This window comes from Shimazuella kribbensis DSM 45090 (assembly GCF_000428065.1).
Taxonomy (GTDB): domain Bacteria; phylum Bacillota; class Bacilli; order Thermoactinomycetales; family Thermoactinomycetaceae; genus Shimazuella; species Shimazuella kribbensis.
Genome location: NZ_ATZF01000003.1, coordinates 230686 through 288356, shown reverse-complemented (window position 1 = coordinate 288356; position 57671 = coordinate 230686). Strand labels below are relative to the sequence as shown.

Below are 57671 nucleotides of genomic sequence, written 5' to 3'. Positions count from 1 at the left end.
CAAATCTTACTATGCACCTGCCATACAAGGGAAATAGAGCAGCTCAAGGAAATGGAGCAGCCTTTCTATAAAATTTCTCTTATTTCATAATGATGTGAGGCTTTACGAATCGGAGTAAGGCCTCTACTTTTGCCATTTGAGGAATGGGTGTGTTATATTTTTTCATTGCATTTTTAAAGTGAGTAACGGCCAATTCGAATTCTTCTGAAGAAATATTTAGCCCTTTATGTATTTTTCGCATATTTTTTCCATGGTATCGATTTGGTCCACCCAAAAGAAAACTGACCAACATCGTAATATGACTAAGTCGAATATGATTGACATCTACATCTTGAAAATAATGTGCTAGTTTTTCATCTGTTATTAATAAGTAATAAAATTCATTGACGATTGCAGCAATTGTTTGCTCACCGCCCAGATTAGCAAAAATATTGGATTCTTCCATGATATATTGTGCTCCATTCTTATCTTAAGATTTTTTGTAATTTTATGTAAAATAAGAATAGAAAAGTCCCTATATAGAGGGACTAATTCTATTAGGAATACTATTCTTTTTCTTTATCATAATTTCCTGCTTGGCTATACATTTCAAAAAAAGCATTTTGAACCTTTTGTACAGCTCGATCTTCTGCATTAAATTCTTCTGAGAATTCCGAATCTATATCTATGTTATTTGATTTTTTCGGTTCATCCTGCATGTTCTCACCTCCAATAAGCGTTAACATTTCACAGCAAAGAAAAACTATGCACCTTGAAAAAGGAATAAGCTAAGAACATAATGGAGTAGTAAATTGTGATAGTAAGGAGTTATGCCTGTGCAATGGTTATCTGATTTTTTCTTTGCTTTTTTCGGGGGATTTGCCCGCATTTTTATCGCTTCTTTTTTACTTTGGATGATTGGTGTAGTTGTTCTACTTTTTATGGAACTATTTAATAACGAAGAGTTTCAGTTTCGCGTTTATTTGCAAAAAATATGGAAGGTACTTTTGATTTCCTTTCAAATAGCAGGGTACGGTAGTATTATTGTTGGACCTATTATGATGTTTCAATCGGAAGAGTATCTCACCTATTCCCTTGTGACTATTGATGGTATCATTTTGTCTGTTCTGTATTTCAATCTACGCCGTCGCTTGGGAAGTTTTGGTACAAAAAATACGAAAAAAGGTAACCAAGAAAACAACTGATCTGTTTAGGGGTAAAAACCGAAATATTGGTATTTACATTTTTATATGGATGTAGGATAATATTTTTTAAAACATTTTTCGGTTAGTGGTGAATGTGATGATACTAGTTCAAGAGCTATTTCAAAAAGCAGCTACTTACTTACCTCCAGAAGATGTGGCTCTACTTGAGAAAGCTTACAATTATGCGGAAAAAGCACATGATGGTCAACTAAGGAAATCAGGAGAGCCATATATTCTGCATCCAGTAGCTGTAACGGAAATTTTGATGGATTTGCAAATGGATAGCTCTACGTTAATCGCAGGATTGTTACATGATGTAGTAGAAGACACAGGGGTAACACTTGCCCAGATCAGCGAAGAGTTTGGTGAAACAGTAGCATCATTGGTTGATGGATTAACAAAGTTAAAGAAAGAATTCAAGTTTCGTTCCAATGCCGAACATCAAGCTGAAAACTATCGCAAAATGTTTATTGCGATGGCAAAAGATGTACGAGTAGTTCTCTGTAAATTAGCTGATCGTCTTCACAACATGCGTACTCTTCAGCATTTACCAGAAGAGAAACAACGCAAAAAAGCAGAAGAGACCTTAGAGATTTTTGCTCCTCTCGCCCATCGCTTAGGAATTAGTAAGATTAAATGGGAATTAGAAGATCGATCACTACGTTACATGAATCCTCAACAGTACTATAAAATCGTTTCAATGATGAAGAAAAAACGTACTGAACGGGAAGAGTTTTTGAGTGAAATTATTCAGATTTTATATGAGAAATTTGAAGAGATGGACTTGAAAGTAGAGGATATCTCAGGAAGACCAAAGCATATTTACAGTATCTACCGCAAAATGAAAACACAGCATAAACAATTTCATGAAATTTACGATTTGATGGCGGTACGGGTTATCGTAAACTCTGTAAGAGATTGTTATGCTGTTCTTGGCATGATTCATACCATGTGGAAACCGATGCCTGGACGTTTTAAAGATTATATTGCAATGCCAAAGACCAACATGTATCAGTCATTACACACAACAGTGCTAGGTCCTAAAGGAGAGCCGATTGAAGTTCAGATTCGTACGATGGAAATGCATCGAATAGCCGAATATGGGATTGCTGCCCACTGGGCTTATAAAGAAGGTGCAGCAGCAGGAAAACAACAGTCATTCTCTGATAAGCTCAAGTGGTTCCGTGAAATGATGGAACTCCAATCCGAATCGAGAGATGCGGAAGAGTTTGTGGAAAGTTTGAAAATGGATTGGTTTACAGATACTGTATTTGTCTTTACTCCCAAAACAGATGTAATTGAATTGCCTGCGGGTTCTGTACCGCTTGATTTTGCATACCGAATTCACACAGAAGTAGGCAATAAATGTGTGGGAGCAAAAGTAAACGGAAATATTGTACCACTGGATTATCAATTGCAAACAGGAGACAAAGTTCAAGTCCTAACATCCAAACACAGCTATGGTCCAAGTCAAGATTGGCTTAAACTTGTCAAAACATCACATGCCCGAAATAAAATTCGTAGTTGGTTTAAAACGCAGCGCAGAGAAGAGAGTATTATCAAAGGGAAAGAAATGGTCGAAGCCCTTCTCAAAAAGCATGATTATGATATTAATGAAGCAATGAAATCAGAAAAGATGACCGAAGTTTGCAAACGATTTAATTTTCCAAATGCAGATGAGATGTTAGCAGCTGTAGGTTATGGCGGGATTTCAACCGCACAAGTAGTACATCGCTTAACAAGTGGAATGAGAGAAGAATTACCACCAATCATTCCAGAACAGATCAAAAATCCAACACAAAGGCGTCGTCGCTTAGATGTTGGGGTTCGTGTGATAGGAGTAGATAATGTATTAGTTCGATTATCTCGATGCTGTTATCCGGTACCTGGTGAAGAAATCGGCGGTTTCATTACTCGTGGCCGTGGAGTATCCGTTCATCGAGCAGATTGTCCCAATTTACAGAGTGTAGAGCTAGACAGAAGAGTAGAAGTAGAATGGGAAGGAGAGCCTGCTGCTTCATATCAAGTAGATATAGAAGTGTCTGGTTATGATCGCCTTGGATTACTAAATGATGTGTTACAAGCAGTCAATGATACAAAAGCAAACTATAGTGCAGTGAATGCAAAAGTTCATCCAAAAGGTTTTGCAAGTATTCAATTGACAGTAGCAATCCGCAATATCCATCATCTTCGTTCTGTCGTAGAACGTGTAAAAGGTGTTCGTGATATTTATAGTGTACAAAGAACAATAGGACAAGGGTGATCTCTAAGTGCGAGTACTACTCCAACGTGTGAGTCGTGCAAGTGTAACCGTGAGTGAGGAAATCGTGGGAGCCATTGATGCAGGGCTCCTTTTATTTGTTGGATTTACAGATGGAGATAGTCAGAAGGAAATCCAGTATTTCGCCGAAAAAGTAGTAAATCTTCGTATTTTCGAGGATCACGACGGAAAAATGAATAGATCCTTATTGGATGTAAAAGGGAGCATACTTTCCGTTTCCCAATTTACTTTATATGGAGATTGTAGAAAGGGAAGAAGACCGAACTTTATGGCAGCAGCTCGACCAGATGAAGCATCTGCACTTTATGATCAATGGAACAAAGCCTTAACCATGAAAGGAATTCGTGTGAAAACTGGTGTTTTTGGTGCAATGATGGATGTTGAATTAATAAATGATGGACCTGTGACGCTCTTCTTGGATAGTTTGTCTAATCCCGTGCTATAATGAAAAATGACGAAAAGGAGGTCATCTCAATGACAATAGATCAACTCTCCATCAATACCATAAGAATGTTGTCCATTGATCAAATCGAACAGGCTAATTCTGGTCACCCAGGTTTACCAATGGGCGCAGCACCTATGGCCTATACCTTGTGGGCAAAGCAATTAAAACATAATCCAAAAAACCCAGATTGGTATAATCGTGATCGCTTTATCTTATCCGCAGGCCATGGCTCAGCACTACTTTATAGTTTGTTACATCTATTTGGCTATGGTTTAAGCCTAGATGACCTAAAACAATTTCGCCAATGGGGAAGTTTGACTCCTGGACACCCAGAAGTAAAACATACAGCTGGAGTAGAGGCGACTACTGGCCCACTGGGTCAAGGGATTGCCAATGCAGTAGGAGTGGCAATGGCAGAACGTCATCTAGCAGCAACCTATAATCGTGATGGATATGAAGTGATGGACCACTTTACATATGCAATATGCGGGGACGGAGACTTGATGGAAGGAATTGCACAAGAAGCAGCCTCTCTAGCAGGTCACTTGCAATTAGGAAAGTTGATTGTTTTATATGATTCCAATGACATTTCCCTTGACGGAGATTTATCAAAATCTTTTTCTGAGCAAACAGGAAAACGTTTTGAGGCAAATGGATGGCAAGTGCTTTACGTAGAAGATGGAAATGATATAGATGCCATCAATCGAGCAATGAACCAAGCGAAATTAGAAACTTCTAAACCCACTTTGATTGAAGTTCGTACTGTTATTGGATTTGGAAGTCCAAACCGTGCAGGAACTTCGGAAGCACATGGAAAACCATTAGGCAGTGATGAGGTCGCTGGAGTACGTGTTGCTTATGAATGGGAAGAAGAAGCTCCTTTTCATGTACCTGCAGAGGTAACAGCCAATTTCGCCACTATTGTAGAAGATCTCGGAAAATTAGAAACAAAGTGGAATGATATGTTTGCCAGCTATGCAAAAGAATATCCTGCATTAGCAAGCCAATTCCAACAAGCATTCACAAAAGAATTACCTGAGGGTTGGGAAAAGCAATTGCCAACTTTCGAAGAAGATGCAAAAGGGCTTGCTACGCGTGCTGCATCTGGTAAAGTACTACAAGTCTTGGCAAAAGAAATCCCAATGCTATTTGGTGGATCTGCGGACTTAGCTTCTTCTAATAGTACTGCATTGAAAGATAATGCTGATTTTGAGGCGAAAGATTATGCAGGACGAAACATATGGTTTGGTGTTCGGGAACACGCAATGGGTGCAGCACTTAACGGAATGGCCTTACACGGAGGAGTACATGTATTTGGGGCTACCTTCTTGGTGTTCTCAGATTATTTACGACCTTCTATACGTCTAGCAGCTTTATCTAAGTTGCCAGTTACGTATGTATTTACACATGATAGTGTTGCAGTTGGAGAAGATGGTCCTACACATGAACCTGTAGAACATATACCATCTTTAAGATTGATTCCTGGGTTGAAAGTAGTACGTCCTTCAGATGCGAATGAAACGGTAGCAGCTTGGGAGTATGCGATTCAATCTCAAGACCATCCTGTAGCTCTTATCTTAAGTAGACAAAACCTTCCTGTATTAGCTGGTACAGTAGGGAAAAAAGCGGAGATTGTTAAGCAAGGAGCTTATGTGGTTTCTCCTGCTTCTGGTGTTGAAAAAGGTGTGTTGATAGCTACTGGATCAGAAGTTGGACTAGCAGTGAAAGCACAACAAAAATTAGCGGAAAAAGGCATTCATGTGCGTGTGGTAAGTATGCCATGTCGTGAAAATTTTGATCTGCTAACAAAAGAAGAAAAAGAAAACATTATCCCTTCCAATCTTTCTGCCCGTGTTGCGATAGAAGCAGCTCATCCAATGGGTTGGGACAAATATGTTGGTGATAAAGGAACAGTAATAGGTATTGATCACTTTGGAGCTTCTGCTCCTGGAGATTTACTTTTAGAGAAATTTGGCTTCCGTGTAGAAAATGTAGTGGAGCAATTAGAGAAATTACTTTAAATATTGGTTAACTATGCCTGATTTGTCTTTTGACAATTGGGTATTTTTTTTGCTTTTAATAAATATATTGTTGGAAAATAATTTGACAAAAAACGTTTACGCCCCTGCCGGACCCTTATGGATGGCAGGGGCGTAAATAAGACCTTATTAGATCTTGGTCCAGACATCTTCGATGTCAGCACCAGTCAAACAGGCCTTGTCCAACTCGCGAGTCATTTTGATCAAGTTCCTCGGATAGCCGGAAAAGTCAACTTCACAGACGATCTTGACCCTATCACCATCTACTTCAGAAAAGAAGAGTTTCTTTGTGATGATGGGCTTGTTGTCCCCGGACACAGATGCACAGATCGTGAATCCAGTTTGCTGAGTCTCACAGGTGATGGAGTTCAGCATAAGTTTTTCCTCTCGCTCGGGGTGGGAATAGCAGTATGTGCTGCCTCCCATCTTGCCAAGCACTGGTTTCATCAACTCGGGGTATTCAAGTGTGGTTGTCACTGTTTTTCTTTCTGATTGGCAACCATGAATTTTCAGTATAGCAAATAAGTTGGGAAATAACATTGGGTTAATGAAGATAGGTTGGAGGAATGGGGACGCCCGGCTCCCTTTATGAGGGAACCGGGCGTATTGTGCCGAAAGTGTTACCAGCGAATCAGATCCGCCGGCCGACGAACTTCACTCTTCTTCATCATCGTTGACATGATGGTGAGAGGATTTTTATCAGGTACCTGTGTCTGGACACAGAATTCCACCAGATCACCCATTACGGAAACCCGCAGGGTCTTGGTGACCTGAATCTCTCCCCTCCGCCATACCGTAGCCTGAATGGTCAGGGCCCCTCCGGAGACAGAGACAGAGTAGTGGCTGAGCTCGTACTCCTTATCTTCTGCTCCGAGGGCGACACGGTTTTCCACCAGAGGTGCCAGATGGCTGGAATTGATCCCTTCGTCTACCGAAGAGATCAATTCCTCACTCAGCAGAAACTCGTTGATCGGGAAGACTCCCTGTGCCTGAAAAAGTGAAGGCTGCACCGCAATCCTTTCTTTGTTTTGAACGGTGTGGAGCCATTATAACATGATCTTTTGTAATTTTCGTGTAAAGGGATTGTTAAGATTTAGTATTCCTATAGGAGAAGTAAAAATATGACATTGATTTTATACTTGAAATGCACGAGTGCCTAATCTATGATCCAAATGGAACACAAATTAGGCACTCTAACACTAGCTAGAAAGTTCCCTCTTCCTCCAGACGGAGCGGAAATTTTCTACTGTGAAGTGACGCATCACGTATGAGATCGTGCGGGTTTTCGATTCGGATTCTTCAGGAGAGATATTTCCGAATGTGATATGGAGGATACCGTCTCGAACTTGGAATCTCCACATCTTTTGGATGTTTGTCTCCCCATCTGTCGTACTGGCGACAATCAGTTCCATGCAACATTCATCGTCAGAAGGAAGCATCTTTACTCCCATTGCTGTGCAGGGAAAATGAATGCTTTCCAGACAAATCTGAACCAAAGATTCGTCGATTTCAAATGTGATTTTGTCATGCAGCAACTTTTGGAAAGTTGCTGTGAGATGATGGATCTCTTCTGAGGTTGTAGTCAGTAGATGAGCCACTTTCTCTCATTTCTCTCTATGTGAAATTTCATGCATAATTATACTATTTGACATATAAATATGCAATGTTTATGGAATCATTTTTGCAACTGCGAAAGCATAAACAATCCATCCTGCAATAAAGGCAACTCCACCTATTGGTGTAATCGCACCAAGTACTTTCACATCTGTTAGTACCATGATATAGAGACTACCAGAGAAGAAAATAATCCCCACAAAAAACAACCAACCAACAGTAGTGAGAAGTCCACTGTTACCAAATTTAGCGATGGTAAGTGCTATGATGATAATCGCCAGTGCATGTACAATATGGTAATGAGCACCCGTCTGCCAATTTGCTAACATTTTTTCTGATACTTTTCCAGTAAGTCCATGTGCTCCAAAAGCACCAATAGCGACAGCCAGTGCCATCAAGATACTTCCGAGCATAAAAAATAGTTTCATTTTTATCCCTCAACTTTCAGTATGTAATCCCAAATATTGTAGCATACTCGGTTTTTGATAGAAATGTTAGCGCTTTCACAAATCTAATCATACCGTCACAAAATAGACAAACTTAAGAGCGGTTACATTGTAAATTATTCATGTGGATTTGCTTGACACTACAACATAATCTTCATATAATCTTAAACAAAGATTACACTTTCTTTCACATACTTCATCACACTACTATACTTAACTATATATTTACCACCAATGATGGGAACAGTAATCGTGAAACGAACTCAAAGAGAGGAGAACTCTTAGGCTGTAAAGTTCTCCAGTGACGATTCGATGAAAGACACCCTGAGGTTCTAGTGCAAAACCAATCGGAAGTAGTGCTAGACGCATCTCCAGCGATACTTGGATAAAGTGGAAAACATGTATTTGTTTTCAATTAGGGTGGTACCACGGGTAACAATATAACATTAGTGAACCAATCTCTCGTCCCTGACAATAAGGTCAGTGGCGGGAGATTTTTTATTTTATACAAAGGAGGTAACAAAATGGGTATTCCACGCGGTACATATGATATTTTGCCAAACGAGGTGGGGACTTGGCATTATCTAGAAAAAATAGCGAGAGAAGTGTGTCAGCGGTATGCTTATGCCGAAATACGCACCCCTATCTTTGAAGAAACCTCCCTGTATGAACGCGGAGTAGGAGAGACTACCGATATTGTAGAGAAAGAAATGTACACCTTTCTCGATCGTAAAAATCGTTCATTGACCCTTCGTCCAGAAGGGACAGCTGGAGTAGTTCGTTCATTTGTTGAGAATAAAGTGTATGCAGATATGCAACCAACGAAGTGGTATTATTTTGGACCAATGTTTCGTTATGAACGACCACAGGCAGGAAGATTTCGTCAGTTTCATCAGTTTGGAGTAGAGGCTTTTGGCAGTGATGATCCTGCTCTAGATGCAGAGATTATCTCTTTGGGATTAGATTTTTACCAAACACTTGGCATTTCTGGTGTGAAAGTTGGGATAAATAATGTTGGGAATCCAGAAATCCGTGCGAAGTATTTTGAAAATTTGATTGCTTATTTTAAACCTTATGAGGCAGAATTAGATCCTGATGCAAAATCCCGTCTTTATCGTAATCCTATGAGAATTTTAGATAGCAAAGTCAAAAGGACACAAGAAATTGCTCAAGAGGCACCTTCGATCTTGGATTCATTAGACAAAGAAAGCATGGAGTATTTGGAACGGGTAAAGTTTTATCTCCAAGAACTACAAGTTCCTTTTGATGTGAATGATCGTTTGGTACGTGGATTGGATTATTATACTCAAACTGCTTTTGAGTTTGTTATGGAAGAACTAGGGGCACAGGCTGGGGTAGTTGGTGGCGGTGGCCGTTATAATGGTCTAGTGAAAGAACTTGGGGGACCTGAAGTATCTGGAATCGGTTTTGGAATTGGCTTAGAGCGTGTATTGCTTGCTTTAAAAGAGCAAAAAGTGACAATCCCTACATCGGACCCTTTAGATTGTTATCTTGTCACAATGGGAGAAGAAGCAAAGGTAGCTTCTGTTCGTATTTTGGGAGAGCTTCGTCGCGCGGGGTTGAAAGCGGAGCGAGATTACTTAGATCGTAAAATGAAGGCGCAGCTAAAGACCGCGAACCGAAATGAAGCTCGTTTTGTTGCTATTTTGGGTGAAGAAGAATTGGTGAATCAACAAGTACAGGTAAAACATATGGAAACAGGTGAACAAACATCCATCGCGATGGATCAATTGGTCTCTTATCTACTGGAGGGGAAATAAGCAATGTTTCGTACGCATTATATCGATTCGTGTCTAGATGTTTTGGAAGAGCAAGTGACAATCAACGGATGGGTTCAATCTCGTCGTGATTTAGGTGGAGTAATTTTTTTAGATATTCGAGATCGTACTGGTACGATGCAAGTGGTGTTTAATCCAGATATATCAGCAGAAGCAATTAGTATTGCAGATCAAGTGAGAAGTGAATACGTCGTTTCCATCACTGGAAAAGTGGTAAAACGCTCCGAAGATACGATCAATCCAAATATACCAACTGGTGCATTAGAGATCAAAGGAGAGCAAATTCATCTCTTTAATACTGCTAAAACACCTCCTTTTCCCATTCAAGATCGTGTGGATGTTGACGAGAGTGTTCGTTTGAAATATCGCTATCTGGATCTTCGCAGACCAAAGATGCAACAAACGATGATGTTGCGACACAAAGCGATGCAAGTAGTGCGTAGATTTTTGGATAGCCAAGGTTTTGTTGAATTGGAAACTCCTATTTTAACAAAAAGCACGCCAGAAGGTGCGCGAGATTATTTGGTGCCAAGTAGAATTCATAAAGGAGAATTTTACGCCCTGCCCCAATCACCTCAGCTATTCAAACAGTTATTTATGGTTGCAGGAATGGAGCGTTATTTTCAAATTGCTCGTTGTTTTCGCGATGAAGATTTGCGTGCGGATCGACAGCCTGAATTTACCCAGATTGACTTGGAAATGTCTTTTCTGCCACTAGAAGATCTGTTCTCCATGATGGAAGAAATGTTTGTAGAGCTTTGGAAAGAGACATTAGATGTGGACATAGCTCGTCCATTTCCACGGATTCCTTATAAAGAAGCGATGGATCGTTATGGATCCGATAAACCCGATCTTCGTTTTGGAATGGAACTGGTGGATGTCTCTTCTGCGTTGGAGCAAAATTCATTCCAAGTTTTCCAAAATGCTTTGCAATCTGGCGGAATCTTAAAAGCGATTGTGGTGTCTGGCAAAGCAGAATGGAGTCGAAAAGAAGTAGAGAATTGGGTTTCAGAAGCACAATCCCTTGGAGCCAAAGGATTAGCATGGTTAGCTTTGAAACCAGAAGGTGTAAAAGGATCTGTAGCCAAATTTGTTTCGGAAGAAGAAGTAACTAAGATCAAGGAACTAACGGGTGCAACTGCTGGTGACGTGATTTATATCATGGCAGATACCCCCGCTGCGGTTGCCAATGTAATGGGTGAACTGCGCTTGCGTTTAGGCCGTGCACTTGATCTCATCGATGAAAGTAAATTTGTATTTGCTTGGGTTACAGAGTTCCCTCTTTTTGAATATGACGAAGAATCCGGTCGCCATGTTCCGGCACACCATCCATTTACCATGCCAGTGGAAGAAGATATTCCATTACTGGATAGCGATCTGGGTGCGGTCCGTTCCCAAGCACACGATTTGGTGCTCAATGGATATGAATTATCAAGTGGTAGTCAGCGTATTTACAATCGTGATTTACAAATGAAGATGTTTGATCTATTAGGTATTAGTCAAGAAGAGGCAAAAGAAAAATTCGGCTTCCTATTGGATGCATTTGAATATGGAGCACCACCGCATGGCGGAATGGCGTTTGGCTTTGATCGGATCATTATGCTGCTTGCAGGAAGGCAAAACCTTCGTGAGTGTATTGCTTTCCCAAAAACAGCGAGTGCAAGATGCCTGATGACGGATGCTCCATCAGAAGTAGATGAGAAGCAACTAGCAGATCTTCATATCAAAATATCAAACAAACAAGTTGTTCGATAAAACTTTTATTTGTCTTTGTTGTTTTAAAAAGCCGAGATCTATCATTCTTGGCTTTTTTTCATAGGAATGAGCTTCCGAACCGAGATTATTTTGAAAAGTATGATATTTACACAAAAAATAAACCGTTTTCATTATGGTTTTTGTTGCTTTCTGGTAATCTTTGTGCTACTATAAATGTAACAAAAGACCCTGCGATGTGCGAGGGCCACCGAAGTTTTGAGCCAACACCTTTTCTGCGGGAGCTTGGGTCATCTGTTGGATTGGGAGCCTCTCTTAGGAGGATCTATGAATACAGGTGCAAAGCACCCACCTGCTTTTGAATACGAGCAGGTTCAAAACTTAGGAGCCACGGCATAACGGGGCTTTTTTGTTTTTTTTGGCATGTGTAGATGAGCGGTAATGCTGATGGCTGGAAAATACCTAATCGCCATTAGCATATAAGCCAACCTAAAAATGCCCATGCTAATTGCAAAGGTGATGGCAATCGTGCTACCTGCCATCACTGCTAGAGAAATGAACAAGACCGTTCTCCTGCTTATCGTTCGTCCGATGATGCTGGAAAAAGAAATGAAGTCTTTCCCCGGCAGATGGAACAGGAGGAGGAGAACAACGACAAACACAAAAGATTGATCCATCCTCTGCGTAACTAGCAGGTTTGACTCAAGCACGGTAAACGTAACCCAAAAGGCTACACAGGAGATCCAATGTTGTTTGTCTTCATTGTGTTTGAATTTGCCCATTGGAAACGCTTTTGAACATGCGAGTGCGCTAACTACCTAAGAATCCCACGGCTTTAGTCGTGTGGAGTCTCAATAGTTTGAATGTATTTTCTTTAAAATTTTTTATTCCTGGTTTTATATCATTTCCAACAGATCAGTATATAAACGTCTATGATAATACCACCCCAACTGTAGACCTCGTTCCACTCGTTCTTTTTGTTCCCCGTTATATAGTAAAGCGACTACCTCATATATCTCATCCGCGTGTGTAATATCTAATGTTTCGTGATCGCTAAAATGAATCATCATATTAGTCGAATCTTGATAATTGTTTTGTATATACTGCGAAATAATGGGAGAAACCCTAGCTACAATTTCTTCAATCACCCCTAAAGCTGCTAAACCCTCTTCGTATGGATAGTGCAAGCAGAGATCTGTGATCGAACGATTATAAGCTATTACTGCAATACTCGGGTCTGTATTTGCTATTATTTCATCTGTAATTCCTATGCCTTTTAGAAAAGATTTATAGGTCTCTACATGAACAAACTGTGTATTCATTTTTCCGTGTTCTTCATAGAGATTTTCAACCAATGGCATTCTAAGTTTATAGTCAGGTATTTGAGTAAGGATAGCTGACAAAAACCGAGGGAAATGATTCACGACGAAATACATTTGGATTGCTATATCCTTTACTTGGGATGGGCTTAATTGCTTTTGTTGGATTACTTGAATAAAAGGGTGCTTTTCAATAGGAGACTGATCAAACATAGTACGTACACATTGTTTTAACTGTTCAAATTGGTTATTCATCCAATTCATTCCTTTCAGATTAAGGTTAGTTCATGAAAATCAAGTTTAAGATCATCAGTGTATTCTCCATATAAATAACTAGTAGATGAAAAGGAGCTTATGAATGGGTGCTTATACGTTACTGCTTCTTGTCTCGTTAAACCCATGAAGAGGTAAGAGTAGGATAGATATGTTGATTTATACAGGTATGTTATATAATCTCTCCTATCATCCCTGCCAGCTTGAGCAGCATAGTAGGCTAGGTATCCGTGCCGAAAAACACCTCCAGTTTTCGGGAATGGACGATATCCTCTAAATTTGTACATGAGATTTATAAAATTGTAAATGTATGGTATTTTACCTGTAATAATCTTTCTGACATGATCCTGATCTGTTATTTTGCAGACTGATAAAACAATCCCATCTTGCTTTTTTACTAAAAACAATCCAGGTTCAGAGAGAAATATATCCTTTTCACATGGAGCAAATGATAATCCTGATGTAAAGGATAAATAACTTTCCCAAGCTTCTATTGGACTCACCTGTTCAATATCATTTGAATCACCTTTTACAGCAGTGCAAAATAAGGGTACGCCAGTATGATAGGTTTGCCCTAACTTTTTAATTGGAATTTTCCGTTTTCCTAACAGCTTTTTTGTTAGTATATTTTCATATGGATTTTGATCCAAGATGGTACCAAACATCCAACTAGTTTTCTGCTCGAAATATGCTTGAACCGCTTGTATCAACTGTGAAAAGACATTTGTACTTCTATATTTGGGATGTACTCGCAGATCATGAAGGTAATATACATGATTCATTTTTGATTGAACAAAGCGTAATTGCTTCGAAACTCCCACACAACCAACTAATATACCATCGCGAAAATAGCCAAAATAAGTAGTATCACCTAAAACTTTCGACAGGGCAAAAAAATCTGGTGAACGCTCTATCCGAAACCATTCGCTACCCGTGTTACACAAAGCTGCTAGATGGCATAATTCCTCATTATGTTCTTTATTTAAGATGTGGATTTGACTACTCATGACCAAGTACCAACGATTAGTTTTTGATACATCATAGACCGTTCCATGGAAAGATACATATCACACTGATCCTCATTTACATGCATCATTTTTGAGTAATCCGTTGGTAACTCAATTCCCCACATACTTCTTGTGAGAAAAACGGCCTGAGGGGACTTGGCTTTTGTGATTGCTTGAAAGAGATGATTCCGTTCATTTTCCTGAATCCAGTCAAAAACGTTGGACAAGAAAAAGGCATCTATTTGATGGTCAGTTGCAGCTAAAAATTGGGCAATATCCTCTCGTATCACCATACATTTTTCTGCATTTTTCTTCGCTTGGGCATAACCCTGATCAGACAGGTAGTAAGGCATTCCTTCTTTTTCTTTCCAAAGATAAGATCCATAAAGCAGTTGAGATAGAAAATAATTATGATGAATTCGTTTATTGCAAACTTCTTGTTTAAATTTACTAGAAAAAAACTGACTGAATATCGTTTCTCCTGCTTGTTGAAACATCTGTGCTGGATAAAATTGAAGATGTGTAGTTTTACTAAGTAAAATACGAATTGCTACATTCCAAGCCTCACTTGTACAATATTGTTGATAAAATAGTCTTTGCTCCTCTATATCTGAACATCGGAATAATTGTTGCCAAATCTCCTCTGAGTAGAGATGTTTGCGAAGATGGGTACCAATATAGTGGTAAAACCGTTCTGTGGCTCCTGAATAATTGATCCCCTTTCTGACTTGTTCTATTTGTCTATCCCAATATTCCTTTGCACGATGGGATAACATAGGTTTCAAGTTCTTGTATGTTTGTTCTCGCTCACTCGTTTCTATCGTTTTTTCCCCGATAAATTGCAGGTAGTGCTCTCGGTCTAGGGTTTGTATTGCTGCTTTTTTTAGTTCAATCAAAGCAGTCTGGGCTGGATTGATATCTATCACGTATAGATGATCGATATCATCATGTAACAAAGAAAATGCTGTGCAACCACCAGAGCCTATCGTAGCTATTGTTTTAGGTTGATAGACACTGCATAAATCTCTTTCTATCCTGCTGTCTTCTCTTATCTGCGCAAAATATATCTCATTCATTTACCTGTCTCCTTTCAAAGCGAGAAAGCATTTTTCTTTTATAGTGAGACCAATGCTTAAGTTTATATAACCCAATAGATAATTCAAAAAATTGTTGCAATGAAGAAACTAATTTTCCTTGCCACTCTACTATTAAGATCTGACTATCTCCTTGGTCCAAAAATACCTCTCGCTCTTGTAGCCATTTCACAATTTGGCTATTTTGCTTTGAATTTTGGTACAAAGTGGTAGAGCTAGTGGTTTTGAAATGCATTAAGTCAAAGGAAGAAATATGACCACAATGGGCTACATAACAAGCAACTGCATCTACGATGCTATCTGGTATTGTTTTCTCGTAAACCTTTGGAAAAGAAGTATTCCAGAACAGAGTTTTAAATACAAGTATGACCTGTGGATTTTGTATTTCCGTGATCATAAAAAATGGCTTTCGTTTATATTTTGAAATAGTTGTAAAGTATATTTTGAGGAATAAGGGAAGAAACTGGTGTCCCTTTGAAAATAATGGCCCAAAATAAAGGTAATCTCTATCTTGATAATGAAAATTTTGTATCAACTGAAAAGCTTGTAACCCTTGGGAATCCTCAACCAACCAGATCGTATCATAGATGGGTAACCGTTGGATAAGGTACTCTTTCGAGATAGTACTTACTTGTTGGACCAAGCGAATCATTTGTTCTAATTCGTTCTCATTCAGTTTGGGAGTACTTATTTTTCGAAATATCAGGATGTTTCTCCCCTTTTCTTGAACAATCGATCAAATTAATCATAAGATAAGTGTTTCTATCAAATGAATGATAACAACAATGGATAATTGGCAATTGGAATTCGACATTTGCCAAAAGGACAACGAATTTGCGCTGCTCACATTTGGATATTTCACTCTATAAGTGTAATATTACACTTATTACTTTATTCCGTCAATACAAAATAGAATGATTTTATGATGTTGTTCAATTACAAGGTCCCAGTTGAGTTTGTACTCTAAATATTAATGAAATATCATTCTTTCCTAATTCTGGATCTCTATTGAAGGAAGCAACAGCAGAAAGAAAAAGAGGAATGGGAAAAAGAAGAAGTAAAGCGGTCAGAATTTGAAGATAAATTATAGATTCGTGAGCGAGAAAACCCACGGTTTCAATTGTGGGATGAAAGCGAGCGTCAGACGAGAGATGGCAGAGATAATCTCTCCTCTGACTAATTTTTTGAAATTCCCGATATATACAAACGCGAGTTCTGTATTGTCTGCAAAATCCGGTCTATAAAGAAGTTGGACAATACAGTGTAAGAGATTTACACTAAAGGTAACAAACTTACTATAAGGGGGGAGCATACTTATAAAACCTGCGAAGTATTCCATGATTCAAATACGGTTAATAAAAAGAAATGCTATAAAGAGATTTGGATGGAACCCAGTACCAAAACGTTTGAATTAGTGAAGCATGAATGAAAAGTGGTTTGTATGGAACAGGATTGGGTAGATTATGTAACGCTGATATCAATGACACATGACACATAATGCGAAAGTAACGTTGTAGTACTCACAGGTTGTAAGCTAGAAGTGATGTAGACCTCTACAACAAATCGGCAGCCTAAGTATCAACTTTGCAGATAAAGCTCGTGGTTGGAAGTTTGCATCTAAATAGAAAAGAGGCACAAAGATGAAGATAGGGATCGATATAGATGGAACCATTAAAGATACTCATAAAGCTGCTGTAGAAGTATATAACAAAGAATTTGGAAAACAAGTACATATTGATGATGTGCCTGACTTTTACTTGGACAAACCATTTGGTCTTACACCTCAGGAAGGTAGGAAGACGTGGCGTAGATTAGAAGAAAAAATATATACCCTTGGTCTTCCTCTTCCACATGCACCGGAAGTGTTAAATCAATTGGTTCGAGATGGACATGAAATTTATTTCATTACAGCAAGACCTGGTATGGAAAAAATACGAAGAGTAACAAAGTTGTGGTTGAAAAAGCATAGCTTCCCTTATAACGGAAATAACCTTTATATGAATTCGATTAATAAAGCAAAGGTAGCCAAGAAGATAGGGATTGATCTGTTTTTTGAAGATGCAGAGGAGCACTTAAATAAGTTGGTATCTGGAAATGTGCCAACTGTAATAGTAGATGCTTGCTACAATCGCGATTTGCATCCTGATTTGCTAAGGATTACGGATTGGCGAGAGGTATATGAGATCGTAGAAAAGCTACAGGAATTAAAGAAAAGTAGGATATATTAATAAGTTCTATCCTCTTGTTATGTATTTAAATATAATATTGTTAGAGCAAGGATTGATTAGGGATCTTAATGGGATTCATGATCAATCCTATTCTTTGTTTATCGAATATATGAAAAATAGGGTATAGTGATATGCTTCTAATTAACAAAAAAGGAGCATTCCATGCGATTCTCAGTCTACCTAGGGGCCACTAGATTTGAAATAACAAATTCCATCATGGACATAGTGAAATTGCATAATGACCAAGCTCAATTCAAACAGATTACCTTATCTTCTATGCTCTACAACATAGTGAGTTTCTGCTTACAAACAAACATGAAAGATTATGGAGAAATTATAAATGGAGATCGATATATTATGGGTGTATTAATGAGAATTGATTCGAGTTTAGTGGGAGGGATGTTCCTATTAGAGTGACAAGGAAGAAATAAATTTACAGTTTCTAAATATAACAAAAAGCTAACCTGAGATGGTTAGCTTTTTGTTATATTTTTTAGAGAAGCAGAGAGAAATTGTTCTGAATTTGTTTGCAACGAAGGGTCTATTACCTCTCCTTTTGCATTTATCTTTAAGCTTACTTCTGGGATACTCATGGTAGCCTCTGCTGGAATATGTGCATTGATCATTCCTAGTGTTAATAAAATAGATCTCATCGCTTCATCTCCGCCTGTTGGCAAGGGAGAAGCACTGATAACAGCTGTTGGTTTATCAATAAATTCGCCAGAGGAAACAATCCAATCTAAGGCATTCTTTAAAACTCCTGGTATGCCTTTTGCATATTCAGGTGTACTGATAATTACTACATCTGATTCCTTTATTTGAGATCGAAATGCTTCTACCTCCGCAAATGCCCCATCATCATCTATATCGGGGTTAAAATGTGGGAGTTTATCCAATTTATCCGTTAGAGAAAAAGTTGTATTTTCTGGAGCTATCTTACTCAGATGTACAAGAATTTTGGTGCTAAAGGAGCTTTTTCGTAAGCTTCCTGAGATAGCTAGGATGTTTATCATTGTAGTTTACCCTTTCTTTCCTTTAACCCAGTTTAAATGTTCCACTAATTTTCCTTCATATCCCATCGAACTAGGTCGGTATAATTGTTTGTTTTTATGTTCCAAAGGTAAGTATTGTTGTTCTACATAATGTTTATCATAATCATGTGGATATTTGTATAGATCTTGCTTATGGTTTTGCAGATGTGCTGGAACTTCTGCGCTATATTCTTTTTTTACGATCTCCATCGCTTCGTTTATCCCCATATAGGCAGAGTTACTTTTGGGGGCAGTTGCGAGATACAAAGCAGCTTCTGCTAGTGGAATGCGGGCCTCAGGCATACCTACATATTCGACTGCATGTGCTGCCGCAGATGCGACCATTAAAGCTCTTGGATCTGCAAGTCCAACATCTTCAGCAGCTTGAATCAAGATACGGCGTGCGATGAATTTTGGATCTTCTCCTGCTAAAAGCATTTTGGCTAGATAATATAAAGTTGCATCAGGATCTGAGCCGCGCATGCTTTTGATAAAAGCAGAGATAGTATCATAGTGACCATTGCCTATCTTATCATAACGAATGCGTTTTTGTTGAATGGATTCTTCTGCAACGGATAAGGTTACATGACGAATACCTTCTTTATTGGGTCTAGTTGTTGTAACTGCTAGTTCCAATGCGTTGAGTGCATGTCTTGTATCGCCGCCAGACATTTGGGCGAGATGATGAAGTGCTTCCTCATCCACTTTGTTCACAAATCTACCCAATCCTCGTTCCTTATCCTCTAAAGCCCTTTGTAGTATGCTGATCACATCTTCATTAGAAAGTGGCTGTAATTCAAAAACAAGGGAGCGAGATAATAAAGCAGTATTTACTTCGTAAGAAGGATTTTCTGTTGTTGCACCAATTAAAATCAGTCCGCCATCTTCTACGTCTGGTAAAAGGACATCTTGCTGAGCCTTGTTTAAACGATGGATTTCATCAATAAATAAGATGGTTTTTACTTCATTTAAAGTAAGCCGCTCCATGGCCTCTTTGGCTATCTGTTTAATATCATTTGCGCCTGTACCGACAGCATGAGCTTTGATGAAGGTACAGTGCGTACTATTTGCAATAATCTCAGCTAGTGTTGTTTTGCCAGTTCCAGGCGGACCATGTAAAATAAGCGAAGTGAGATGATCAGCTTCTATTGCTCTCCTTAATAAGGTGCCTTCGCCTATTATATGAAGTTGACCTGCAAATTCATCAAGTGTTTGTGGTCGCATACGAGAAGCTAATGGTCCTTGCTTCTGTTTTGCTTCATCTTGAAGATGTGAAAATAAGTTCATGTGGAATCGCCACCTTCTACAAACCAAAATTATCCAAGAAAATTCAAATTTCATTAATAAAAAATCAAGACAGCAAAGGTGATTTTTCGTATAGTAAGAATAACTATTCTTTTTTTAGGGAACATACACAAGCAAATATTGATTTATGACATGTTTTCGTTATTATAAAAATAAATGAGGTGTTAATTTGAAGATATCGACGAAGGGACGATATGGTTTAACGATTATGATGGACCTCGCGTCACGTTTTGGACAAGGTCCCATACCTTTAAAGCGTGTTGCAGAGAGACATGATCTATCGGAACATTATTTAGAGCAATTGATTGCTCCGTTGCGTAATGCTGGATTGGTACGTAGTATCCGAGGGGCGTACGGAGGTTACAAGTTAGCAAAAGCACCTGAAGAAATAACTGCAGGGGACATTATACGTGTTTTGGAAGGTCCTATAAGTCCTGTGGAATTTACGGATGAAGATAATCCAGCTAGACGTGATTTGTGGAAACGAATCCGAGATGCGATTGCAACTGAACTTGATTCTACCACACTCACCATGCTTATCCAATTCAACTCTGATGGGAATAATGAGAACTATATGTTTTATATCTGACACTCCTATACGGGATAAATCGAGCTTCTTTTTGTTTAATTGATTTTCTTATGTTCGAAAAAAGGAAGAACGCATGTTTTTGTCGAAATTAGAATGTTGGATAAGATGTTCCCCACAAAGATAGGGAAATACTTATATGGAACGTGATAGCAAATGTTGATATATTTGGATAATGCTGCTACAACACCACTTGATTCTGAAGTGAGAGCTGCGATGTTGCCTTACTTGGAGGGCGCATACGGCAATCCTTCCAGTATTCATGCTTTTGGTCGTCAAACAAGAGCAGCGGTGGATAATGCAAGAAGTCAAGTAGCTCGTGCCATTGGTGCAGATTCTAGCGAAATTGTGTTCACCAGTGGTGGTACGGAAGCAGATAATTTAGCACTTATAGGAAGTATGCATGCCCAAGAAGCTGGGAAAAACCACTTGATTACGACACAAGTAGAACACCATGCTGTATTAGATGCATGCAAATATCTGGAGCGATTTGGTTATGAAGTAACCTATTTACCTGTCGATCAATACGGAATGGTACAGATAGAAGAAGTAAGAGCGGCAATTCGCCCAGAAACTGCTCTTATTTCCATTTTGCATGGAAATAACGAGATTGGCACCATACAGCCTATTGAGGCGATAGGCAATATTGCAAGAGAACATCAAATTCTTTTTCATGTCGATGCAGTCCAATCATTTGGTTCGGAACCTATCGATGTGAGCAAATTACCTGTTGATCTCATGACATTATCAAGCCATAAAATATATGGGCCTAAAGGTGCAGGTGCTCTTTATATTCGAAGTGGAGTCAAGGTACTTCCCCGTGCTTTAGGTGGTGCTCAAGAAAGGCGAAAACGGGCAGGAACGGAAAACATACTTGGAATAGTAGGATTTGGTAAAGCTAGTGAATTAGTTGAAAAATATCATAGTGCTAGACGGGATCATCTTATCCATCTTAGACAATCGTTTATAGCTGATTTATTTGCTCGATCATTGCACATTGTAGTCAATGGACACGAGGATATGCATTTGCCCCACATTGCAAATATAAGTTTTCTTGGAATGGATACTGAAACACTTTTAATTCAATTAGATATGGAAGGAATTGCAGCTGCTAGTGGTTCTGCGTGTACTTCTGGTACATTATCGGTTTCTCATGTACTAAAAGCAATGCAACTGCCTGCAGAAGTTACCAATGCTGCAATCCGATTTAGTTTTGGCAAAGACAACACGATACAAGAATTGAAGGCAGCTACTGCAAAGATTGAAAAAGTAGTTCGCCGTCTTTACAGATAAGGAGCTGGAAAAGTGGAAGATTGGGAACAAGAGGTAGACAGTATTAATTGGAAAACGATGCTAGCAGAAATTGATCAAGCATTGTTGGATAATTTAGCTGCCGAAATAGGCTTTCGCTCCTATGAAAACTTGGAGAATGCTTCTGGCCTTGTTGCGGAGGATTATCATATCTGTCATCTTTCTGATAACCGATGGGCTTTTTGGAATCCACATACATATACAAGAGAAGACCCATTATTTTTTGATGAAAAGGATACAGTTATTGATCATATTGCATCTATGTTTGGTTTAGAAAAAGAAAAAGTGGAACAATTGAGATTGGGATTGGAACAAGTACATCAAGCCAATCATTGCCAATACTGCAATTATGAATTTCACCCTGATTCAGGGAATACAGAATGGGATACAAATAAATATTGTTCAGCAGAGTGCGCAATGGAATCTGTTTTACATGAAATGAAAGAAGACTTTGTAGAATGAGTAGTTTTGTCAAAGGGATGATTTTGCAGGAAGTGTTTTTTAGCGATGATACGGGATATGGAGTATACCGACTCGAAGTTCAAGAAGCATCTGATAAATCTATATCAGATGAAGTGACTATCGTCGGACATTTTTTGCGTCCTGTGGCAGGAGAAACGTATGCTTGCGAAGGAGAATGGAGAGAACATCCTCGATTTGGAGCTCAGTATGTTGTTTCTAAAATTAATAAAGAGCTTCCAAAAACAGAGCAAGCGATTATTAAATATTTATCCAGCGGTTTATTTCATGGAATCGGAAAAAAAACCGCAGAAAAAATAGTGGCTGGGCTGGGGGGAGACGCATTGCATATCATCGCGTCTAACCCTTCGGCTTTAGCCGAGATTCCTGGTGTGAGCCATACACAAGCAAATACGATAGCAGAAAGTTTAGGGGAGCATCAAGCTTTAGAAGAAGCGATGGTCCTCTTATATGAATATGGATTAGGTGCTGCTCTAGCTTTGCGAGTTATTCAAAGATTCAAGCAAGAAACAGTTAAGGTCATTAAAGAAAATCCTTATTTACTGATCGATGAAATAGAAGGAATTGGATTTTTTAAAGCGGATGAAATTGCAAAAGCACAAGGATTTTCACCGCATGCTCCCGAAAGATATGAAGCAGCAATTTTATATTCGCTGCAAGAAGCTTCAAATGAAGGCCATGTTTATTTGGCACGGAACGAATTACATACTAGTTCGAAAGAACTACTCACTGAATTGGATGAAAGCATCTTCGAGGATGCTTTGGGCAATTTACTTAAAAAAAAGAAAGTCATGATGGAAGAAGATCGGGTTTACTTGGTTACCTTATTTTATGCTGAATTTAACATGGCTTTGAAGTGTAAAGTAATGTTACATGAAACCGTAGAAAAAACATTTCCAGCACCAGAGTTATTTCAGGCTATTGGAGAATTAGAAGAAGAATTTGAAGTGCATTATGCTGATAGCCAACGAGAAGCAATGATAAAAGCATTGACTTCCCCATTGATGATCCTGACTGGTGGACCTGGGACAGGTAAAACAACGGTTATCCGTGGGTTGTGCCATTTATTTGCTAGACTGCATGAACTTAATCTGGATGGTGATGGAAAGAACGGTGAACTCCCTATTCGACTAGTTGCTCCTACAGGGAGAGCTGCTAAACGCATGACAGAAACAACAGGAATACCAGCAATGACGATTCATCGACTTCTTGGATATCGTGGCGGTTTTTTTGAACATGATGCAGATAACCCTATAACAGGATCACTTTTAGTAGTCGATGAAACATCGATGTTAGATATATGGTTAGCAAATCAACTTTTTCGAGCTATTCCACCTACTATGCAAGTGGTATTGGTAGGAGACGCTGACCAACTTCCCTCTGTTGGACCGGGTTTAGTATTAGAGCATCTTCTTGAAGTTCCACAAATACCAAGGGTACAATTAACGGATATTTTTCGACAAGCAGAGGATTCATCTATTATTCAACTTGCCCATGCTATTCGAAAAGGAGAGCTGCCAGATGATTTGCTGACTCCTTTAGCTGATCGCCGCTTTTTTTCTTGCCAAGCAGAACAATCCATGTCTGTAATCGAACAAACATATGAAAATGCCATCAAGAAGGGCTATACATTATTTGATATACAAGTACTTGCGCCTATGTATAAGGGACAAGTAGGCGTAAATCGAATCAATGAAAAGATACAACAAATTATCAACCCAAAGCGTGTGGGAGTCAAAGAAGTTGCTTGGGGAGATACGATTTTCCGTTTTGGTGATAAAGTATTACAGCTCTCCAATCATCAAGATCATCCAGTATATAACGGCGATATGGGTTTAATTTCAGCTATGGATGAATCGGCCAAACAAGATGATCCCGTTTTATGGGTACAGTTTGATCGGCAAGAAGTCCCTTACAAACGCAATCAACTCGGGCAATTATCACTTGGCTATGCATGTTCTGTACATAAAGCACAAGGATCAGAATTTCCGATTGTTATCTTTCCTTTTTTACCCTCTTATCATCGAATGCTCGAACGAAATTTGATCTACACTGGTATCACCCGAAGCAAATCGTATCTCATATTGTGTGGGGAAGTGGAATCCATGCGAAAAGGAGTAAAAGCAACAGGAGAAGCCCGAAATACAGTTTTAAAAGACCTGATTCTTGATGAATGGTAAGACTTCCTTTGTATCATTATTATTGACAGAGATACACTAAGGAATAGCGGGAGGAGGATGAAACCTTGCGCAAATCCCAGGATGTGATTGGACTTACTGTCACAGCTCAAGAGTCTGGTAAACAGTTGGGTGCGGTTGTTGATCTTCTTTTTAATAATGAACAGCAGTTTGTTGGTTGTATGTTAGAACATTGTGGTTGGTGGAGGCATCGACGTTTTCTTCCTATAGATGAAATTGCACATGCTGGTAAAGATGCTGTGATTGTTCCTCAAACATCATCACTTGTGCCTTTCACTAAAAAAGAGGAAGCGTATACATCCCTTTTAAATGGAGAAAAAAGATTAAAAGGGCGTTCCATATTACTTACCAATGGGACCTTTCTCGGATTGGTAGAAAATGTCTATTTCTCCATCGATATGGGAACATTGATAGGGTATGAGTTATCCAATGGACTTCTCAATGATTTAAGAGATGGTCGTAAACTATTCCAAGTTGAACATCCAGTGGACTGGGATAAAGATACTTTTATGGTACCAGAGACTGGATATGTGTTAAAGGAAACACATTAAGAAGGGAAATATCCATGTTACTTCGCTGTCCCAATTGCCATTCTCATGACCTGGGAAAGGTTGGCACTAACCAATTGTACTGCTGGCATTGTTATATAGAGATGACAATCGATGGTAGTGATATTCAAAATATCTACCAAGTAGAAGAAGATGGAAGCTTGACCTCTTTAAATGATTTATTTTTAGATGAACCAAGCAACCCGCAAGAATACACAGCCTTATAAGGAGGAATAAGCATGAAAAGTATATATCTACTAACATTTATTGGTGCGATTGTTACAGGCATAGCTTATTTTCGTATGGATGCCCAATCAATGAGAAAATTAAGACGTAATTTTTTCGTTGGTAGTACTTTTTCACGCTTATTAGCGAAACAATTTCTACGTAAAGTCGGTTTTGCAAGATAAACTTGAAACACCCCTTGCCTACATGGTAAGGGGTGTTTTTTTGAAAAATCTTTTATTCTTTTTCCGTTATTTGATTTGTTGCCAACCGAGAATGTAACAAAAATCCGTTTTTTTTCTCATGTTAGTAGAATTTGCCAAATTTTTATGCTAGTATGTACACTGTTAGCATAAGAAATTTTACGAAACTAGCTACTCTAAATATAAAATATGGAGGAAGTATTGTGGCCTTATTAAATGAAATTCTAGATCATAATAAAAAATTTATCGAGAACAAAGAATATGAAAAATACACTACCGATAAATTTCCAAATAAACGTCTTGTCATTCTTTCTTGCATGGATACGCGTTTAGTAGAATTACTCCCAAAGGCGATGGATGTAGGAAATGGTGATGTGAAGATTATTAAAACTGCTGGTGCGATAGTATCCCATCCATTTGGAAGTATCATGCGAAGTATATTGGTTGCTGTCTATGAGCTTGGGGCCGATGAGGTATGCATTGTAGGTCATTATGATTGTGGGATGGCGAGTTTAAAAGCGGAAAATACGATTCAAAAAATGAAAGAACGTGGTGTAAGTGAAGAGAAGTTAGACCTGCTTCACTATTCTGGCGTTGATTTAGAAAAGTTTTTACATGGTTTTGATTGTGTAGAAGACAGCGTAAAACATAGTGTTGCAATGGTGCAAAATCATCCGTTAATGCCGAAAGATGTTCAAGTTCATGGATTGGTGATTGATCCAAAATCAGGGCGATTAGATGTGATTGTCAATGGGTATGAGTTAGTAAAGAGTGACTCATAAAAATATATTATATTGTGTAGGCTAAATTGCGAATTCAAAGCAACCCTATTCATGCAGGGTTGTTTTTTGTGTACAAATAAAAGTAAATACGATTATCGTAGAGGTGAAAACAATACCCAATTTAATAAGGAAATATGATGGTTTTTTGATTGTTCAGATGATAGAATGACATTGAGTTTCAGAAGTGATCGGGCTCACCATAAAACACATACAAGATAGGGAATCAAACTTGATTTACCTATCTCAGAGGCTTGATGTCTCAAAAACTGATCCAAACTGAAATTCAATCGACAACGACAAACAGCAACAGGAATGGATTCATAGTGTTTACTGCAGAATCAATCATTCGCAATAAGCGTGACGGACATGAGCTGAGCAAGGAGGAAATCGACTTTCTCATCAGTGGCTACAGTCAGGGGAACATTCCTGACTACCAGATGTCTGCATGGCTGATGGCGGTTTACTACAAGGGCATGAACCCGAGGGAAACGGCTCATCTGACCATGGCAATGGTCAGGTCTGGAGAGCAGCTGGATCTGTCCTCGATCCCAGGAATCAAGGTAGACAAGCACAGTACAGGTGGAGTTGGAGACAAAATCACGCTTGCACTTGCTGCGCTTGTAGCTGCTGCGGGTGTCAAGGTTGCCAAGATGTCTGGTCGTGGACTGGGTCATACTGGTGGAACGATCGATAAGCTGGACGCACTTGGTCTTTCCACAGATCTGAGCCCAGAGAGGTTCATCGAATTGGTGAACCGTACAGGCATTGCAGTTATGGGTCAGACAGCTGATCTGGCTCCGGCTGACAAGAAACTGTACGCACTTCGCGATGTGACCGGCACAGTGGAATCCATCCCGCTGATCGCCAGTTCGATCATGTCCAAGAAGATCTTTGCTGGTGCCGATAAGATCGTACTTGACGTCAAGACCGGTTCTGGCGCGTTCATGAAGACGGAGAAGGACGCAGTCGAACTTGCCGAAGCGATGGTTGCGATCGGCAAGGAAGTCGGTCGCGAGGTAGTCGCGATCATCACCAGCATGGAGCAGCCCCTCGGCTATGCTGTAGGTAATGCCAATGAGGTGATGGAGGCAATCGAAACTCTTCGAAAGAATGGTCCTGCTGATCTCACGGAGCTCTGCCTCACGTTGGGGTCCCACATGGTCGTGCTTGCCGGAAAGGCAAACACAGAAGCGGAAGCACGAGCCATTCTGGAACGTTGTATCGAAGATGGTTCCGCACTCGGGAAGCTGAAGGAGTTCATCACAAATCAGCACGGAATTTCAGATGCCATTCTGGATCTGACGCTGCTTCCTCAGGCAGCACAGGTGGTTCCTGTGTTTGCTGGAAAGTCCGGTTATGTCCAGGCAATCGATGCCGAAGCAGTCGGACATTGTGCCATGCTGCTCGGCGCAGGTCGGGAAACGAAGGAAGACGAGATCGATCATGCAGTAGGAATTACCCTGACGAAGAAGATCGGGGATCAGGTTGCAGCAGATGCTCCGATTGCAACGCTTTATGTCAATAACACAGAGAAGGTAGAGGACGTAAAGCGGATGCTTACCGATGCATACACTATTGGCGAAGAGCGAATCGCCCCGCCGGAGCTGATCCGGCGAGTGGTATAATTCAATAGAGGATTGAGTCTAGCTACTAACTAGGCTTAAGACGGGTCTTCCAATTCACAATGGGAGACCCGTCTGAGTTTATATTAGAAAAGGAGATAAAAAATTGAAGATACATATCCCGCATTTTGTTTTCGCACATACAAGTGATGCTAAAGAAAAAGATAACGATTGCAAATTTGGAGGATTACCAGAAGGATTACCTGCTGAAAAGTGGCCTGTCTGCAAAGAGTGTGAAGTACCAATGTCATTTCTTTTTCAAATGAAACATCATCCAGAACGGCTTCCATTAGGAAAAGAAGGCCGGGTTTTATATGTGTTTCAATGTGAGAACGGGGGAGAATGCAGTACATGGGAAGCAGATAGCGGGTGTAACAAAGTATTGATTTTAGAACCGGAAGAATGGGATAAGACACCTATGGAAGGAGTTCCACACGATGATACCATGATGCTCCCAGATATTGCAGTCAGCAAATGGGAGACAAAGGAAATGACAAATCAAGAAGATGATTCGGTTTGGACGCATTTTGGTGGGGAGCCGATCTGGATTCAATCGCCAGAATCTTTGGGTGATAACTATGTTTTCACGGCGCAATTGGATTTTTCATTGGTAGTAAAAGCTGCCGATCTTGCTGAACTTCCTATTGGAGAATCATCAGAATATGATGGAAAAAAATCTTATCAATTAAAAGTAGGAGAAGATGATTTTGTTTGGATTTCCGAAGCTGGTGGGAACCAATACCATTGTCCTTTCGCTAACTTTGGAGATAGTGGATCAGGATATGTCTTTGTGAATGCAAGTATCAAAAATCCAACAAGTAAATTTTTGTGGCAGTGTTATTAAAAAGAGAAAAGGATGGTTTCACAAATGAATATTTCTGATTTGATTTTCAATCTTTGGGGATTTCATTTGTGAAAACTCATCATTTACTAGCAAGCAAAACTAAAATCAACCCAGAGAATATACATTCTATTTAACATTGACTTAAAGTTCTATTGATAATATAATTTTCAATGAAATTTGACTTTTCTGGGGGTTTAACAGTGGTAAAAGAAAATGAGATGGAAAATTCCACGACCAAGAAGACTGGGACGATCTTTGAGGCGGTCGGAGGGATGGACGGACTGCAAAGACTGAGCAACACATTTTATGAAAATGTTCTAGCGGACCCCTTGCTTGCTCCGGTATTCGCAAACTTTAGTCGAACTCATGTTCGGCATGTCGCGGTTTGGCTTGCAGAGGTCTTTGAGGGGCCAGAGGAATTTACGGAAGAACTTGGTGGACACCAAGCACTGTTAAAGTCACACCTTGGGTTGAAAATTACAGAAGAGCAGCGTACTCGGTGGTTGGAATTGATGGATGATGCTGTCAAAAAGGAACTTCCAGAAGATGAGCAACTTCGTCGTGCAATCATGAAGTATTTTGATTGGGGAACACGGATCGCTCGTAATGTATCAGCTAAACCAGTCGATCATGAATTTGGTGAACCTGAACCTACTCCGCGCTGGGGATTAGATGGATTAAAGTAATCGCTCTTTTTGGGTAAACCAGAATCACAACGAATAATATGGATAAGAAAAAATTCCTCTTCAATAAATACCAAATATTATGATTTCATTTGGTTGATTTTGATTAATAAAAAGAAGACTATACAGTCTTCTTTTTATTTTTATCGTTTGGGAACATAAAATTGCCAGAGCAAGGTAAGGTGATGTAAGTTAAACGAAAGCTGTCCCCATTCGTTTCTAAATTAGATCGATTTTAGGACATAATATCCTTTGGTTTTTCGTATCCTAACACAAATGAGGTGAGCGGATATGGAGAAACTATTGCAGTCCCGTTTTTTTCAACTATCGGTTTTTCTTTTTGTCATCTTAGGTAGTATATATCTTTTAATTCAATTAGGTTCTTTGTTTCACCATATCGGATATTTTTTAAGGGCTGTTTGTGTGCCGTTTTTTCTTGCTGTTTTCATTGCTTATTTATTAAATCCGGTTGTAAACTTACTGGCACGTCGTAAGGTTCCTCGTTTTATGGCAATTTTACTCATTTATGCTGTATTTCTTGTTTCTGTAACGGTGTTATTTATGAATCTATTTCCGATTTTGCAAGAGCAAGTATCCCAATTAGTGACCCATATTCCTGAATGGAATCAACGATTTAATGAGTTTTGGCATACGTATCATGACCATAGTGAAGATGTATTGCCTCATAATATGCATATCAAATTAGAGCAAATGGTAGCTGGTGTAGAACAGAAAGTGAGTAATTGGATTACTGGTCTGATGGGGAGTTTGGGGAGTTTGCTAAATCAAATATTTTTATTGCTCATTATCCCATTTCTTTCCTTTTATATGTTGAAAGATATCGATCGCATAGAGAAATTTTTTCTAACGATGCTTCCGAAACAGCGACGTGGTGAAATCGCTCGTCTTTTTCGAAGTATTGATCTTGTTCTAGGAAATTATATTCGAGGTCAATTTATTGTTTGCATTATTATTGGTATTTTAGCTTTTATTGGATACAAAATCATAGGGCTACCCTATGCATTTTTGTTTGCATTTTTTGTAGCCCTGTTCAATGTTATTCCTTATGTCGGTCCTTTTTTTGGAGCTATTCCAGCTATTCTATTAGCTTGTACCGTTTCCTTTAAATTGGTGCTTGGAACCATCGTGGTAAATATGGTTGTTCAAATTTTAGAAGGCAATGTTATCTCTCCTCAAATTGTAGGCAGGTCTTTACACCTTCATCCTTTAGCGATCATTTTTGCTTTGCTTGTTGGAGAAGAGATTGGCGGTGTGTGGGGTTTGCTACTAGCAGTTCCAACGTTAGCAGTAGGAAAAGTAATATTTGAGTTTCTCGTCTCATCGTATCTCCGTCATAAGCCAAATTGATCCGTAGCTACAATACGGTCGATTACAGGGAGACGTAAGATTGTTTTGCATTTTTCAGGAGGTACTTTTCGCGGGTCCGACAAATAAATTTCATGGTGTAATCCATTTTGAACAAGATCGTTTGCTTCCATGAAATCATGCATAATTGCCAATGTTTGCGGCTCTGTGGTGTAAGGTCCTATATGCAGCATTTGCAAGCATGTTCCTTCTTCGATGGATTCCATTTTTACACAAGAAATATGGTCTGATTTTTTTTTAGCAATCAATAGTCCACGAGCATTTTCTACGTGTTCATTCGTTACAAAGTCAGGCATCCTGATCATTAATTTCCAATACCATTCTTCTCTAGGGACTTCCAAAGCTGGTAGGGATGAAAGTACCCACCATATTCCCTCTAGTTTCGGCACAGTAAAATCAGAACCTAAATCTTTATTTATTTTTTTGACACCATACGCGAGTTGGTAAAGGGACGTCGTAGCATTTATAAAAATTACACCAGCAGGTTCTCCTTTTCCTTCGATTGTCAGGTAACGAATAGGAGAAAGCTCAATTAATCGTGGTGCGGAAGTAGCTGTATAATAGTTTGGATACTCCTTCACAAAATTTAGTTTTTCCAACATAAATCACTCCTTTTCCTCATAATAAAAAACATCCCCTGACAAAGAATGTCAGGGGATGTTTTTGTTTTTGTCTCATCGTTTCTTTTTTAGATGTGATCATTCATTTTTTTCATTAAACTATATGACGGATTTTTATTAGAGGATCACTGAAAAATAAGGGATAATAAATTTAAACATTACCATTTGCGTGAATATTGTATTATTAATTTGTAAGGTTTTTTGTAGGTGATAAAAAGATTGTAGGTACTTAGTATTTAAGAGTAACTGTATAACAAAGGGGCTATGTAAATGAGAACACTTCAAGATTATTTCAAGGAAAGCAAAGAAAGAGATATAATCGTTATCGCACAGTGTATAGAAGGTCATATTAATGAAAATTGGAAGACTGTTTTTGAAGAGAATCGAGATCAATTAATAGATGCATACGAAAAAGCTGGTGATATGGCTTATGGCTCGTATTTAAATTTGTTGTTTCTTGGGATTAATAAGCTATTAAAAGAGGATGGCTTACGAACAGATACGAGGCTCCCTGGAAATTTGGATATTTCGAGAGAGTGGGGAAACACAGATGATTCTACCGATCAAGAACGTTGGATGTGGAGTACCATTACCAACATGGAAAATGGTGAATCAATCGGTACAATAGTTACCAAAGTCTATCATGACCACACCCAGTTGCGGCTACCTCGTCCACCTCAAGTGATTGCCTTAAAGGAATCCAGTAAAGAAAATGTAGTTCAAGCACTTTCAGAGCTTTCTTCTGACTTTAAGCAAGCCCTCGAATTCCATGTTGAATTAGCTGAGTATATGAAAAATAATGGATAAATGTAAAGATATTTGATAAAAGAAGGATAATCTCTTTAGAAACTTAGTTTCTGATAAACAAAACCTGTATCTTAGAGTGACTAGTCTTTGATACAGGTTTTGTTTACCTATTATTCTTTAAACCAGTCTTCATCAAAATCAAGGTTTAATGCATTTCCAAAATATATTCCAAATCGAATAAATCCTCGTCCTCTAGCTGTTATTACATTTCCATCTTTCACAACTAATTCATCTGAATAATTTTCTCTTTCAAAGACCCCTGATTCCTCCCTATTTTCTGGAGTCATTCCAACTGTATATTTTTTTTCCTTTAAATACCCCGCTTTGGCTAATAAGTAAGGGGAACTTGATATACTGGCAATTATTGTTTCATCTGTTACAACATCTCTAATGAAATTGATGTATTTTTCATGATTTTCTAATGCTAGAATATCCATACATCCTGTTAATAATAGACTGTCAAGTTCATCAAAATTAACTTCATCGACCGTTTTATCAGGTACTACGGACAAACCCGACTCACCTATTATAGGTTGATTATTTAAACCGATTGTAACGATTGTTTTTTTTCCTTGCATCAATATAGATAATGCAACACTTAATTCGTATTCACTGAATTGTGGATATAACAATACTGCTGTTTTTTTCTTCATATTCATACAATCCTTTATCATCTACTTTTTAACTAAACTACTTACTCTTCTAACACTCTTCTCCTTATATCATGTCTTCTTTACCAATTCCAATTGAAAATATAAAATATATAACGACAATGAGTGAAACTTTAATGTTTTTTGATTCGGGTCAGTTGGAGGTATAAAATGAGTTTATTCTCAAAGAAAAACGCAACATTAGAAGATTTGCCGAGAATCGTAGAGATATACAATAGTACGATAGCTGGACGAATGGTGACTGCTGATCTCATTCCTGTAACAGTGGAAAGTAGAGTAGATTGGTTTCATCAACACCATGATACAAGACCTTTATGGAGCTTTTTTAACGAAAAAGGGGAAATGGTAGGCTGGCTTAGTTTTGAAGATTTTCATGTACGTGCTGCTTATCGTAAAACGGTCGAGTTAAGTATTTATATTGATGAGAAGTATCGCGGTCAAGGATTAGGAAGTACCCTGCTGATGGAAGCCATACAAGCAGGGTCTACATTAAACATAGAGAACTTCGTTGGTCTTATTTTTAGTCATAATATTCCAAGTGTTAATCTTTTTACACGTTTTGGATTTGACCAATGGGGACATTTACCTCAAGTAGCGGAATTGGATGGAGTAAAACGTGATCTCTTTATTATGGGTAAACATATTGGGAAGTAGTGTTTGAAAAATGATTGGACTTGCAAAGAGAAAATATACTTAGATATATCATCTAAGTATATTTTCAGGTTAAACAATTTTATTCACATAAGGTATTTTTACGATAATCGTAGCAATCAAAAAGCAAGTGATCGTACCCGCAAATCCTACAATCGTAAATTTTAACAGAGGTTGTAAATCTATACTCTTAAGTAGCATGGCATATCCTACTAATACAACAGGATGAATGATGTATACTGCAAAAGCACTTCTGGATAGAGTTTTCCAAATAGCCCCAGTCTGATTGGCGTATTTTCGAAACACCGCAAGTAATCCCAGACAAATACCAAAGGCTACTAAGGGTTCCCATATTGCGTAAGTAAAAGCTTTAAAGTTAAAACCTCCATTTATATTACCTTGGAAGAAGATCAAACTCAATGGAAATAGTGGAGTGACAATAGATAAACACCAAATCCATTGTTTTGTCGTTTTTCTGGGGATCGTATATAGCCAGCTTTTTCTTCCTGCCACAATGCCTATGTAAAAGAGGAATAAGTAAGATGGTAGATAGGCAATTTGAAATCCCCAAATCCAAAAACCGATTGGAAAAACAAGACGAACAAGAAAGGTGCCGATCCCCAAAAGCAAGGCAGTGAACAAAAGCTTTCTAGAAGAAGGAAAAGGTTGCTCTGCCTTGAAGCCGGATTTTTTCAATAGTACTCGATATAACACATAAATCAGAGTGAAGATCAATAAAACTTCTGCAAACCAAAGAGGTCCTGTTTCTATGTTTTGAAGAGTTAATATTTTGGTTTTGTAAAACAACCAAAAATGTAGTTTTTCTGGTGATGCGATATACTGAGTGACGGGACTAAGAACAAATAGGTAGACTAAAAAGGGGATTCCTAACCGAAGCAGCCTATCTTTAACAAACAGTCGAGGTGCCTTTCGATCAAAAGCAGAAGGGGTAAAACAACCAGATAAGAAGAAAAAGAACCCCATGAAAAAAGCTTGATTTATTGCAATAAAAAAGCTGAGTAAACTTGACGCTACGGTATGTCCTTGTTCCATATCAGATACATACCAAGCTCCTTCAAGAGGTGTATAGGGTAGGGCTGCATGATGGAAAAGAACCAAGATAGTAAGAAATACACGGATATGATCCAAATAATAAATACGGTCCTTCATGATGTCACGTCCTTTAACATGTAGTACATAATACAAATTGATAATATTTTTTTATCACATATGTGATAAAAAAATCAAGTAAAAATCGATATAAAAACAGGGTGTTGGAAAAGAAAAAGCTTAGTCCTGTTTACATATCGATAACAAATGTATTTGAAGCGTCTTTCTGATAATGTTTTTGGTTTTGGTTCTAGGATCAAGATTCCAGTGAGTAGACAAACCAGTCACTAATGCGTGTAATCGCTCTATTTCAATTTCTAAGTCTAGAGATTCATCTAAAAAGTTACCCTGTTTCAATATATCTATGTATGTCGCTTGCATATGCTGCATGTATTGAAAAATACCAATCGATATATCTGAAAGGCCTGGATTTTTGTTCGTGTATGTGATTATCGAATACCATACAGCCATGTTTCTTTGACCTGTTTCTTCCATAGGCAAAATTTGGGCTACCATTTGATCCACTACTTCATTGCGTGATAACGATAAGTCTATATGAGATAAAATATGGTGATGTACATTTTCACCAGCCATACGAATGCAATATCGCAGAAGTTCATTTTGAGTAGAGAAATAGTACCGTATAGAGCCAGTCGAAAGGTTCATCACGTCCGCGATTTTCCTCACAGAAACCTCTTCTATTCCTTTGGTTTCGATGATTCCCCATGTTGCTTGCATGATCTCTTTTTTGCGAGTTTCATGATTTACGATCTTAGGCATTCCATCTTCTAGCTCCCTTTCAAGTAATTATCTTCCTCTTATTGTAGGCTTATAGGAATAGCAATTCAAGGAACCATGATGATACTTCCGTGAGTTTTACTAGAAGACAATATTCATATAGCTGTTTATATTCAAATTTAATTTAGATTAAAAAACGAAACATTTGTTGGGTTTTAAATTTTATAGGAATAAGGGACAGGGGTGAGGAGGATTACGATTTCTTTGCAGTCTATAGTAGCACCCTGTCACTAGTCAGTAACTTTTTAGTATTCAAATGAACTTGAGTTTTGTTGGGTGAATCGATACTTTTCCATTTTTTTGTAGTATTCGTTCATCGTTCTAATAAATACTTGATCATAGAAAAATTGCACCTTCATTTGTCAGGTGTGTCTAACAATGAAAAGTGCAGTTCATTCTCATCTAATTCATATTCGTCAGTTGTCTGGGTGGCAAGGTGCACTGTCGTACGGAGTGCATTAGGCTTTTTACCGTTTTTGGAAAACCACTGGCAACTCCTTGATAGAGTACATAAGAGCAGTTGGGTTCATCGTTATTGGTCTATCAAACTTGAGTTGAAATTGTTTGAACCGTTCAAGCAAAATTCTAAGTACAATGTTTGCTTCTAAACGGGCCAGAGGCGATCCCAAACAATAATGAATTCCATGTCCAAAGCTCGTATGTCTCAAATTGGTTCGATGAAGATCAAACTGATCAGCATTTTCAAACTTGGATTCATCACGGTTAGCAGATCCGATCCAAGCATTGAGTAAGTCACCTTTTTTAATCAATTGCCCCCCTAGTTGAGTATCTTTAGCAGCAATACGGGTCATATATTGAACTGGGGACCGGAATCGCAATGCTTCCTCGATTGCTTTTCCAATATCTTTTGGATGTTGGGAAAGATGTTCTTGCACTTCGGGATTTTCGGTTAAGGTAAGCAGGGAATTATTAATCAGATTGGTAGTGGTTTCATTTCCAGCTACTAATAAGAGAATACAAAAAGCTATTAACTCTTTGATTGACAATTTTTCGCCATCTACTTCTGCTTGTACAAGATGAGAGATCAGATCATTCGTTGGATTCTTCTGACGTTTTGTAATCATTTCTGTAAAATATTGCCCCATCTCTTGCTGAGCTAGGAAATAACCTTCGATTCCGCCTTCTACTTCCGACGGTTGTTTGATAAGGATGATAGACCAATATTTAAATTTTTCTCGATCTTCATAGGGGACTCCTAACATTTTTGCAATAACTTGGATGGGTACAGGAGTTGCTAAATCTCTTACGATATCCATCTCACCTTGTTCGGCGACTTTATCTAGTAGTTCATTGGTGATCTCTTCAATCCAAGGTTTCATATCTTCAATTGCTTTTGGCGTAAAAGCTTTGGACACTAATGAACGAAGCTTCGTATGATAAGGGGGATCATTCGTTGTTAATGCTTTTGTTAACGGACTTTCTTCCACTTTAGGAAGATACTCAGCGGAAAAGTTTTCATAATCTCCTAATACTCTTTGTACATCATCATAGCGAAAAACATGCCATGTTCCTTTTGAACCAAAAAAGTGTTCATAATCTGTATCGTAAACGACGGGGCTTTCAGCAGTCATTTTTTTAAACCATGGAAAGGGATTAGCAATGGAATGTTTCAAACTAGTTCCTCCAAATTTCAAAATTTTCATCTATATTCCATTATAAATTAATATTCAAAAAAAATGAAATAAAAAATTATTAATTAGAAATAACAATAATAGAAAACGGCATTTGTATTATAATTAATAAAAATAATCTTTCTATTTATGCTAAAATTTGATAAATTAAAAACATGAATCGGATGAAACATACTCTTAAACTAGCTAGCTTTTCATGAAAAATTCAAAACATATAACAAAAAAAATATAACTATCATTTTCCGAAAAATATATTCATTCATCTGTATTTATTATAAATAGCGTACACAAAGACTTACATCTTTGATGAACAAAAGAGGTGAACTTGAAGATATGATTAAAACACTTACCATTTTCAAAAATATCGAGGATCTGAATGCTCTACTGAAATTTTACACTGAGGAAGTTTATCCTGCGATTCATAAAATACCTGGGATTATTTGTACAGATTTGACTAGTATCTCTCATATTAGTCCTGATATTTCAAAAGAACTAAATGGAATTGAACTTATAATGGAAACACATTTCGAATCCGAAGAAGCAATGCAAAGGCTTGTTTTTTCTGATTTAGGTAATGGAATTATGATGAAGACAACACAAGTTACGCCTTGTGAGGTGTCGGTATTAATGGGGAAAGAAAAAAGGTTTTCTGGTGAAATGACAGATAGCTTACGCCAGACGATTGCACGGATTGGCCATGAAGTGGATGATTTAGCAGAATAGATTTTCCGAAAAATACATATTCTCATAGTAAGAGCAGACTCATGCAACATAGAATCTGCTTTTATTATTCTAATTTTCTATTTAGTAAACACTAATTAGATAATTTCGAATAGATTTTAGACACTTCTAGAAGGTTATTTTAAACCAGTCCTAGTTGTTGGGAGTTCCGTATTTCTGTTCCAGTTGAGCCCTGTCCTCCTGACTGGTGTTCCGCCGGTTTTACCAGTAGGGTTGAATGCCACTTGTCCTATAAAAACTATCTAACCAAAAACTATAGTTTTTTTGTACTTTTTGTGTATAATAGTAACGATAATTCTATATTGCAATCATTCGTAGAACCAAGCTTCATATTTGACTGTAAGAGAGGAAAGCCCTAGGCTGAAAGGTTTTCTCAGTGATGGTATGAAGGTAGCCAGTTCTATAGGTAGCAGCTAATCACTGCCGGCATTGCCGTTATCGATACAGGAAGAGACTACAATCGTAGTAATTAGGGTGGTACCACGGGCTTGCTCGTCCCTTTTGAGGGGATGAGTAGGCTCTTTTTTGTATCGGATTCAAAAACGGTTTTCCATTTGAGAAAGGGTGTAAAAGATGAAAGCAAATGAAATACGTCGTAAGTTTTTGGATTTCTTTGTGGAAAAGGGTCACCAGATTGAACCAAGTGCATCACTTGTTCCGGTAGATGATCCTAGTCTTTTGTGGATCAACTCGGGAGTAGCAACGTTAAAGAAATATTTTGATGGTCGCTTGGTTCCAGAAAATCCAAGGATCGTAAATGCACAGAAATCGATTCGAACCAACGATATTGAAAACGTAGGGTACACTGCAAGACACCATACATTTTTCGAGATGTTGGGTAATTTCTCTATTGGAGAATATTTCAAGAAAGAAGCAATTGAATGGGCTTGGGAATTTCTTACCAGCCCAAAATGGATGGGACTTCCTGCAGAGAAATTACATGTGACTGTTCATCCGGATGATGAAGAAGCATACCAACATTGGCATGAAGCAATTGGTTTGCCTGAGAGTCGTATTGTAAAACTAAAAGAAAACTTCTGGGATATTGGAGAAGGTCCAAGTGGACCAAATTCGGAAATCTTTATTGACCGTGGGGATGCTTATGGCGATTTGAGCGACCCGGAGTGTTATGCTGGAGGGGAAAATGCTCGATTTTTAGAGATTTGGAACTTGGTTTTCTCCCAATTTAATCATAATCCAGATGGTTCCTATACACCGTTACCGAACAAAAATATTGATACAGGCATGGGATTAGAGCGTATGGCATCTGTCATGCAAGATGTGCCAACGAACTATGATACGGAATTATTTCAACCCACTATTCAGGCAGTCTGCAAGCAAGCTGGTGTAACGTATGGCACTTCAGAAGAAGTGGATATTGCCCTGAAAGTGATTGCCGAACACGCAAGAACAGTTGTATTTGCGATAGCTGATGGAGTATTGCCTTCCAATGAGGGACGTGGTTATGTACTTCGCCGTTTGTTGCGTCGAGCTGTGCGTTATGGAAGAAAACTTGGCTTGAAGCGTCCTTTCCTATTTGAATTGACTAGTGTTGTTGCGGATATTATGAAAGATTTCTACCCTGAACCATATGAACAGCAAGACTTTATCCAAAAAGTCATACGGGGTGAAGAAGAACGATTCCTTGAGACTTTATCCGAAGGGCTTCGGATCCTAGATGAATGGGTAGCGAAAGCAAAAGAAGAAAATCGTAGCAGTTTAACAGGTTTAGAAGCCTTCAAGCTATATGATACGTACGGTTTTCCGCTTGATTTAACAGAAGACTTCGCAAGAGAGCATGAATTGTCTGTAGATCGTGATGCATTTGAAGAAGAAATGCAAAGACAACGCGAGCGTGCACGTGCTGCTAGGTCAGATGGACAAAGTATGCAAGTTCAAGGCGGGGCTATAGCAAATTTAGATGTAGAAACCGTTTTTGTTGGATATGAGCAAGATTCTAGTGTAACATCTGTTGTTGCAGTGATAAAAGATGGAGAAGTAGATAGTTTATTGGAAGGGGATAAAGGTATCATTGTACTGAAAGAATCTCCTTTCTATGCAGAAAGTGGTGGACAAGTAGCTGATTTAGGAAGCGTAGAGACAAAAGATGCACGGATTGAAGTCACCGACGTGCAAAAAGGTCCTCATGAAGAACACTTGCTATCTGTGGAAATAAAAAAAGGGATTCTTCGAATTGGAGATGAGGCAAAAGCACAGATAGCGACAAAACTTCGTCAAGCGACGGTGAAAAACCATACAGCTACGCATTTACTTCATAAAGCATTAAAAGAAGTACTAGGCAATCATGTAAACCAAGCAGGTTCACTTGTTTCACCTGATCGTTTGCGTTTTGATTTTTCTCATATTGGAGCAATGTCTGAAACGGAGATTCAATTAGTGGAGCAAAAGGTAAATGAACAGATTTGGATGCATACTCCTGTAACAACTACGGTACAACCTTTGGAAGAAGCAAAGGCAATGGGTGCAATGGCTCTTTTTGGGGAAAAATACAAGGCAGATGTCCGTGTCGTACAAGTAGGAGATTACAGCTTGGAACTTTGTGGAGGAACCCATGTCCAAAATACAAGTGAAATAGGCATGTTCAAGATTTTGAGCGAAAGCGGTATTGGTTCCGGCATCAGAAGAATCGAAGCTGCTACAGGAAAACGTGCCTTTGAGTATTTGGAACAACAACTTTCCCTACTAAAAGCAAGCGCAGAGTTATTAAAAACGAATACAAAAGATGTACCTACTCGTATCGTTCAATTGCAGGACTCAGTAAAAGAATTGACGCATACAAATGAATCCTTGTTAGCAAAGCAGAGTCAATCCGCTGCTGTAGAATTACAAAATCAGTGGGTGGAAGTGGATGAAGTTCCAGTTTTAGCTGTAAAAGTAGATGTTCCAGATATGGACAGTCTTCGTAAATTAATGGATGATCTAAAAGCAAAAAGGGATGGTATTATTGTACTTGGAGCCATTCATGATGAAAAAGTGAATTTAGTTGCATCTATTTCGCAAAATTATGTTCAAAAAGGCTTTCATGCGGGTAAATTAATAAAAGAGGTTGCTTCGATCTGTGGCGGCGGGGGTGGAGGTCGTCCCAACATGGCTCAAGCAGGTGGAAAACAACCCGAAAAATTGCAAGAAGCACTACAACAAGTTCAAGTTTGGGTAGCAGAAAAAAAGGACATTCGAGCTTAAAACCGAAAAGGTAAGTAGCTGCTGATCCACACAGAAAAAAGGAGCTGAGATGATCCGTGGATGAAACGAGAAAGTTTCAGTTTCAACTGGGGAATAAGTCAAGTGTAAAGCAAATACTAACACTTGTTTACCATTCTTTAGAGGAAAAAGGATACAATCCTATCAATCAAATTGTAGGTTACCTGATTTCAGGAGATCCTGCATACATTCCGCGTCATAATCAAGCAAGAGCGTTAATCAAAAGCGTGGATAGAGATGATATCATTGAAGAATTGGTAAAATCGTATCTGAACCCAGACCAATAATTTCATATTTCCTGTCAAATGTTGAAACTCATGTTTTTCCATAGACAAAGGTTTTTTGGCAGTTGAGTAAAGAGGGACCGTTTTAGATGGTGCGAATTTTAGCTTTAGATTTGGGTGAAAGGCGTATTGGCATTGCTTTGAGTGATCTTTTAGGGTTAACAGCGCAAGGATTAGAAGTAATTGACAAAAAACAAACCCCTGATTGGCTGTATCGTCTAGATACCCTTATCCAAGAATATGAAGTAGGTAAAATTGTCATCGGTTTTCCACGAAATATGGATGGCTCCGTAGGACCAAAAGGTGAAGCGAGCAAGATGGTTGCAGTTAAGTTAGAGGAGCGTTATGCTCTTCCTGTAGAATTATGGGACGAGCGCCTCTCCACTGCAGCTGCACAGAAGTCTTTAATCAAGGCTGATGTAAGCAGAAAAAAACGAAAACAGGTAGTGGATCAAGTAGCCGCACAATGGATCTTACAAGGCTATTTAGATGCAAATAGGGGGAAATAATAATGACAGAACCAGAAGTAGAAATCATAACAATAACACAAGAAGACGGCGTAGAAGAGGATTTTGAGGTAGTTTCTTATTTTGAAAATCCTTCGACTGGTATCAAATATGTTTTCTTGGTACCTGCCAATGATGCAGATGAAGAAGAACAAGATGTTTATCCCTTCCGTTATGCAGAAGAAGGCGATAATCTTGTGCTAGCACCTGTAGAAGATGATGAAGAATGGGAAATGCTAGAAGAAGTACTGCAAACCCTAATGGATTCCGAGCAGATTTAAGGAGAGGCAATAATGAAAGAAGTGACTCATTTACGCGATACATTAGAAGATGGTCTGTCATATGTAAACAGTAAGTCTAAGGGACAGGAGAAACTAAAAGTTCTTCATGAGGTAGAAGTAAATGGGGTTCACTATGCCTTAATGCAACATACGCATCAGAGAGTTGGCGAAGCATACTTATATAAAGTATTTGATCAGGGACAGATCAGCGACATTGAGACTGTTTCGGAATGGGAAAATGTGATGGATGCCATTCATTACCATCTCCATACTTACTACGATTGACAAATAACGAGGAATATTCCTCGTTATTTTTATTTTTAAGTATGTTAACATAAAGACTAGCACTTTATTCAACTCCCATTCTTGGGTCCACATAAAAGTGATAACTTTTGTGGGTAGGTTACATGAGAGGAAGTTATTGATGAAGTGGTTTCTTCGAATATTAATGACACTAGTTCTACTTGCTGGTTGGATCGGATTAGCATACTACTTTATCGATTGGACATTGGAGTCTCCTTCCCGATCGAAAGCGGTGCAAATTGATATTGAACCAGATTCTTCCCTAAAACAAATAGGAAGTATATTAAAAAGCAAAAATCTCATTCGAGAAGATTGGTTTTTTCGTTACTATGCCGCTTATTTGCAAAAGACAAAACTGTTAGCAGGCTCCTATGAGATCAAACCAAATGAAAATTTAATTGGAATATTAAATAAGATTGCGATTGGGAAACAGGATCTTATCAAAGTCACTATTCCAGAAGGTAAAACAGTAAATGAAATAGCAGATATCTTAGCTAAAAAAGGATTTTCTAAGACTGAATTTCTACAAGCGGTTAATCGCCCAAATAATAAGGATTTATGGAATTTCGAACAAGAAATTCAGAAAGCACCAACACGAAAATACAAATTGGAAGGATATCTTTTCCCGAGTACATACCAGTTTCAAAAAGGGGATACTGGCGAAGCAATCGTCAACGAAATGGTGGATCAATTTGCAAGCCGTATGAAAAAACTAGATGCAAGAAATAAGCTGAGTAATACTAAATTTAATATTGACCAATGGATTACGATAGCTTCTCTCATAGAAAGAGAAGGGCAGGTTCGTTCTGAATTGCCCATTATCTCTGGTGTGATTCACAACCGTCTTCGAATTAACATGATACTTCAAGTAGATGCATCCATTATTTATGCCTATAGTTTGAATGGAGTAGTGAAAAAAAGACTGAAAAGTAACGATAAGAAATTAAATAGTCCCTATAATACATACCAAATTAAAGGATTACCGCCAGGTCCGATTTCCAATCCAGGGATTGAAGCATTAGAAGCAGCGTTAAAACCAAGTGCACATTCCTATCTGTTCTATGTGACAAAACAGGATGGCACCAATACCCACTTCTTCAGTAAGACCTATAAAGAACAACTAGTTAAAATCGAACAGAGTAATAAAAATGAGAAATCTAAAAAGTAGAGAGACAAAACAGGTGATCCATGGTTCACCTGTTTTTATTTGGTTTATGTAACCAAAATTCAAAATAAGCAAATTAACTATCTATTGTGGCCTTTGTTTTTTTCGTTTATCCCTCTTTGATATTGCCTAAGCTGGTAAGGTGGAGGAGTGGAAAACAGATGAGAACTTGGCGTACATGGGTAGTGCTTTTTATTTTAATTGGTCTATTTTCGGGCTTGATATATCGGTTATACCAGATACAGATTCGTTCCACACACTCTTTCTCTGTAGCTCAGAAAGATTTAATTGCACTAGCAGAAAAAGTCCAATCAAGAGAAGTAATACTAGATAGTAGGCGTGGCTCTATTTTCGATCGAAATGGTATTCCGATTGTTGGACAATTACAATGGAGACTTTTTGTTTTTCCTCAATCAGCTGAACAATTGGATTTAAGAAGGGAACAGTGGAGTCAGTTGAGTTCTCTTTTACATATTTCTTATCAAACGTTAAAAAGACAATTGATTTTGTTGAAAAGACCTTCTGTGTTATCTTCGTATGTGTTAACAAAAGAACAAGTGAAAAAGATAGAATCATTACATATACCTGGCATCGTTCCAGTTGAATCCGATAATCGTATGACCGAAGGTGAAATTGCCAAGCAAGTGGTAGGAAGGATAATACGTAATAGCTATGTATTAAAAGAGCGATATCCCAAACAAGTAGAAGCTGGAGAATTTTCTTTGCAGTCTCGTTTTGGTATGACAGGTTTGGAATATACATTTGAGCGGTTTTTACATGGGGAAGGAGAAAGCCTTGTTCGTTTTGTTACGGACGGACGGGGAAAAGCATTAAATGGTGTTCAAGTAAAAATGACGGGTAAACCATCCAAAAAAACAACAAAACCAAAAAACATAGTGACCACACTTGATATAAATTTACAAACACAAGTGGAAAAAATAATGAAAAATGCAAATGTCAAAGAAGGAGCAGTAGTTGTACAAGAAATTGCAACAGGAAATATTCTTTCTATGGCAGGAATTTCTGCTTCAAAAGATGAATCCCTTGCACCATGGATCAATGAAGCATTAGTGGAAGCAACACCAGGTTCTATTTTTAAAACTGTTGTGACAATAGCCGCATTAGAAGAAGGTATTGTGAAACCGGACTCTACTTTCGTGTGTAAAGGTAACCTAAATGGGAAATATCAATTGCGTGATGCAGATGGAAAAGTACATGGCAAGCAGACACTGACTGAGGCTTACGCTAATTCTTGTAATATTGTGCTAGGCTCTGTAGCAGAAAGATTAGGTGGTGCAAAACTACTAGCCTATGCCAAACGTTTAGGACTCGCACAAAAAATAGGCTGGAGTGGTAAATTTCCAGATGATAATAACTTTAGTCAATTACCAGAAGAGAGTACTGGTTTAATCTATGCCAAAGAAACTTCCTTACAAGATAAAGGTGCCGCAGTGCAGACTGGTATCGGGCAGAGGGATGTAAAAATAACCCCATTACAAGCTGCGAATATGATTACTGCACTGTTTCACCGTGGAATGCCGATACAACCTAGACTGGTAACAGAGATTCAAGATCACAAGGGAAAAGTTGTCTGGAAATTTACCAATAAATATGTGTCCAATTCCAAACCATTGAAACCAAGTACGATAAATGCTGTCAAAAAGATGATGCGGATGGTTGTTACGAAAGGGACAGCTCGTTCGTTAGCTCGTGATAACTGGCAATTGTCTGGAAAAACAGGTACGGCACAAGTGGGAGCCGACAAATCATTATATAACAAGTGGATGATCGGTTTTGCTCCCTATTCCAAACCACAGTATGCAGTTTCTGTAGTGATCAAGAATGTAGGCGATGCAAATGATACACGAGCTAAAAAGATATACAAAGAAGTGATGGATGTATTGCGTAACCTAAATAAGAGGAAATCACCTTAGTGCGCTATGGGTACGTATTCTTGTTTGTGTTAAGATGATTAAGAATAGATGAAGGAGGTGCAGGCTGTCCCACAGCCACATCCTTTGGCCGACGGGTAACAGCAAGGGTTAGATGAAGATAACAGTCCATCTCAGTAAAGCAGAACTGGATCTGATTGAAGAAGCATTATTACAATACCAAAATTTGTTGATAAAATCGGATCAAAGTGATCCATTAGTTGGACAAGAAATCGGATTGTGCCGACGTGTATTAGAAGAATTTGGGGTAGAGGAACTGGAAATGGAATCTCAAGATAATATGTTACCGTCTCCTAAACAGTACCCATTCTCCAATCCAAGATAAATAATCCCCGCTGTGTACAGCGGGGATATTTTATATGCAACATAATGGTGATTGTTTCCTCATTAAAAGTCATACCTACTCATTGTTTCCCTCTACTCTCAAGGAATAGAGGGAAAGAACCAATCAAATAACATCTAGTACACGATATCGATTTGCCGGTCGAACTCCTCGCGGTCCCTCTCATCAAAGAGGAACATATTTGCTTCGTTTATAATCTTCTGGAAAGGACGGTTCCTCTCGTGTCTGGTGATTCTTCGTTCGGCGTAGGTTTTTCTATTTCTACATTCTTCCACCAAACAATCACCATCAGGAGTGGCGTTTTCTTCACGTTGAACGAGGGCTTTTGTTAGTTCTTGCTCTGCAACAGACACCTCTCGGCGAAGCTCATCTCTTTTATCCTTCCACTTTTGGAGTGATTGGTTATATCGAGTGACGAGTTCTCTCAGTCTCGTGTGAGGAAGACGGTTAGAATTTTTCATGGTTCCCACTTCGTTGTGGATTCATAAGTCAGGTGATTCTGACTATGATTTCAGTATACCAAAAACGAATAAAGTAGCACGATAGTCCTTTTCACTTTCCTATCACTTGGTGAGTAGTTTGGTTAAGGCTGGTTGAGATATATAGTATTTCTGTGGCTTGATACTTCCATGTCGAACAGTAGAGACGAGTAATGTAGCTGCTGGAAAGTAAGCATGTATCGATTTCCTACTATGCAAGTACGAATTAGATATAACCTTTAGTTATAAGACTCATAAATTTCTGCTATTACTTGTAGAATACAACATTCTGTTATTATAAATCTTGCAAATAGAAAAAGAAAAGTTTGGCCATGTATGGGAGCAGAGCCAACATGTTTGGAAGTGTAGCAGTGACTAGTTGATTCGGAGTGGTACATCAAACAGATGCAAAAGTAGTAGTAAAGAAGGATAGGATCGAGTCTAATTTTCAATATGAAAATTTATTTTGATATCTTGTTTTCTATTTGTTCATAAAAAGAACAAAAATCAATAATAATACTAATTGACGTGATAAACATAATGAACTATATTTTATGTAGAAAAAACTTTGAATTCGAAATAATCGAGGGGGAGTTCTATGTAAGATAGTTGCAAATGTATACCATTCTTTTTGCTTTTTAGTATTCTGAAAAAACATAGAATTAAGTGATCGATCTCAATAGATTGTCTGTCTTATGTTTTGGAAGAGAAAAAAACTTATTAAGGGCGGACGTAAAATGAAAAAAAGAATATCGATGTTTCTATCATGGGCTTTGCTTCTATCGATTCTGTTGCTAAATAATCCTGTATCTTTATTTGCTGAAGAAGCAAAAGGTGAAGAAAAGACTGCTTCTGAACCTGTATTAACAATCAATTATCAGAATGTAAATGGAAAGCACAAAGTAAGCGGGAAAATCAAAAATGGGAAACAAGTAAAAGGTACATGGTTAATCGGAATAGGTCCAGAGGGTTCTGAACCTTTTGCTGGATTCAAGTACATCAAAGAGAATGCAACCGACCTATCCGTATCCCATACCTTCGATAAAGAACTCAGACCAGGTCAGCATGTAGCATTTGTAAAGTTCAATGGTGAAATCGATGGTAAAAATCAAGCATTGTTTGCCAATGCACCTGTGACTTCAAAACCAAGTGAAAATCCTGAAAAGCCAGTATTGACCATCAGTCATGAAAATGTAAGCGGAAAGCACAAAGTAAGTGGAACAATCAAAAATGGAAAACAAGCAAAGGGTACTTGGATAATCGGAATAGGCCCTGAAGGTTCCGAACCATTTGCTGGATTCAAGTACATCAAAGAGAATGCAACCGATCTATCTGTATCCCATACCTTTGACAAGCAACTCAGACCAGGTCAACATGTAGCATTTGTGAAATTTACAGGTAAAATTGATGGAAAAGATGCCACCTTATTTGCTAATGCTCCTGTAACTTCAAAACCAAGTGAGAATCCTGAGAAGCCAGCATTGACTATTAGTTATGAAAATGTAAGTGGAAAACACAAAGTAAGCGGAGCAATCAAAAATGGAAAACAAGCAAAAGGTACATGGATAATTGGAATAGGCCCAGAAGGTTCCGAACCATTTGATGGATTCAAATACATCAAAGAAAATGCAACTGATCTATCGTTATCCCATATCTTCGACAAGCAACTCAAACCTGGTGAACATGTGGCATTTGTGAAATTTACTGGTAAAATTGATGGGAAAGATACCACCTTATTTGCGAATGTTCCCGTTTCATCAAAACCAGGTGAAAATCCAGCAAAAGCGGCGTTAACCATTCGTGTTGATTATGTAAATGGAAAATACAAAGTAAGTGGAACGATCAAAAATGGGAAACAAGCAAAAGGTACTTGGTTAATTGGAATCGGTCCTGAAGGTTCTGAGCCACTAGCAGGATTCAAGTACATCAAAGAGAATACAACCGATCTATCTGTATCCCATACTTTTGACAAGCAATTGAAAAAAGGCAAGTATATTGCATTTGTGAAATTTACGGGTGAAATTGATGGGAAAGTTTACGAAGAAAAAGATGGAAAAAATAACGCATTATTAGCTCGTGTTTCGGTAGAAGTGAAAGAAGTAGGAACAAAGCCTGTTGTTGGTGGAGTTCTGCCTAAAACCGCGACAAACTATCTATCTGCTGTAGTCAGTGGTGTTGCTTTGCTTCTAGTAGGAACAGTACTTTTAATTCGTCGTCGTAATGTAACCGGATCTGAAATGTAAGTTGCTAAATAGAAAAAAGCCACCTCGTGTGGCTTTTTTTGTTACTGGTTTTTCCCAGCCGCATAGCCAATACAAAGTGCAGCAGTGATATTGTATCCGCCTGTATAGCCGTGTATATCCAGCACTTTCTCCACAAAATACAGTCCTTGCATCCGTTTGGAGCCCATCGTCTTTGGATTTACTTCTTTCGCATGTACCCCGCCACCTGTGACAAATGCTTTTTCTAATGGCAGTGTCCTATTTACATAAAGGAAAATAGTTTCATTTTTCTTTCATTTGCGTAATTTGATATTACGCACGATTTACTTGTTACTAATTTTTTGTTTGTTCATAAAATGATCGAAAATTAATGATAATACTAATTGACAGTATAAATAGGATAAATTATATTTTTTCTATAGAAAAAAATTTAAAAATCAAATACTTATCTAGGGGGGGATTTTATGTAAGGTAATTGCAGATGTTATCACATTTTTTGCTTTTTAGTATTCTGAAGAAACATAAAATTAAATGATTGATCTCAAATAGATTGTCTGTCTTATGTTTTGGAAGAGAAAAACACAAATGATTAAAGGCGGACTTAAAATGAAAAAAAGAATATCGATGTTTCTATCATGGGCTTTACTCCTATCGATTTTGTTGCTAAATAATCCTGTATCTTTATTTGCTGAGGAATCAAAAGGAGAAGAAAAGACTGCTTCTGAGCCTGTATTAACTATCAATCATGAAAATGTAAATGGAAAGCACAAAGTAAGTGGAACGATAAAAAATGGGAAACAAGTAAAAGGTACTTGGTTAATCGGAATTGGTCCTGCAGGTTCTGAACCTTTTGCTGGATTCAAGTACATCAAAGAAAATGCAACTGATCTATCTGTATCCCATACCTTTGACAAACAACTCAAACCAGGTGAACATGTGGCAATTGTGAAGTTCAATGGCGAAATTGATGGTAAAAATCAAGCATTGTCTGCCAGTGTTCCTGTAACTTCAGAACCAGATGAGAATCAGAAGCCAGAATTGACCATTAGTCATGAAAATGTAAGTGGAAAGCACAAAGTAAGTGGAACAATCGAAAATGGGAAACAAGCAAAGGGTACATGGTTAATTGGAATAGGTCCTGAAGGTTCCGAACCTTTTGAGGGATTCAAATACATCAAAGAGAATGCGACTGATCTATCCGTATCTCATACCTTCGACAAGCAACTCAAACCAGGTGAACATGTAGCATTTGTGAAATTTACAGGTAAAATTGATGGGAAAGATACCACTTTATTTGCTAATGTTGCTGTTTCATCAAAATCAGGTGAAAATCCAACGAAACCTGTGTTAACCATTAGTCTTAACTATGTAAATGGGAAATACAAGGTAAGTGGAATGATCAAAAACGGAAAACAAGCAAAGGGTACATGGATAATTGGAATCGGTCCTGAAGGTTCCGAGCCACTTGCTGGATTCAAGTACATCAAAGAGAATGCAACAGATCTATCCGTATCCCATACTTTTGACAAGCAATTGAAAAAAGGAAAATATATTGCATTTGTGAAATTTACGGGTGAAATTGATGGGAAAGTTTACGAAGAAAAAGATGGAAAAAATAACGCATTATTAGCTCGTGTTTCGGTAGAAGTGAAAGAAGTCGGAACAAAACCTGTTATTGGTGGGATTCTGCCTAAAACCGCAACAAACTATCTATCTGCTGTAGTTAGTGGTGTTGTTTTGCTTCTAGTAGGAACAGTACTTTTAATTCGCCGTCGTAATGTAACCGGATCTGAAATGTAAGTTGCGAAATAGAAAAAAGCCACCTCGTGTGGCTTTTTTTGTTACTGGTTTTTCTCAGCTGCATTCTTCCCAGCCACATAGCCAGTACATAGTGCAGCAGTGATATTGTATCCTCCTGTATAGCCGTGTATATCCAGCACTTCTCCACAAAAATACAGTCCTTGCATCCGTTTGGAGCCCATCGTTTTTGGGTTTACTTCTTTCACATGTACCCCGCCACCTGTGACAAATGCTTTTTCTAAAGGCAGTGTACCATTTGCATGAAGGGTAAATTGTTTGAAAGAAATAGCTAATTGTCTCAATTGTTCATTGGATAGGTTGGCTGCAAGTAAATCTGTATCTACTCCTATTCTTTGGTAGAGAACAGGAATAAGTCTTTCTGGAATCCAGCCCTTAAGTAAATTGGTAACACTTCGTTTGGGGTGCTCTTTTCGTAGTTTTTGCAGTTCTTGTTCGATATTTCCTATGGATCGATCCGGAAATAAGTCAATCGCAACAGGTATTTGTAACTCACCCGTTTTTTTCTGTTGTTTGATCACAAATTGACTACATCGTAAGGCGATTGGTCCAGAGAATCCAAAGTGGGTGAAAATCATATCCCCGCGATGGGTGATTACAGGTTTACCTTTTAAATTTAACACAGACAAAGATACGTCTCGTAAAGATAATCCTTGCAATTGCTTGGATTGGATTAAAGATTCATCAGAGGTGATTGGAACTTCTGTTGGAAATAACTCTGTGATTGTATGTCCTGCTACTTCTGCCCAAACGTACCCATCGCCTGTCGAACCAGTATGAGGAACAGACTTACCACCAGTAGCAACCACAACGCTTTTACATTCCCAGTACTCGCCATTTAAACCTTCTACACCAACTACGATTCCATCTCGATAGCGCACAGATTTCACAGCAGTATCGGTATTGATTTGCACGTTAACGGAACGAACTTTTTGCAATAAGGCTTGTACAACATCTTTTGCACTATTGGAAACAGGAAACATTCTGCCATTGTCTTCTTCTTTCAATGCAATTCCTAAATCCTCAAAAAAACGAATGATATCTTGATTATTAAACGTGGCAAATACACTATGTAAAAACCGTCCGTTACCTGGGATAAATTGGATTAATTCAGCTAATTCTTTGTTGTTGGTTACATTGCATCGACCACCGCCAGAGATGGCGAGTTTTCGTCCTAATTTATTTCCTTTATCGAGCAATAACACTTTTGCTCCATGCATCCCAGCAGAAGCACTCGCCATCAATCCTGATGGTCCACCACCGATTACAATTACATCAAACATTTATTTATCTCCTCTACGAACGAGTATTAATCCATTATCCCCTTTTTTCAGCTTTATGCTAGAGTAAAGTTGTCAGAGTTAAATGGGAGCGTGGATCTTCCCATTTCATTTAATAGATTCCTATATTGAAAGTTAGTAAAAGTAGGTATGTTGTTTTCATCTGTGAATAATTGTATTACACTATTTATGGTCATAGTTGAGACAGAAAAGGTGTGTGACTAGGTCGCACCTTAGCTTGATGTGACACCTACATCTTTTCTGCAAATTTCAGGGGAAAAGGTTGGTAAAAATGAGCAATAGAGAAACGACAACAGATGTCCTATTAATAGGTGCCGGAATCATGAGTGCGACTTTGGGGACGCTTTTGAAAGAATTGGTACCAGAATGGAAAATTACAGTGTTTGAGAAGCTCGCCAACGCAGGAGAAGAAAGTTCGAATGAATGGAATAATGCAGGAACAGGGCATGCGGCACTGTGCGAGTTGAACTACACGGTCGAAAAACAGGATGGATCGGTAGATGTCAGTAAAGCAGTAAAAATTAATGAACAGTTTCAGGTTTCCATGCAGTTTTGGTCTTATCTTGTAAACCATAAACTAATAAATAATCCGCAAGATTTTATCATGTCATTACCTCATATGAGTTTCGTACAGGGGGAAAAAGACGTTACGTTTTTAAGGAAACGTTTTGAAGCGCTATCAAACAATCCCTTATACGAAGGAATGGAATTTTCCGATGATCCGCAAAAACTGATGGAATGGATTCCGCTTATTATGCAAGATCGTGCATCGGATGAACCTATAGCAGCAACCAAAATCGACACAGGAACAGATGTCAATTTTGGTGCTTTAACGCGTATGTTGTTTGACAACTTAAAGAGTAAAGATGTCGATATAAACTATAAACATAGTGTTACGGATATGAAACGTACGAGCGACGGCTTGTGGGAAGTGAAAGTGAAAAATCTCGACAGCGGTATGGTCGAACGTCATACTGCAAAATTCGTTTTTATCGGATGTGGGGGTGGAAGCCTGCATTTGCTGCAAAAATCCGGTATTCCGGAAGGGAAACATATTGGTGGATTCCCTGTAAGCGGAATATTTTTGGTGTGTAAAAATCCAGATGTTGTTACGCAACATCATGCCAAAGTATATGGCAGAGCGAAGGTTGGTGCCCCACCAATGTCTGTTCCGCATCTGGATACAAGATATATCGAAAATAAAAAATCGCTGTTATTCGGACCATTTGCTGGCTTCTCACCAAAATTTTTAAAAACGGGTTCCATGTTTGACTTAGTAACTTCCATAAATCCAAGTAACATCTTGACGATGTTAGCGGCAGGCGCAAAAGAGATGTCATTGACAAAATATCTCATTCAGCAAGTTATGTTATCGAAAGAACAACGTATGGAAGAGTTGCGAGAGTTTATCCCCAGCGCCAAAAGCGAAGATTGGGATATCGTAGTAGCAGGTCAACGTGTACAAGTTATCAAAGATACGGAAGCTAGCGGTAAAGGAACGCTTCAATTTGGTACGGAAGTGATTACTGCTGAAGATGGCTCGATTGCAGCATTATTAGGTGCTTCTCCGGGTGCTTCTACTGCCGTTCATGTGATGCTTGAGGTTATCAAAAAATGCTTCCCACAACAGATGAACGAGTGGGAGACGAAAATCAACGAAATGATTCCTTCGTACGGTGTGTCACTAATGGAGAACCCAGAGCTTCTGGACAAAATTCATACTTCCACAGCACAAACGTTAGGGTTAAAAGAAGAAAATAAAGTATCCAGCTTATAGTTCATTTTAGGATATGGTGGCGAGAACATCCAAGAATAAATTCAGGGGTGTTCTCGCCACGGTTTTTGTTTTCTTTATTTGTAATAAATATCTTCGACAATCAGCAGTCAAACGTAAATTCCATAATATGTAATTTTACAATTAAATGGATATTTCCCTGTATATGTTGAGTTTTCTGATGTTTACACATAGAATAGGTTTAGAGCCATAATACGTTCGGAGAATTCATTAAAGGGGTAGCTCGAATCATGTCCAAAGTTATGGAAATCAAATCAACCTTGATGCGAATGAGAGTAGGCGAAGCGGTACGTTATCCTACTAATAAAGCCGATCGTTTCGTAGAAATTGATCGCGTATTTACAGGAAAAGATCAGAGTTGGGTCGTTTATGTAGATGGAGAACGCAAAGTAATGCGTAAGATAGATGATGTAGTAGAAGTAATCCAAAAAAACTGGAATCCCAGCTTGAAAAAGATCATGGATGAACGTTTTTCGGAGTTAGAGGAGATCATTGATTTAGGGGAATATTAGGATGGAAAGAGTCAAATTCCTGATGGAGTGGCTCTTTTTTTGTTGATGTAAAAAGATAATAAGAGGACTTGATGATGGAATAGTGAGTTAGTTGTGAAGAGTAAAATATATGGTTTCATTTGATTAAATGTAGCGAATAGCCTACATCAACCCAACGGAAAGGTTTGACCATGCAGTTCTCTGAGTTGATGAAGCAGTCAGGAGGATCAAGTACTCCTTTATGTTTTAGAAGTCTGACTGTTTTTCGCTCACGAGGGGCACTTTTTTATTTTTATTCCATTCTATTTCTTTGAATCTTATCGATTTGACGATAAATATTTAAGAAATAATCATTTGTTTTCAGGATAATTATAAATTTTAATATTAAATAATAATATTTTAATATAAAATATTGATAGTCAACCAAAGGAGGAAACCAAACATGAAATGGAAAGTGATCACTGTATTCGCATTTGTACATCTATTTGCCGTATTTGCATATTTCCAATGGAGTGGTGCACCTGTACAAGCTGCTGCGACAAAGCAAAAAGTCATCCATCATGCCAAAGTCGAAAGACAATCAGATGGAAAGCTAAAAATTTCTTGGGAGTCATCAGAGAAATCCAATCAAGTAAAGATTTATTGGAGTAGCTCATCTGAAATAGGTAAGCAACATGCTACATTTCTTACCCGAGTTACCAATCAAAATACTGTTATCGTCGCTGATCCAAATCCCAAAGCACGTTCCTATTTCCTATTAAAAAGCAAAGGTGATACTGTGATTGTGGCAGAACGCTTGGTTCCGTTGAAAGGGACTACCAATTTTCGTGACTTAGGTGGATACCAAACAAAAGATGGACAAACCGTAAAATGGGGCTACTTATTTCGCTCGGATGAATTGATCAAGTTAACAGAAGAAGATAAGCAATACCTCCAAAACTCCGGCTTAAAAACGATTGTAGATTATCGCACCAATAACGAAGTAGCACAAAAGCCAGATCCTGTCATAGCTGGAATCGAGAATCTCCGCTTAACAGTGAAAGACGAACAGACCGATGTGATCACAGCGGCTGTAAACGCAGGTAATTTTGCTGTCTTAGGGGAACCAGGGGAGTTTTTAACGAATGCAAACAAAATTTATGTCACAGATCCTGCCTACCCACAACTGGTACAAACAGTACTTCAACAAGATAAGCTAGGACTTGTACAACATTGTACAGCAGGAAAAGATCGTACAGGCTTTGGTTCTGCTATTTTATTACTACTTTTAGGTGTACCAGAAGAAACGGTGATTCAAGATTACCTGCTTTCGAACACATACCGAGAAACAGCGATCAAACAAACAATGGAAGCATTGAAACCATTATTTAAAACAGAAAAAGACCGTGAAGTTTTCCAAGCACTGCTAGAAGTAAGACGTAGTTACTTAGAAGCTGCTTTGAATGATATCAAAGCCAATTATGGTACATTTGACAACTATGCAGAACAGTTTCTTGGCGTCAGCAAACAAGAACGTCATCAGTTGAAAAAGATGTTTCTTGAGAAATAAAGATGAGAATCAATCCCTTCTTTATAGATTGCGAGTGAGAAAACCCACGGTTTCAATCGTGGGATGATAACGAGCGTCAGACGAGGGGGGGGGTTAACCCTTTCGCAAGTTTGACAAATTTTTCAAAAAAACCCTTTACAAACATACATTCGGATGATAATATTCACCATGAGCAGGCGAAAACCAAGCCGTTCGAGTAAAAAACATCCAACCGTGGGGCTCACGGGGTTAGCTTGGTAAATTTCTTCGGAGCACCGAGGACTACCCAAGAATCCCATCGGCTTCAGCCGTGGGAGTGTCAATCGTTTCTCATTTTACGGTTAGATTAATAAATCGAAGCGACAAAAAGAAGATATTGTTTTCTTGTATGGATGGTATGTACCTCAACATGGCTCCGAAAGGAGCCTAACTTATCAAGCATCTCCTTATATAAGATGATGCGCAGATAAAATTCTTAATATTATGAAAAATATAGATGAAGCCTTCCCATCTACTTATCTCAACCACCCATTGCATGGCCGTGACTGTAGTTGGGAAGGGTCTACCAGACAAACTGACTTATCGTCAGGTCTGGCTATTCAACTGGCCCTTGAAGACCTTGTTGTATGCGGAGGAAGGGTCACTTGCGAGTTCCCGCTTCCATCCTTCTTGGATGACCCCCTGACCGTCCGGTCCGAAGACGTAGACGTAGGAGTCATCGGAAATTCCGTACTCAGAGTGAGCGATCATCACAATCGTGTCGCCACGCTTGTCCGCCAACTCTTCGATCGCCTGAAGAACGAAGAGAGCTGTCTCTTGATCCAACTGAGACAGTGCTTCGTCCAGCAAGAGAGCAACGGGATGTGAGCTCTCGGAAGAGACGGCTAGTGCTAGTGCCAGTGCCGAAGCAATCTGGGTCCGCTTTCGCTGTCCGCCTGACTGCTCCTGAGCCAGCTTGTCGAGGCTGTCCAGCGGCAGTTGCATCAATCCACTGAGCTTATGGACGATCTGCTCCTTTTGTTCAGCAGGGAGCTTTTCGACCGCCAGCCCAATGTTTCGTGCGACGGATTCAGCCGACAGCACCTCTGTCTCCTGAGGAACAGAGATGATGTATTTGGGGAATGATCCCAAGTCAATCTGATCGATAGAGTCTTCCTCTCCATTGGGATGGATAACCAAACACTTACCTGTCCAGCCTGTACTGCTTCCCTCGATTTTCTCCAAGTTGCGTGCCAGCAAGTCCATCACAGAGGACTTGCCACAACCGGAAGGCCCTACGAAGGCCACCTTATAGGATTTTCCAGGTTCTCCCTTTGGGATCTGGAGATTCAGTCCATCCGGGAACAGGATCTTGTTCCCATACTGGATCGAGATGTTCCGAAGGTCAAGACCCCCAAATCCCCGCATCTTCACACTGCCCTTTGGACGGTTAGGAAGTTCAAGCAACCGTCCGAGCTTCACCAGCTCCCCCCGCATTTCCGCCACACGAAGGGTAAATTCGATCGATGTGGCGAAAGCCGCGAGGCCAGATTTGAAGAACGCAGCAAGCAGAATGACGTCGATCGTCATGTGTTTGACGAAGATCGCATAAGGAAGCAGGATGACAAGTAGCAGGAAAGTCCCAATGGTGCGTGGGCCAGATACCAGCCATGTGAGTTGGAAGGAGTTGCTCTCATTGATCGCCACATCCTGATCCAACAAATCTTCCAGTTCCTGAGCGGTGGCCTCGATAATGTCTCGATCACTGTGGAGTCGGGGTAGTTCCGACCAAGTGTCCAACTTAGTCTGGCTCTTGGACTCTACTTTCGCTTCCTCTTTGCTGATCTCTTGCTTCTTGTTGATGGCAGGTTTGACCATAAACAAGAGCAGGAAACTGCCTACAACCAGAGCAATGGCAAATTCCCACGAGAGAATAATCCAAAGTGCTGCAACAGCGAGGAACCAGATGAGTGGGTCCTTCACCACGACTAGCAGATCATTTCCGATTGATTTGGAAATTGATTTCGCCAAGGACCCAAGAGACCCGTTTTTATTGATGTATTTACGAAGGGACTCTCGATGGACGATCTTCAGCTTCCGAGCGATTTCCTCGATCAAGTTTTTTCTGATCTTCTTTTGGAGGATATCGCCGTCGTGGAACGTCTGCCAGAAGGGGAATCCCCTCCCATCAGCCGCATTCAAAAACGCTGCGGCGATGAGCAAAGGGAGAACAACCTTCATGCTCTCTACTTCCAGTGCGAGTTTCAACACATAGAAGCTGAGAACACCAATCAGCGATACCAGTG

Annotated in this window: 58 protein-coding genes, 1 other RNA gene, 1 pseudogene and 1 other annotated feature (2 of these 61 only partly in view); of the genes and pseudogenes, 39 read left to right on the top strand and 21 right to left on the bottom strand. The window is 38.8% G+C overall.

The features are described from left to right. Positions 1-90: the 3' portion of an ATP-binding protein gene (locus tag A3GQ_RS0107310; RefSeq protein WP_028776501.1), read on the top strand. The gene continues 2106 nt to the left of window position 1, outside the view; 90 of the gene's 2196 nt are visible here — the last part of the coding sequence; the start codon falls outside the window, past its left edge; it ends in the stop codon at positions 88-90. Here A3GQ_RS0107310 and A3GQ_RS23660 read toward each other — a convergent pair. Further along, a complete protein-coding gene (locus A3GQ_RS23660; protein WP_051271336.1) occupies positions 80-445 on the bottom strand; it encodes a group I truncated hemoglobin in 366 nt (121 codons plus the stop codon). The genes A3GQ_RS0107310 and A3GQ_RS23660 overlap by 11 nt on opposite strands. A gap of 100 nt (positions 446-545) precedes the next feature. Further along, positions 546-698 carry a hypothetical protein gene (locus tag A3GQ_RS26785; protein WP_156877599.1) on the bottom strand — a complete coding sequence of 51 codons (153 nt, stop codon included), beginning with the start codon at positions 696-698 and terminating at the stop codon, positions 546-548. A 117-nt stretch (positions 699-815) separates the two neighbouring features. Between A3GQ_RS26785 and A3GQ_RS0107295 the strand changes: the two genes are divergently transcribed. The 4 genes from A3GQ_RS0107295 (at position 816) to tkt (ending at position 5931) form a co-directional block, all read left to right on the top strand. Then, positions 816-1184 carry a hypothetical protein gene (locus tag A3GQ_RS0107295; protein ID WP_028776500.1) on the top strand — a complete coding sequence of 123 codons (369 nt, stop codon included), beginning with the start codon at positions 816-818 and terminating at the stop codon, positions 1182-1184. Between the two features lie 97 nt (positions 1185-1281). Continuing rightward, positions 1282-3447: a RelA/SpoT family protein gene (locus A3GQ_RS0107290; protein ID WP_425423362.1), complete on the top strand. Its 2166-nt coding sequence runs from the start codon at positions 1282-1284 to the stop codon at positions 3445-3447. Positions 3448-3454: 7 nt separating this feature from the next. After that, positions 3455-3910 (top strand): D-aminoacyl-tRNA deacylase, encoded by a 456-nt coding sequence (dtd, locus tag A3GQ_RS0107285; RefSeq protein ID WP_028776498.1) that lies wholly within the window; start codon positions 3455-3457, stop codon positions 3908-3910. A 23-nt stretch (positions 3911-3933) separates the two neighbouring features. Then, positions 3934-5931, top strand: coding sequence for a transketolase (tkt, locus tag A3GQ_RS0107280; RefSeq protein ID WP_028776497.1), 1998 nt, complete (start codon positions 3934-3936; stop codon positions 5929-5931). A 147-nt stretch (positions 5932-6078) separates the two neighbouring features. Here the strand turns inward: tkt and A3GQ_RS27655 are convergent, their stop codons facing one another. The 4 genes from A3GQ_RS27655 to A3GQ_RS0107260 all read right to left on the bottom strand — a co-directional run bounded on the left by A3GQ_RS27655 (position 6079) and on the right by A3GQ_RS0107260 (position 7991). Further along, positions 6079-6426 carry a hypothetical protein gene (locus A3GQ_RS27655; protein WP_028776496.1) on the bottom strand — a complete coding sequence of 116 codons (348 nt, stop codon included), beginning with the start codon at positions 6424-6426 and terminating at the stop codon, positions 6079-6081. Between the two features lie 143 nt (positions 6427-6569). Beyond that, positions 6570-6959, bottom strand: coding sequence for a hypothetical protein (locus A3GQ_RS0107270; protein ID WP_028776495.1), 390 nt, complete (start codon positions 6957-6959; stop codon positions 6570-6572). A gap of 189 nt (positions 6960-7148) precedes the next feature. After that, positions 7149-7547: a hypothetical protein gene (locus A3GQ_RS0107265; RefSeq protein WP_028776494.1), complete on the bottom strand. Its 399-nt coding sequence runs from the start codon at positions 7545-7547 to the stop codon at positions 7149-7151. A gap of 69 nt (positions 7548-7616) precedes the next feature. Then, the gene (locus tag A3GQ_RS0107260; RefSeq protein ID WP_028776493.1) at positions 7617-7991 is read right to left on the bottom strand and encodes a DUF423 domain-containing protein; all 375 of its coding nucleotides are present in this window, start codon (positions 7989-7991) and stop codon (positions 7617-7619) included. Positions 7992-8234: 243 nt separating this feature from the next. Continuing rightward, positions 8235-8482 (top strand) — a binding site (T-box leader). A gap of 51 nt (positions 8483-8533) precedes the next feature. On the opposite strand from A3GQ_RS0107260, the gene hisS reads away from it, so the two are divergent. The 4 genes from hisS (at position 8534) to A3GQ_RS26775 (ending at position 12193) form a co-directional block, all read left to right on the top strand. Continuing rightward, complete coding sequence (gene hisS / locus A3GQ_RS0107255) at positions 8534-9790, top strand: histidine--tRNA ligase (RefSeq protein WP_028776492.1); 1257 nt, start codon at positions 8534-8536, stop codon at positions 9788-9790. A gap of 3 nt (positions 9791-9793) precedes the next feature. After that, positions 9794-11563, top strand: a complete 1770-nt coding sequence (gene aspS / locus A3GQ_RS0107250; RefSeq protein WP_028776491.1) for an aspartate--tRNA ligase — start codon at positions 9794-9796, stop codon at positions 11561-11563. 183 nt (positions 11564-11746) lie between these two features. Next, positions 11747-11930, top strand: a non-coding RNA gene (gene ssrS / locus A3GQ_RS26150) — 6S RNA. Positions 11931-12049: 119 nt separating this feature from the next. Beyond that, on the top strand, positions 12050-12193 hold the full coding sequence (locus tag A3GQ_RS26775) for a hypothetical protein (RefSeq protein WP_169818260.1): 144 nt from the start codon (positions 12050-12052) through the stop codon (positions 12191-12193). A 224-nt stretch (positions 12194-12417) separates the two neighbouring features. Here A3GQ_RS26775 and A3GQ_RS0107240 read toward each other — a convergent pair whose 3' ends face one another. Genes A3GQ_RS0107240 through A3GQ_RS0107225 form a run of 4 tightly spaced genes read right to left on the bottom strand, consistent with a single transcriptional unit; the run spans position 12418 to position 15866 of the window. Beyond that, the gene (locus A3GQ_RS0107240) at positions 12418-13095 is read right to left on the bottom strand and encodes an iron-containing redox enzyme family protein (RefSeq protein ID WP_028776489.1); all 678 of its coding nucleotides are present in this window, start codon (positions 13093-13095) and stop codon (positions 12418-12420) included. A 14-nt stretch (positions 13096-13109) separates the two neighbouring features. Beyond that, positions 13110-14120, bottom strand: coding sequence for a GNAT family N-acetyltransferase (locus tag A3GQ_RS0107235; protein WP_028776488.1), 1011 nt, complete (start codon positions 14118-14120; stop codon positions 13110-13112). Then, a complete protein-coding gene (locus tag A3GQ_RS0107230; protein WP_028776487.1) occupies positions 14117-15196 on the bottom strand; it encodes a DUF3419 family protein in 1080 nt (359 codons plus the stop codon). The genes A3GQ_RS0107235 and A3GQ_RS0107230 overlap by 4 nt, the downstream gene beginning before the upstream one ends. Continuing rightward, positions 15189-15866, bottom strand: coding sequence for a hypothetical protein (locus tag A3GQ_RS0107225; RefSeq protein ID WP_028776486.1), 678 nt, complete (start codon positions 15864-15866; stop codon positions 15189-15191). The genes A3GQ_RS0107230 and A3GQ_RS0107225 overlap by 8 nt, the downstream gene beginning before the upstream one ends. 988 nt (positions 15867-16854) lie before the next feature. On the opposite strand from A3GQ_RS0107225, the gene A3GQ_RS0107220 reads away from it, so the two are divergent. Together A3GQ_RS0107220 and A3GQ_RS27650 are read left to right on the top strand one after the other, a co-directional pair. Beyond that, entirely contained in the window at positions 16855-17442 is a 588-nt protein-coding gene (locus A3GQ_RS0107220; protein WP_028776485.1) for a 5' nucleotidase, NT5C type, read from the top strand. Positions 17443-17604: 162 nt separating this feature from the next. Continuing rightward, positions 17605-17859, top strand: coding sequence for a hypothetical protein (locus tag A3GQ_RS27650; RefSeq protein WP_028776484.1), 255 nt, complete (start codon positions 17605-17607; stop codon positions 17857-17859). Positions 17860-17915: 56 nt separating this feature from the next. Here the strand turns inward: A3GQ_RS27650 and A3GQ_RS0107210 are convergent, their stop codons facing one another. Next, positions 17916-18455 (bottom strand): NADPH-dependent FMN reductase, encoded by a 540-nt coding sequence (locus A3GQ_RS0107210; protein WP_028776483.1) that lies wholly within the window; start codon positions 18453-18455, stop codon positions 17916-17918. Positions 18456-18461: 6 nt separating this feature from the next. Beyond that, a complete protein-coding gene (locus A3GQ_RS0107205; protein ID WP_028776482.1) occupies positions 18462-19760 on the bottom strand; it encodes a replication-associated recombination protein A in 1299 nt (432 codons plus the stop codon). Between the two features lie 187 nt (positions 19761-19947). On the opposite strand from A3GQ_RS0107205, the gene cymR reads away from it, so the two are divergent. From cymR to A3GQ_RS0107145, 12 genes are all read left to right on the top strand, one after another. Then, on the top strand, positions 19948-20367 hold the full coding sequence (gene cymR / locus A3GQ_RS0107200) for a cysteine metabolism transcriptional regulator CymR (RefSeq protein WP_028776481.1): 420 nt from the start codon (positions 19948-19950) through the stop codon (positions 20365-20367). Positions 20368-20520: 153 nt separating this feature from the next. Beyond that, positions 20521-21657, top strand: coding sequence for a cysteine desulfurase family protein (locus A3GQ_RS0107195; RefSeq protein ID WP_028776480.1), 1137 nt, complete (start codon positions 20521-20523; stop codon positions 21655-21657). 12 nt (positions 21658-21669) lie between these two features. Next, positions 21670-22137: a hypothetical protein gene (locus tag A3GQ_RS0107190; protein WP_028776479.1), complete on the top strand. Its 468-nt coding sequence runs from the start codon at positions 21670-21672 to the stop codon at positions 22135-22137. Further along, the gene (recD2, locus tag A3GQ_RS0107185; protein ID WP_028776478.1) at positions 22134-24335 is read left to right on the top strand and encodes an SF1B family DNA helicase RecD2; all 2202 of its coding nucleotides are present in this window, start codon (positions 22134-22136) and stop codon (positions 24333-24335) included. Before A3GQ_RS0107190 ends, recD2 begins: the two co-directional genes overlap by 4 nt. Before the next feature lie 65 nt (positions 24336-24400). Next, positions 24401-24904 carry a PRC-barrel domain-containing protein gene (locus A3GQ_RS23655; RefSeq protein WP_051271333.1) on the top strand — a complete coding sequence of 168 codons (504 nt, stop codon included), beginning with the start codon at positions 24401-24403 and terminating at the stop codon, positions 24902-24904. A 14-nt stretch (positions 24905-24918) separates the two neighbouring features. Next, on the top strand, positions 24919-25128 hold the full coding sequence (locus tag A3GQ_RS0107175) for a hypothetical protein (protein ID WP_028776477.1): 210 nt from the start codon (positions 24919-24921) through the stop codon (positions 25126-25128). Positions 25129-25140: 12 nt separating this feature from the next. Beyond that, positions 25141-25311 (top strand): hypothetical protein, encoded by a 171-nt coding sequence (locus A3GQ_RS26770; protein WP_156877595.1) that lies wholly within the window; start codon positions 25141-25143, stop codon positions 25309-25311. Between the two features lie 221 nt (positions 25312-25532). After that, the gene (locus A3GQ_RS0107165) at positions 25533-26111 is read left to right on the top strand and encodes a beta-class carbonic anhydrase (RefSeq protein WP_028776476.1); all 579 of its coding nucleotides are present in this window, start codon (positions 25533-25535) and stop codon (positions 26109-26111) included. A 254-nt stretch (positions 26112-26365) separates the two neighbouring features. Beyond that, positions 26366-27736: a pyrimidine-nucleoside phosphorylase gene (locus A3GQ_RS0107160; protein WP_083964145.1), complete on the top strand. Its 1371-nt coding sequence runs from the start codon at positions 26366-26368 to the stop codon at positions 27734-27736. A 103-nt stretch (positions 27737-27839) separates the two neighbouring features. Then, on the top strand, positions 27840-28577 hold the full coding sequence (locus A3GQ_RS0107155) for a hypothetical protein (protein WP_028776474.1): 738 nt from the start codon (positions 27840-27842) through the stop codon (positions 28575-28577). Between the two features lie 200 nt (positions 28578-28777). After that, on the top strand, positions 28778-29263 hold the full coding sequence (locus A3GQ_RS0107150; RefSeq protein ID WP_211227714.1) for a group II truncated hemoglobin: 486 nt from the start codon (positions 28778-28780) through the stop codon (positions 29261-29263). A 288-nt stretch (positions 29264-29551) separates the two neighbouring features. Further along, complete coding sequence (locus A3GQ_RS0107145; protein WP_028776472.1) at positions 29552-30628, top strand: AI-2E family transporter; 1077 nt, start codon at positions 29552-29554, stop codon at positions 30626-30628. On the opposite strand, the gene A3GQ_RS23650 is transcribed toward A3GQ_RS0107145, so the two are convergent. Next, positions 30613-31248, bottom strand: coding sequence for a GyrI-like domain-containing protein (locus tag A3GQ_RS23650; protein WP_051271330.1), 636 nt, complete (start codon positions 31246-31248; stop codon positions 30613-30615). The genes A3GQ_RS0107145 and A3GQ_RS23650 overlap by 16 nt on opposite strands. A 288-nt stretch (positions 31249-31536) precedes the next feature. Here A3GQ_RS23650 and A3GQ_RS0107135 point away from each other — a divergent pair, with 288 nt between their 5' ends. Next, the gene (locus A3GQ_RS0107135; protein WP_028776471.1) at positions 31537-32073 is read left to right on the top strand and encodes a DUF6022 family protein; all 537 of its coding nucleotides are present in this window, start codon (positions 31537-31539) and stop codon (positions 32071-32073) included. Positions 32074-32183: 110 nt separating this feature from the next. Here A3GQ_RS0107135 and A3GQ_RS0107130 read toward each other — a convergent pair whose 3' ends face one another. Further along, the gene (locus A3GQ_RS0107130) at positions 32184-32726 is read right to left on the bottom strand and encodes a DJ-1/PfpI family protein (RefSeq protein ID WP_028776470.1); all 543 of its coding nucleotides are present in this window, start codon (positions 32724-32726) and stop codon (positions 32184-32186) included. Between the two features lie 168 nt (positions 32727-32894). On the opposite strand from A3GQ_RS0107130, the gene A3GQ_RS0107125 reads away from it, so the two are divergent. After that, on the top strand, positions 32895-33398 hold the full coding sequence (locus A3GQ_RS0107125) for a GNAT family N-acetyltransferase (protein WP_028776469.1): 504 nt from the start codon (positions 32895-32897) through the stop codon (positions 33396-33398). 69 nt (positions 33399-33467) lie between these two features. Here A3GQ_RS0107125 and A3GQ_RS23645 read toward each other — a convergent pair whose 3' ends face one another. The 3 genes from A3GQ_RS23645 to A3GQ_RS0107110 form a co-directional block, all read right to left on the bottom strand. Then, entirely contained in the window at positions 33468-34565 is a 1098-nt protein-coding gene (locus A3GQ_RS23645) for an acyltransferase family protein (RefSeq protein WP_051271327.1), read from the bottom strand. A gap of 120 nt (positions 34566-34685) precedes the next feature. Continuing rightward, positions 34686-35285: a TetR/AcrR family transcriptional regulator gene (locus A3GQ_RS0107115; protein ID WP_028776468.1), complete on the bottom strand. Its 600-nt coding sequence runs from the start codon at positions 35283-35285 to the stop codon at positions 34686-34688. Positions 35286-35770: 485 nt separating this feature from the next. Beyond that, the gene (locus A3GQ_RS0107110; RefSeq protein ID WP_037464235.1) at positions 35771-36937 is read right to left on the bottom strand and encodes a cytochrome P450; all 1167 of its coding nucleotides are present in this window, start codon (positions 36935-36937) and stop codon (positions 35771-35773) included. A 351-nt stretch (positions 36938-37288) separates the two neighbouring features. Here A3GQ_RS0107110 and A3GQ_RS0107105 point away from each other — a divergent pair, with 351 nt between their 5' ends. The 9 genes from A3GQ_RS0107105 to A3GQ_RS0107065 all read left to right on the top strand — a co-directional run bounded on the left by A3GQ_RS0107105 (position 37289) and on the right by A3GQ_RS0107065 (position 45734). Further along, a complete protein-coding gene (locus tag A3GQ_RS0107105) occupies positions 37289-37678 on the top strand; it encodes a hypothetical protein (RefSeq protein ID WP_028776466.1) in 390 nt (129 codons plus the stop codon). Positions 37679-38269: 591 nt separating this feature from the next. Further along, positions 38270-40900: an alanine--tRNA ligase gene (alaS, locus tag A3GQ_RS0107100; RefSeq protein ID WP_028776465.1), complete on the top strand. Its 2631-nt coding sequence runs from the start codon at positions 38270-38272 to the stop codon at positions 40898-40900. Between the two features lie 56 nt (positions 40901-40956). Then, the gene (locus A3GQ_RS0107095; protein WP_028776464.1) at positions 40957-41205 is read left to right on the top strand and encodes an IreB family regulatory phosphoprotein; all 249 of its coding nucleotides are present in this window, start codon (positions 40957-40959) and stop codon (positions 41203-41205) included. Positions 41206-41291: 86 nt separating this feature from the next. Next, the gene (gene ruvX / locus A3GQ_RS0107090) at positions 41292-41711 is read left to right on the top strand and encodes a Holliday junction resolvase RuvX (protein WP_037464232.1); all 420 of its coding nucleotides are present in this window, start codon (positions 41292-41294) and stop codon (positions 41709-41711) included. Between the two features lie 2 nt (positions 41712-41713). Then, positions 41714-41989, top strand: coding sequence for a DUF1292 domain-containing protein (locus A3GQ_RS0107085; RefSeq protein ID WP_028776462.1), 276 nt, complete (start codon positions 41714-41716; stop codon positions 41987-41989). A gap of 12 nt (positions 41990-42001) precedes the next feature. Continuing rightward, entirely contained in the window at positions 42002-42274 is a 273-nt protein-coding gene (locus A3GQ_RS0107080; protein WP_028776461.1) for a DUF1292 domain-containing protein, read from the top strand. 139 nt (positions 42275-42413) lie between these two features. Beyond that, positions 42414-43460, top strand: coding sequence for an endolytic transglycosylase MltG (gene mltG, locus A3GQ_RS23640; RefSeq protein ID WP_051271324.1), 1047 nt, complete (start codon positions 42414-42416; stop codon positions 43458-43460). 158 nt (positions 43461-43618) lie between these two features. Beyond that, the gene (locus A3GQ_RS0107070; RefSeq protein ID WP_028776460.1) at positions 43619-45391 is read left to right on the top strand and encodes a peptidoglycan D,D-transpeptidase FtsI family protein; all 1773 of its coding nucleotides are present in this window, start codon (positions 43619-43621) and stop codon (positions 45389-45391) included. A 112-nt stretch (positions 45392-45503) separates the two neighbouring features. Continuing rightward, a complete protein-coding gene (locus A3GQ_RS0107065) occupies positions 45504-45734 on the top strand; it encodes a hypothetical protein (RefSeq protein WP_028776459.1) in 231 nt (76 codons plus the stop codon). A 134-nt stretch (positions 45735-45868) separates the two neighbouring features. Here A3GQ_RS0107065 and A3GQ_RS0107060 read toward each other — a convergent pair whose 3' ends face one another. Beyond that, positions 45869-46213 carry a hypothetical protein gene (locus A3GQ_RS0107060; RefSeq protein WP_028776458.1) on the bottom strand — a complete coding sequence of 115 codons (345 nt, stop codon included), beginning with the start codon at positions 46211-46213 and terminating at the stop codon, positions 45869-45871. A 755-nt stretch (positions 46214-46968) separates the two neighbouring features. On the opposite strand from A3GQ_RS0107060, the gene A3GQ_RS0107055 reads away from it, so the two are divergent. Next, positions 46969-48474 carry an LPXTG cell wall anchor domain-containing protein gene (locus A3GQ_RS0107055; RefSeq protein ID WP_028776457.1) on the top strand — a complete coding sequence of 502 codons (1506 nt, stop codon included), beginning with the start codon at positions 46969-46971 and terminating at the stop codon, positions 48472-48474. Positions 48475-48515: 41 nt separating this feature from the next. On the opposite strand, the pseudogene A3GQ_RS26145 reads toward A3GQ_RS0107055, so the two are convergent. After that, positions 48516-48722: pseudogene (locus A3GQ_RS26145) on the bottom strand (NAD(P)/FAD-dependent oxidoreductase); the annotation flags it as partial. Between the two features lie 337 nt (positions 48723-49059). Here A3GQ_RS26145 and A3GQ_RS0107045 point away from each other — a divergent pair. Beyond that, a complete protein-coding gene (locus A3GQ_RS0107045; RefSeq protein WP_169818259.1) occupies positions 49060-50253 on the top strand; it encodes an LPXTG cell wall anchor domain-containing protein in 1194 nt (397 codons plus the stop codon). A gap of 41 nt (positions 50254-50294) precedes the next feature. On the opposite strand, the gene A3GQ_RS0107040 is transcribed toward A3GQ_RS0107045, so the two are convergent. Beyond that, positions 50295-51554 carry a BaiN/RdsA family NAD(P)/FAD-dependent oxidoreductase gene (locus A3GQ_RS0107040; protein ID WP_028776455.1) on the bottom strand — a complete coding sequence of 420 codons (1260 nt, stop codon included), beginning with the start codon at positions 51552-51554 and terminating at the stop codon, positions 50295-50297. 289 nt (positions 51555-51843) lie between these two features. Here A3GQ_RS0107040 and A3GQ_RS0107035 point away from each other — a divergent pair, with 289 nt between their 5' ends. The 3 genes from A3GQ_RS0107035 (at position 51844) to A3GQ_RS0107025 (ending at position 55407) form a co-directional block, all read left to right on the top strand. Further along, positions 51844-53349 (top strand): malate:quinone oxidoreductase, encoded by a 1506-nt coding sequence (locus tag A3GQ_RS0107035; RefSeq protein ID WP_028776454.1) that lies wholly within the window; start codon positions 51844-51846, stop codon positions 53347-53349. A 248-nt stretch (positions 53350-53597) separates the two neighbouring features. Further along, the gene (locus tag A3GQ_RS0107030) at positions 53598-53879 is read left to right on the top strand and encodes a hypothetical protein (protein WP_028776453.1); all 282 of its coding nucleotides are present in this window, start codon (positions 53598-53600) and stop codon (positions 53877-53879) included. A 421-nt stretch (positions 53880-54300) separates the two neighbouring features. Then, the gene (locus A3GQ_RS0107025; protein ID WP_051271321.1) at positions 54301-55407 is read left to right on the top strand and encodes a tyrosine-protein phosphatase; all 1107 of its coding nucleotides are present in this window, start codon (positions 54301-54303) and stop codon (positions 55405-55407) included. Positions 55408-55971: 564 nt separating this feature from the next. Here the strand turns inward: A3GQ_RS0107025 and A3GQ_RS0107020 are convergent. Continuing rightward, positions 55972-57671: the 3' portion of an ATP-binding cassette domain-containing protein gene (locus tag A3GQ_RS0107020; protein WP_083964143.1), read on the bottom strand. The gene runs 256 nt beyond the window's last position; only the last 1700 of its 1956 coding nucleotides appear in the window; its start codon lies beyond the right edge, outside the window; its stop codon occupies positions 55972-55974.

Bases quoted from the DNA above. Each gene is read 5' to 3' on its own strand.
- A3GQ_RS0107230 (WP_028776487.1), bottom strand. From the start codon at position 15,196: ATGAATGAGATATATTTTGCGCAGATAAGAGAAGACAGCAGGATAGAA.
- A3GQ_RS0107240 (WP_028776489.1), bottom strand. From the start codon at position 13,095: ATGAATAACCAATTTGAACAGTTAAAACAATGTGTACGTACTATGTTT.
- A3GQ_RS0107210 (WP_028776483.1), bottom strand. From the start codon at position 18,455: ATGATAAACATCCTAGCTATCTCAGGAAGCTTACGAAAAAGCTCCTTT.
- A3GQ_RS0107175 (WP_028776477.1), top strand. From the start codon at position 24,919: ATGTTACTTCGCTGTCCCAATTGCCATTCTCATGACCTGGGAAAGGTT.
- A3GQ_RS23645 (WP_051271327.1), bottom strand. From the start codon at position 34,565: ATGAAGGACCGTATTTATTATTTGGATCATATCCGTGTATTTCTTACT.
- A3GQ_RS0107125 (WP_028776469.1), top strand. From the start codon at position 32,895: ATGAGTTTATTCTCAAAGAAAAACGCAACATTAGAAGATTTGCCGAGA.
- A3GQ_RS0107290 (WP_425423362.1), top strand. From the start codon at position 1,282: ATGATACTAGTTCAAGAGCTATTTCAAAAAGCAGCTACTTACTTACCT.
- A3GQ_RS0107130 (WP_028776470.1), bottom strand. From the start codon at position 32,726: ATGAAGAAAAAAACAGCAGTATTGTTATATCCACAATTCAGTGAATAC.
- A3GQ_RS0107260 (WP_028776493.1), bottom strand. From the start codon at position 7,991: ATGAAACTATTTTTTATGCTCGGAAGTATCTTGATGGCACTGGCTGTC.
- A3GQ_RS0107220 (WP_028776485.1), top strand. From the start codon at position 16,855: ATGAAGATAGGGATCGATATAGATGGAACCATTAAAGATACTCATAAA.
- A3GQ_RS23660 (WP_051271336.1), bottom strand. From the start codon at position 445: ATGGAAGAATCCAATATTTTTGCTAATCTGGGCGGTGAGCAAACAATT.
- A3GQ_RS26770 (WP_156877595.1), top strand. From the start codon at position 25,141: ATGAAAAGTATATATCTACTAACATTTATTGGTGCGATTGTTACAGGC.
- ruvX (WP_037464232.1), top strand. From the start codon at position 41,292: ATGGTGCGAATTTTAGCTTTAGATTTGGGTGAAAGGCGTATTGGCATT.
- A3GQ_RS27650 (WP_028776484.1), top strand. From the start codon at position 17,605: ATGCGATTCTCAGTCTACCTAGGGGCCACTAGATTTGAAATAACAAAT.
- A3GQ_RS0107025 (WP_051271321.1), top strand. From the start codon at position 54,301: ATGAAATGGAAAGTGATCACTGTATTCGCATTTGTACATCTATTTGCC.
- A3GQ_RS0107055 (WP_028776457.1), top strand. From the start codon at position 46,969: ATGAAAAAAAGAATATCGATGTTTCTATCATGGGCTTTGCTTCTATCG.
- A3GQ_RS0107065 (WP_028776459.1), top strand. From the start codon at position 45,504: ATGAAGATAACAGTCCATCTCAGTAAAGCAGAACTGGATCTGATTGAA.
- A3GQ_RS0107105 (WP_028776466.1), top strand. From the start codon at position 37,289: ATGATTAAAACACTTACCATTTTCAAAAATATCGAGGATCTGAATGCT.
- aspS (WP_028776491.1), top strand. From the start codon at position 9,794: ATGTTTCGTACGCATTATATCGATTCGTGTCTAGATGTTTTGGAAGAG.
- A3GQ_RS0107045 (WP_169818259.1), top strand. From the start codon at position 49,060: ATGAAAAAAAGAATATCGATGTTTCTATCATGGGCTTTACTCCTATCG.
- mltG (WP_051271324.1), top strand. From the start codon at position 42,414: ATGAAGTGGTTTCTTCGAATATTAATGACACTAGTTCTACTTGCTGGT.
- A3GQ_RS0107060 (WP_028776458.1), bottom strand. From the start codon at position 46,213: ATGAAAAATTCTAACCGTCTTCCTCACACGAGACTGAGAGAACTCGTC.
- A3GQ_RS0107195 (WP_028776480.1), top strand. From the start codon at position 20,521: ATGTTGATATATTTGGATAATGCTGCTACAACACCACTTGATTCTGAA.
- A3GQ_RS0107035 (WP_028776454.1), top strand. From the start codon at position 51,844: ATGAGCAATAGAGAAACGACAACAGATGTCCTATTAATAGGTGCCGGA.
- A3GQ_RS0107115 (WP_028776468.1), bottom strand. From the start codon at position 35,285: ATGCCTAAGATCGTAAATCATGAAACTCGCAAAAAAGAGATCATGCAA.
- hisS (WP_028776492.1), top strand. From the start codon at position 8,534: ATGGGTATTCCACGCGGTACATATGATATTTTGCCAAACGAGGTGGGG.
- A3GQ_RS0107205 (WP_028776482.1), bottom strand. From the start codon at position 19,760: ATGAACTTATTTTCACATCTTCAAGATGAAGCAAAACAGAAGCAAGGA.
- alaS (WP_028776465.1), top strand. From the start codon at position 38,270: ATGAAAGCAAATGAAATACGTCGTAAGTTTTTGGATTTCTTTGTGGAA.
- A3GQ_RS0107085 (WP_028776462.1), top strand. From the start codon at position 41,714: ATGACAGAACCAGAAGTAGAAATCATAACAATAACACAAGAAGACGGC.
- A3GQ_RS26785 (WP_156877599.1), bottom strand. From the start codon at position 698: ATGCAGGATGAACCGAAAAAATCAAATAACATAGATATAGATTCGGAA.
- A3GQ_RS0107225 (WP_028776486.1), bottom strand. From the start codon at position 15,866: ATGATTCGCTTGGTCCAACAAGTAAGTACTATCTCGAAAGAGTACCTT.
- A3GQ_RS0107040 (WP_028776455.1), bottom strand. From the start codon at position 51,554: ATGTTTGATGTAATTGTAATCGGTGGTGGACCATCAGGATTGATGGCG.
- A3GQ_RS0107080 (WP_028776461.1), top strand. From the start codon at position 42,002: ATGAAAGAAGTGACTCATTTACGCGATACATTAGAAGATGGTCTGTCA.
- A3GQ_RS0107160 (WP_083964145.1), top strand. From the start codon at position 26,366: ATGTCTCAAAAACTGATCCAAACTGAAATTCAATCGACAACGACAAAC.
- A3GQ_RS0107135 (WP_028776471.1), top strand. From the start codon at position 31,537: ATGAGAACACTTCAAGATTATTTCAAGGAAAGCAAAGAAAGAGATATA.
- A3GQ_RS23650 (WP_051271330.1), bottom strand. From the start codon at position 31,248: ATGTTGGAAAAACTAAATTTTGTGAAGGAGTATCCAAACTATTATACA.
- A3GQ_RS0107145 (WP_028776472.1), top strand. From the start codon at position 29,552: ATGGAGAAACTATTGCAGTCCCGTTTTTTTCAACTATCGGTTTTTCTT.
- recD2 (WP_028776478.1), top strand. From the start codon at position 22,134: ATGAGTAGTTTTGTCAAAGGGATGATTTTGCAGGAAGTGTTTTTTAGC.
- A3GQ_RS0107030 (WP_028776453.1), top strand. From the start codon at position 53,598: ATGTCCAAAGTTATGGAAATCAAATCAACCTTGATGCGAATGAGAGTA.
- A3GQ_RS0107235 (WP_028776488.1), bottom strand. From the start codon at position 14,120: ATGAGTAGTCAAATCCACATCTTAAATAAAGAACATAATGAGGAATTA.
- A3GQ_RS0107070 (WP_028776460.1), top strand. From the start codon at position 43,619: ATGAGAACTTGGCGTACATGGGTAGTGCTTTTTATTTTAATTGGTCTA.